A 55,117-nucleotide genomic window follows, 5' to 3' on the forward strand; every position below is an offset into this window, starting at 1 on the left:
GGCCTGGGCAACGCGGTCGGCGGCGTGGTCGGCGGCGCAACGGGTGCCGTGGGCAACGCGACCCACGCGGCCGGYGGTGCCACCGGGGCCGTGAGCGGTGCCACGGGCGCCGCAACCGGCGCGGCGGGCGGCCTCACGAACACCGTGGGCGGCACGCTGAACAGCGCGACCGATACCGCAGGCGCGGTCGGCGGCGCCGTGAAGCCGTCGGGCGCCGGCGTGAAGGCCAGCGGCAAGGCCAAGGGCTCGGGCGCGGTCGACGTCACGAAGTAAGCGCTCCGTCCGCAGAAGCCCGCAGCGCCCACGCGTTGCGGGCTTTTTTGCGAGCGTCCGTCTCAGGGATCCGTGGCGCCAAGCACCACCCGCGGCCCTGAAGCCGGCACGCGGCGCGGCCCGTTCGCAGGACACCGCGGAACCGGCTTCGCCGGGCCGCCGGTGTCGCCCCCGGCGAGGGGGTGGGCGAAGCGACACGAAGTGCGCGAAGCCTGGGGGAGTTCCATTTCATTCAGCCTCGAGCCTGAAAAGGCTCGTGACTTCCGCATCGAGCACCATCAGCTCGCGCTGGTTGAAGAGCCGCCAGCGCCAGCACAGGATGCCGAGCGTGGGCCGTTTTTCGGAGCGGCGCACCTCGATCACATCGGCCACGAGCCGCAGGGCGTCGCCGGGCCGCACGGGATGGGGCCAGCGCAGATGCTCGAGCCCCGGCGAGGCGAACGATTCCGAGCCTTCGAGCGCCGCCTCGACGACGAGGCGCATCGCGATCGCGCAGGTGTGCCAGCCGCTCGCGATCAGTCCGCCGAAGGCGCTGCCAGTCGCGGCTTCCGCGTCGGTGTGGAACCACTGCGGGTCGTAGGCGCGCGCGAACCCCACCAGCTCGGCTTCGGTGAGCACGTAGGGCCCGGCCTCGATGACCTGGCCCGCATGGAAGTCGGCGAACTTCATTCGCCGGAGTCTAGGGCCTGTTCACCCTAGTAGGTTTCGAGGTGCAGGCGGCCTTCGCGCTTCAGTGCGGCGCCGACCGTGTCCCAGTCGAGCCCGGCTTCCGTGGCCACATCGCGCAATGCGAGCACCACGCCCTCTTCCATGCTCTTCAGGCCGCACACATAGAAGTGGCTTGCGCCATCTTTCAGCAGCGCGGCCAGGTCGGCGGCGCGCTCGCGCATCAGGTCCTGCACGTAGCGCTTGGGGCTTCCCGGCGTGCGCGAGAACGCGAGGTTGATGTCGATGAAGTCCTTGGGCAGCGACTGCAGCGGGCCGAAGTACGGCAGCTCCTGCTGCGTGCGCGCGCCGAAGAACAGCATCAGCTTGCCGCCCTCGAACTTGCCGCTCTTGCGCAGGCGCCGGCGCCATTCGGTCATGGCGCGCATGGGTGCGCTGCCGGTGCCGGTGCAGATCATCACGATGTGCGACTTGGGGTGGTTCGGCATCAGGAACGAGGCGCCGAAGGGCCCCACCACCTGCACCGTGTCGCCGACCTTCAGGTCGCAGACGTAGTTCGACGCGATGCCGCGCACCGGTTCGCCCTGGTGGTCTTCGGTCACACGCTTCACGGTGAGCGAGACGTTGTTGTAGCCGGGCCGCTCGCCGTTGCGCGGGCTGGCCACCGAGTACTGGCGCGCATGGTGGCGCTTGGCCGTAGCATCGACACCCGGCGGAACGATGCCGATCGACTGGCCTTCGAGCACCGGGAACGGCACGACGCCGAAGTCGAGCACGATGTGGTGCGTCTCGCTGTCGAAGCCGGCCTCGGTGCAGTTGAAGTTGCCGACCACGGTGGCGGTCGTCGGGGTCTTCGGCGGGAACAGGTTGGTGTAGGCGTGCGCGGCCGACCAGGGTGGCACCGTGGCGCCGTATTGCGCGGAGTCGAAGGCCGGCTCGACGGACGCGACCGCGGCCTGGGCCTGGGCTTGCGCCTGGGTCTGCGCGGGCACGGCGGCTGCCGCACCGCCGGCCGCTTCGGCGGACACGCCGGCGGCCTCGAGCTCCTCGGGCGTGAGTTCCGCAGGCAGCGATTCCCAGGTGAGCTGCTCCTCGATGGTGTACGCGCGCACCACGGGCATGGTGCGCCAGTTGTCGATCGAGCCCGTGGGGCACGGCGAGATGCAGGCCATGCAGCCATTGCAGACGTCGGCCCGGACGACATAGTTGTTGTCGTCGTGCGTGATCGCGTTGACGGGGCAGGTCGCCTCGCAGGTGTTGCAGCGGATGCAGATCTCGGGGTCGATCAGGTGCTGCTTGATGACCCCGGCTTCAACGGCCATGTCCATGTTTTTTCTCCTTTCCCTCGCCCCTTGGGGAGAGGGTCAGGGTGAGGGGGCAGCAGCTTGTCGTGGGGACGCCGCCTACCCTCACCCCTGCCCTCTCCCCGAGGGGAGAGGGAGCCATACCAATCAGCCGAAACGCACGTACTCGAAATCGACCGGTTGGCGGTTGATGCCCATCACCGGCGGCGAAATCCAGCCCGCGAACTTGCCCGGCTCGACCACGCGTCCCATCAACGATGCCACGAAAGCAAAGTCTTCGGCGCTCGGCAGCCATCCGTTTTTCTTCGCGGCCCATTCGACCTCGTTCACCACGCGGCCTTCGGGCGACATCTTGATGCCGGCGAGCGCGCCGATCTGGCGGTTGAAGGCCTTGTGCGGCACCACCAGGCGGGTCGGGATGCCGGCCTTCTCGAGCACCTTGTTCCAGCGGCCGACGCCGGCCACCGAGTCCTTGATGAAGTCGTCGCGCAGCACTTCGTTGAGCGCGTTGAGCATCGGCACGTCCTTCTCGACGAGCTGGCCCTCCTTCACCTCGAGCACCTTGTAGGTCTGGCCCTTGAGCACGTGGTCGTCGCCTCGCTTGCCTTCTTCGTAGCGGCCCTTCAGGCCCGAGCTGTAGAAGATGGCGGCGTTGCTCGACTGGTCGGCGCCGAACAGGTCGATGGTCACGCTGTAGTGGAAGTTCAGGTAGCGCTGGATGGTGCCGAGGTCGATGGCGCCGGCCGCGCGCACCTTCTGCGCGTCGTCGGTCTTCAGCTCGTTCATCACCTGCGCGGTGCGCGCCAGAACGCGCGACACGCCGCTCTCGCCCACGAACATGTGGTGCGCTTCTTCGGTCAGCATGAATTTCGTGGTGCGCGCCAGCGGATCGAACGCGCTCTCGGCCAGCGCGGCCAGCTGGAACTTGCCGTCGCGGTCGGTGAAGTACGTGAACATGAAGAACGCGAGCCAGTCGGGCGTCTTCTCGTTGAAGGCGCCCAGGATGCGCGGGTTGTTGGCATCGCCCGAGGTGCGCTGCAAGAGCGCCTCGGCTTCTTCGCGGCCGTCGCGGCCGAAGTGCTTGTGCAGCAGGTAGACCATCGCCCACAGGTGGCGGCCTTCTTCCACGTTGATCTGGAACAGGTTGCGCAGGTCGTACATCGACGGCGCGGTCAGGCCCAGGTGGCGCTGCTGCTCGACCGAGGCCGGCTCGGTGTCGCCCTGCGTCACGATGATGCGGCGCAGGTTGGCGCGGTGCTCGCCGGGCACGTCCTGCCAGGCTTTCTCGCCCTTGTGGTCGCCGAAGTGGACCTCGCGGTTGGCGTCGCCCGGGTTCAGGAAGATGCCCCAGCGGTAGTCGCGCATCTTCACGTGACCGAACTGGGCCCAGCCCTGCGGGTCGACGCTCACGGCCGTGCGCAGGTACACCTCGTGGTTGGTCGAGCCCTCGGGGCCCACGTCGTCCCACCAGTTGATGAAGTTGGGCTGCCAGCCTTCGAGCGCGCGCTGCAGCGTGCGGTCTTCGCCGAGGTTGACGTTGTTGGGGATCTTCTCGCTGTAGTTGATCGTGCTCATCGCTGTTCCTTGGGTTGTACGGACTGCGGTATCAGACGCGGTTCATGTCGAAGCCGGCCTTTTCGCCGGTGCCGTAGACCTTCAATGCACCCTTTTCGCCGACGGCGTTGGGGCGGTTGAAGATCCAGTTCTGCCAGGCGGTGAGCCGGCCGAAGATGCGGGTGGCCATGTTTTCCTTGCTCGCGAAGCGCAGGTTGGCTTCGAGGCCGGTGAGCGCGTCGGGCGACATGGCGGCGCGCTCCTCGATGGCGATGCGGATCTCGTCGTCCCAGTCGATGTCGTCGGGCGCGGCGGTGACGAGGCCGAGCTTCAGCGCCTCGTCGGCATCCAGCGGCTTGCCGGCTGCCGCGCGGGCGGCTTCCAGCGGCGCGGCTTCCTCGTAGAAGCGGCGTTGCAGGCGGCTCTGGTCGTTCACCATCGGGAAGAAGCCGAAGTTGAATTCGTCGAGCACGAGCTTCGGTGCGCGCTCGGCGTCGTCGGGCAGCGCGAGCATGTAGGTGCGGTCGGCGGCGAAGGCCAGTTCGGCCAGCGTGCCGGCGAAGCAGGAGCCCGCTTCGACCAGCGCGAACAGGCTGCGCGACGACACGTCGAGGCGCGCCAGCGTGCGGCGCAGCGCGCCGATGGTTTCGCGCACCAGCCAGTGGTCCTTGTGGGCGAGCATCACGGCGTCCGATGCGAGCACGGCCTGCGCGTCGCCTTCGGTCTTGAGCAGCCAGGTGCCGATGTCGAGCTCGTTGGTGCGCAGGTTGAGGATCGCGTCGTCGAGCTGGCGGCACATCGCGAGCGGCCACCAGGCGGCGCCCGCGGCTTCGATGGCGGCGATGTCGGCCGGCTGCGCGCCGGTGGGCGCCTTGACGGTGATCGTGGCGGTGCGCTTGCTGCGGTCGATCTGGATGTCGACGTGCGGGTAGCGGATGCCGTCGGCGCTGTCGGTGCGCTCGAGGCGGGTCAGCGCCACGCCCTTGCCGCCTGCGGGGCGGTCGCTGCCTGCGGCGAGTTGCGAGGCACGGTCCTGCACGGCAGCGGCGAATTGCGCGGGTTTGGCCACGGCATCGACCAGGCGCCAGTCGACCGCGCGCTGGCCGCGCACGCCTTCGACGCTGGTGCAGAAGATGTCGGCGAGGTCATGGCGCACATGGCGCTTGTCGGTCACGCGGGTCAGGCCGCCGGTGCCGGGCAGCACGCCGAGCAGCGGCACTTCGGGCAGCGACACGGCGGAAGAGCGGTCGTCCACCAGCAGGATCTCGTCGCAGGCCAGTGCCAGCTCGTAGCCGCCGCCGGCGCAGGCGCCGTTCACGGCCGCGAGGAACTTGAGGCCCGAGTGCTTCGACGAGTCTTCGATGCCGTTGCGGGTTTCGTTGGTGAACTTGCAGAAGTTCACCTTCCAGGCGTGGCCCGAGACGCCGAGCATGAAGATGTTGGCGCCCGAACAGAAGATGCGGTCCTTGCCGCTGGTGACGATCACGCTGCGCACTTCGGGATGCTCGAAGCGCACGCGGTTGAGCGCGTCGTTGAGTTCGATGTCCACGCCCAGGTCGTAGCTGTTGAGCTTGAGCTTGTAGCCGGGGCGGATGCCGCCGTCTTCCGCGATGTCGAGCACCAGACGCGCCACCGGGCCTTCGAAGCTGAGCTTCCAATGCTTGTATTGCGCGGGTTCGATGCGGTAGTCGACGCGCGGGGGCGCCTGAAGGGTCGTGGTGTCGGTCATACGGAAGTCTCCTGTGGGCCAGATGCAAACCGGAAGAATAATGCATCTTCTGGTTCCGATGACATGCATCATGCTGCATACAAACAGGCAAGTCAATGCCTGTTGTGCTTTTTTTCAGATTTCAGCTCAGGCGCCCAGGCCCATTGACTGGCGGGTGCTCGCGCGCAGCGTCTGGAAGCTCTGCGCGAGGCTCTTGCCGCTGGTGTCCACCGACAGATCGGCCTTCGAATAGAAGGCCGCGCGGCCGTTCAGGATGCGGCGCAGGTCTTCCATGGCTTCCTTGCTGGCCGCCATGGGGCGGGTGTCGCCCTGCGCGGCCACCCGGCCCATGTGCTCCTCGGGCGCGGCCTGCAGCCACACGGTGGTGCAGTGCGCGAGCAGCTCGTTGAAGGTGGCGGGGTCGGACACGATGCCGCCCGGCGTGGCGATCACCACCTCGCTGTAGATCTGGATGCTTTCCTCCAGCGCGCGGCGCTCGTAGCGGCGATAGGCATTGGTGCCGTAGAGATCGTGGATCTCGCGCACGCTGCAGCCCGCAAGCTTCTCGATCTCGCGGCTCAGTTCCACGAAGGGCACATCGAGGTCGTCGGCCAGCATCTGCCCGAGCGTCGACTTGCCTGCGCCGCGCAACCCCACGAGGGCGATGCGGCGGTGCCGTGCCGGGTCGACCGACGCCGTGCCCAGCAGTTCGCCCAGTGCCACGCGCGCACGGCGCAGGTCGCTTTCGCTGCGGTTTTCGAGCAGTTCGCGGATCAGCAGCCACTCGGGCGAACTGGTGGTGACGTCGCCGACCAGCTCGGCCAGCGAGCAGTGCAGCGCACCCGCCACCTGCTGCAGCACCAGGATCGACGCATTGCCGATGCCGTATTCGAGGTTGGCCAGATGCCGCTCCGACACGTCGGCCGCGACGGCCACCGCCTTGCGCGTGAGGCCGCGCTGCGCGCGCAGGTTGCGCACGCGGTCGCCCAGTGCGGCCAGCAGCGGATTCCGGGCCTCCCCGGCCGGTGCGGTCTGGCTGGCGCTGCGGCCGCCATCGGGCACGGTGGCCAGCACCGCGTCTACATGCTCGTTCATGCAAGTCCTCGTTCTTGGCCGGGATTGTGCGCGCTCAGGGTAAACACCATATATGCACTATATTGCTTGACACCCGTTGACCCGGTGCTTATCGTTCAGCCGCAAGCAAGATACTGCACGCGCAGCGATCCTGCAAGGTAGTTCATAAGTTCGCTGCAGTTCCGCCCTGCCAGCCAGCCTCCAAAAAGGAAGCCCGCCCATGTCCAGCAAGGAAGCATTTCACCAGTTGATCGCCGGCCTGACCGCCGAAATCGCAGGCAGGCCGCTCGACAACCAGCTCGACCAGTGGCTCAACGCCACCCACGGTGCGGGCAGCGCCCGCTTCGCGCAATTGCGCCAGGCCTGCGTCGGCGGCGTGGCCGAAGGCTGGCTGTGCGAGCGCGAAGGCGGCGGCATCCGGTATGGCCGCGTGTTCAAGGCCGAAGACGCGCTGCATCGCTTCTCGGTCGACGTGGTCGACATGCAGGACATCGCGGGGCCGCACCACAGCCATCCGAACGGCGAGATCGACCTGATCATGCCGCTCGACGACAGCGCCGACGCCACCTTCGACGGCCGGCCGGCGGGCTGGTGCGTCTACGGGCCCGGCACCGCGCATCGCCCGACTGTCGCGCAAGGCCGCGCGCTCGTTCTCTATCTATTGCCCGAAGGGCAAATCAAATTTACCCAATGACCGAGTTCCTCCCCAACCACGTCGCCGGCCGCTGGCAAGGCGGATCGGGCGCCGGCACGCCCCTTTTCGATCCGGTGCTCGGCACCGAGCTCGCGCGCGTCGACGCCACCGGCCTCGACCTGCCCGCCGCCTTTGCCTTTGCGCGCGAACAGGGCGGCAACGCATTGCGCGCCCTCACCTACCGCCAGCGCGCCGGGCTGCTCGGCGCCATCGTGAAGGTGCTGCAGGCGAACCGCGAGGCCTATTACGAGATCGCGACCGCGAACTCGGGCACGGTCAGGAACGACTCGGCCGTCGACATCGACGGCGCGATCTTCACGCTGGGCCAGTACGCGAAGTGGGGCGATGCGCTCGGCGACGCGCGCGCGCTGCGCGACGGCGACGCGGTCAAGCTCGGCAAGGAGCCGGTGTTCCAGTCACAGCATCTGCAGGTGCCGACGCAGGGCGTGGCCCTCTTCATCAACGCCTTCAACTTCCCGTCGTGGGGCCTGTGGGAAAAGGCCGCGCCGGCGCTGCTCTCGGGCGTGCCCGTGATCGTGAAGCCCGCCACGGCCACCGCCTGGCTCACGCAGCGCATGGTCAAGGACGTGGTCGATGCGGGCGTGCTGCCCGCCGGCGCGCTCTCGGTCATCTGCGGCAGTTCGGCCGGCCTGATGGATGCGCTCCAGCCCTTCGACGTGGTCTCGTTCACCGGCTCGGCCGAAACGGCGGCGGTGATCCGCTCGCACGCCGCCGTGGCCGGGCGCTCGGTGCGCGCGAACATCGAGGCCGACAGCCTCAACAGCGCCCTGCTGCTGCCCGGCGCCGCGCCCGGCAGCGAGGCCTTCAACCTGCTCGTGCGCGAAGTGGTGCGCGAGATGACGGTGAAGTCGGGCCAGAAGTGCACCGCCATCCGCCGCATCCTGGTGCCGGCCGAGGTGTACGACGCCGCGGCCGAAGCCATCGGCGCCAAGCTTGCGGGCATCACCGTCGGCAATCCGCGCAACGAGGGCGTGCGCATGGGTTCGCTGGTGAGCCGTGCGCAGCTGAATGCGGTGCGTGACGGTCTCGATGCTCTCGCCGCGCAGGCCACCGTGCTGCACGACGGCCGCAACAGGCCGCTGATCGATGCCGACCCGGCCGTGGCCGCCTGCATCGGCCCGGTGCTGCTGGGCGCGCGCGATGCCGATGCGGCGCAGTGCGTGCACGACGTCGAGGTGTTCGGGCCGGTCGCCACCCTCTTGCCGTACCGCGATCTCGCGCATGGCTTCGCGCTGGCACACCGCGGACACGGTTCGCTCGTGACTTCTCTCTACGGCAGCGACGATGCAGCGCTCGCGCAAGCCGCACTCGCCGTCGCACCGAGCCACGGCCGCGTGCACGTGGTCTCGCCCGAGGTGGCGCAAGCCCACACCGGCCACGGCAACGTGATGCCGATGTCGATGCACGGCGGTCCGGGCCGCGCGGGTGGCGGCGCCGAGCTCGGTGGCCTGCGCGCGCTGGACTTCTATCACCGCCGCAGCGCCGTGCAAGCGAGCCCCGGCGTGCTCGCGCACCTCGGCCTCTAGAGAAAAGAAACGGCCCAAGGAGACACACGATGAGCCTGCCCGCACGATTCAATTTCGCCGAACACCTGTTCGCCCTCAACCGCGGCCGCGCCGATCGCACCGCCTACGTCGACGACCGCGGCACGCTGAGCTACGGCCAGCTCGAAGACCGCGCGCGGCGCCTGGCCGCCGCGCTGAAAGCCGCCGGGGTGCGGCGCGAAGAGCGCGTGCTGCTGCTGATGCTCGACAGCAGCGACTGGCCCGTGAGCTTTCTGGGCTGCCTCTATGCGGGCATCGTTCCCGTGGCCGTGAACACGCTGCTCACGCCCGACGACTACGCCTACATGCTCGACCACAGCCGCGCGCAGGCCGCGCTGGTGTCGGGCGCGCTGCTGCCCGCGCTGCAGGATGCGATGGGGCGCGGCGCGCATGAACTGCGGGCGCTGATCGTTTCGCAGCCGACCGGGGCGCTGCCGGAGAACGCGCAGGAGTTCGATGCCGCGCTCGCCAAGGTCGAGCCGCTGGCCGCACCGGCGAACACCGCCTCCGACGATCCGGGCTTCTGGCTCTATTCCTCCGGCTCCACCGGCAAGCCCAAGGGCACGGTCCACACGCACGCCAACCTCTGGTGGACCGCCGAGCTCTACGGCAAGCCGGTGCTCGCGCTGACCGAGGACGACGTGTGCTTCTCGGCCGCCAAGCTGTACTTCGCCTATGGCCTCGGCAATGCGCTGACCTTTCCGCTGTCGGTCGGCGCCACGGTCGTTCTGATGGCCGAGCGGCCCACGCCCGACGCCACGTTTCGCCGCTGGACAGAGCACCAACCCACGGTCTTCTTCGGCGCACCCACCGGCTTCGCGGGCATGCTCGCCTCGCCCAGGCTGCCGGCGCGCGAAGCGGTCGCGCTGCGCATGTGCTCGTCCGCCGGCGAGGCCTTGCCCGGCGAGATCGCCCAGCGCTTCAAGACGCACTTCGGCTGCGAAATCATCGACGGCATCGGCTCGACCGAGATGCTGCACATCTTCATCTCCAACCGCCCCGGCGACGTGCGCTACGGCACCACCGGCCGGCCGGTGGAGGGCTACGAGGTCGAGCTGCGCGGCGAGGACGGCCGGCCCGTGCCCGACGGCGAAGTGGGCGACCTCTACATCCGCGGCCCCAGTTCCGCGCTCATGTACTGGAACAACCGCGAGAAGTCGCGCGAGACCTTCCAGGGCGGCTGGACCAAGAGCGGCGACAAGTACACGCGCGATGCGGATGGCTACTACACGTACGCGGGCCGCAGCGACGACATGCTGAAGGTCAGCGGCATCTACGTTTCCCCTTTCGAGGTCGAGGCCACGCTGATGCAGCACCCCGCCGTGCTCGAGGCCGCGGTGATCGGCAAGGAAGATGCGGACGGGCTCACCAAGACCAAGGCCTTCGTGGTGCTGAAGGATGGCAGCGCGGCGACGGAGGAAGAACTGAAGGCCTTCGTGAAGGAACGCCTCGCGCCGTACAAGTACCCGCGTTTCCTGGAGTTCGTGCAGGAGCTGCCGAAGACGGCGACGGGGAAGATCCAGCGCTTTCGGCTGCGTGAGCGGGAGAAGCAGGCATGAGAGCCCCTGCTCGTCCCCTCTCCCGCTTGCGGGAGAGGGTTAGGGTGAGGGCATCGGCCTTCGCTCAAGCACGTCTCTCGCTGGCGCCGCTGGCCCTCACCCCAACCCTCTCCCAGAGGGAGAGGGAGCAAAAACCATGAGCGGCAGCCAAGCCGAGTTCGCCACCATCGACTGGCGCGGCCGTCCCGTCCGCATCGAGTGCCAATGGATCGCCCCCGAGCGCACCGACGCCCCGCTCATCGTCTTCCTGCATGAAGGCCTCGGCTCGATTGCCATGTGGAAGGACTTCCCCGCGCAGGTCTGCGAAGCAGCCGGCGCGCGCGGCCTCGTGTTCTCGCGCCCCGCCTACGGCCGCTCCACCCCGCGCGAACACAACGAGATCTGGGACGTCGACTTCATGCACCGCCAGGCGCACGAAGTGCTGCCGGCCCTGTTCGCCGCATTGAAGCTCGGCGACGAAAAGCCCTGGCTCTTCGGCCACAGCGACGGCGGCTCGATCTCGCTGCTCTACGCCTCTCGCTTTCCCGACCGGGTGAGCGGCCTCGTGGTGCTGGCCCCGCACATCTTCGTGGAAGACGTGACCGTCGCGAACATCGAGCAGGCGCGCACCGCCTACCTCTGCACCGACCTGCCGAAGAAGCTCGGCCGCTACCACGACAGCGCCGATTCCGCCTTCTGGGGCTGGAACCGAATCTGGCTGCACCCGCCCTTCCGCGAATGGAACATCGAGGCCGAACTCGACGCCATCCGCTGCCCGGTGCTCGCCATCCAGGGCATCGACGACGAATACGGCACGCTGGCGCAGATCCGCGGCATCGCGGCGCGCGTGCGTGGTTGCGAACTCGTGGAAATCCCTGAATGCGGGCATTCCCCGCATCGCGATCAGCCGGATCGTGTCATCGTCGCGACCACTTCTTTCATTGCCAAAAACAGGAGCCAGACACCATGACGACCATCCGCACCGCGCGCCTCGCGCTCACCGCGATCGCCTTCGCCGCCCTCGCCTCCGCCGCCGGCGCGCAGGGCGCCGGCAAACTCAAGGTCGGCCTGATGCTGCCCTACAGCGGCACCTACACCGCCCTGGGCGTCGCCATCGAGAACGGCTTCAAGCTCTACGTCGACGAACAAGGCGGCAAGCTCGCGGGCCGCGAGATCGAATACTTCAAGGTCGACGACGAGTCCGACCCCGCCAAGGCCACCGACAACGTCAACAAGCTGATCAAGCGCGACAACGTCGACGTGATCGTCGGCACCGTGCACTCCGGCGTCGCGATGGCCATGGCCAAGGCCGCGAAGGAAAGCGGCACCGTGCTGATCGTGCCGAATGCCGGCGCCGACGCCGTGACCGGCCCGATGTGCGCGCCCAACATCTTCCGCAGCTCGTTCTCGAACTGGCAGCCCGCCTTCGCCATGGGCGAAGTGGCCGCCAAGCAGCAGGGCAAGAAGAAGGCGATGACCATCACCTGGAAGTACGCGGCCGGCGACGAATCGGTCAACGGCTTCAAGGAAGGCTTCGAGAAGAACGGCGGCAAGGTCGACAAGCAGCTCACGCTGCCCTTCCCCAACGTCGAGTTCCAGGCGCTGCTGACCGAGATCGCGGCGGCCAAGCCCGATGCGGTGTACGCCTTCTTCGCGGGCGGCGGTGCGGTGAAGTTCGTCAAGGACTACCAGGCGGCCGGCCTCAACAAGACCATTCCGCTCTACGGCCCCGGCTTCCTGACCGACGGCACGCTCGATGCGCAAGGCGAATCCGCCCAAGGCATGCTGACCACGCTGCACTACGCAGACGGGCTCAACACCACGCGCGACAACGCCTTCCGCGTCGGCTACGCCAAGGCCTTCAAGCTGCAGCCCGACGTGTATGCCGTGCAAGGCTACGACGCGGCGCAGATGCTGGGCGTGGGCCTCGCCGCCGCCAAGGGCGACATCGGCAAGAAGGCCGAATTCACGGCCGCCATCGAGAAGGCAAAGATCGACAGCCCGCGCGGCACCTTCACGATGAGCAAGTCGCACAACCCGGTGCAGGACATCTACCTGCGCAAGGTCGACGGCAAGGAAAACAAGCTCGTCAGCACGGCCATCAAGGGCCTGGCCGACCCGGCGCGCGGCTGCCGCATGTAACCCCCCCGTCCCTCGCTCACTTCGTGTAGCTCGACTCCCCCCTCAAGGGGGCGACACCAGCGGCCCGGCAAAGCCGGTTCCGCGGTGTCCCCCGAACATCGCGGGCGCTATCGCGCCACGCTCCCTTCACGGTCTCACAGGGATGAACCCAACGTGGATTTCGGAACCTTCCTCGTCCAGTGCCTGAACTCCGTTCAGTACGGACTCCTGCTCTTTCTCGTGGCCTCGGGGCTGACGCTGATCTTCGGGATCATGGGCGTCATCAACCTCGCCCACGGCAGCTTCTACATGATCGGCGCGTACATGGCGTTCGCGCTCGCACCGGTGTTCGGCGACCAGTTCCTGCTGATGCTGGTGGCCGGCGTGGTGCTCGCGGCCATCTTCGGCTACCTGCTCGAATGGGCCTTCTTCAGCTACCTCTACCAGCGCGACCACCTGCAGCAGGTGCTGATGACCTACGGGCTCATCCTGGTGTTCGAGGAACTGCGCTCCATCCTCGTGGGCAACGACGTGCACGGCGTGAAAGTGCCGGCCTGGCTCGACGGCAGCTTCGCGCTCGGCAGCGTCATGAGCTACCCGTGGTACCGCCTCTTCGCGTCGGCTGCCTGCATCGTGCTGGCCGTGGCCTTGTACTGGGTGGTGAACCGCACGCGCCTGGGCATGATGATCCGCGCCGGCGCGAGCAACCGCGACATGGTGCGCGGCCTGGGCATCGACGTGAAGCGGCTCTACCGCATCGTGTTCGCGGCCGGCGTGGCGCTCGCGGCGCTCGCCGGGATGATCGCGGCGCCGATGTCTTCGGTGTACCCGAACATGGGTGCCAGCGTGCTCATCATCTGCTTCGTGCTGGTGGTGATCGGCGGCATCGGCTCGATCACCGGTGCGCTGCTGGCCTCGCTGCTGGTGGGCTTCGTCGACACCTTCGGCAAGGTGTTCTTCGCGGACCTGAGCGGCATCGGCATCTACCTCCTGATGGCCATCGTGCTGATCTGGAAGCCCGAAGGGCTGATGGGGAGGCGGCCATGACGCAAGCCGTTTCTTCGTCCCGGCGCGGCGCGTTCCTCGTGCCGGTGATCTGCGCGATCGCGATCGGCGTGGCCGGTCCGCTGATGGGCAACTACGCCTCGGACTTCGTCGTGAAGGTGATGATCCTGTCGATCTTCGCGCTGAGCCTCGAATTGCTGGTCGGCATGACCGGGCTCGTGAGCCTGGGCCATGCGGCGTTCTACGGCATCGGCGCGTACGTCACCGTGCTGGCCTCGGGCAGCGAGGGCGGCAACTTCGCGCTGCTGCTGCCCGCCGCCATGGGTGCGGCGGCGCTCTATGCGCTCTTCGTCGGCGCACTGAGCCTGCGCACGCGCGGCGTGTACTTCATCATGGTGACGCTGGCCTTCGCGCAGATGGCCTTCTTCGTGTTCCACGACACCAAGATCGGCGGCGGCAGCGACGGCATCTACATGTACGTGCGGCCGGCCCTCGGCGCGCTCGACATGGAGAACCGCACCGTCCTGTTCTACGTGGTGCTCGCGTCGCTGGTGTTCACCTATGGCCTGCTGGCGCTGGTGCGCCGCTCGCGCTTCGGCGCGGCGCTCGCGGGCATCCGCGTCAACGAGCAGCGCATGCGCGCGGCGGGGTTCTCGGTGTACGGCTACAAGCTCGCGGCCTTCGTGCTGGCAGGGGCGCTCGCGGGTCTTGCAGGCTTCCTGCTGGCCTCGCGCGACGGCGTGGTCAACCCCGAGCTGATGGCCTGGCACAACTCGGGCGAGGTGTTGCTGATGGTGATCCTCGGTGGCCTGGGCCATCTGCGCGGCGCGGTGATCGGTGCGATCGCGTTCACGCTGCTGAAGGAAATCTTCTCGACGCATGCCGTGATGGGGCCGCTCGCAGACCACTGGCAGCTGACGCTGGGGATCGCGATCATCGTGTTCGTGGCGCTCTTGCCGAAGGGCTTGATCGGCCTGGTCAAGCGCCTCTCTCCCAAGGAGGCCGCATGAGCGCCGCGCCGGGCCGCCCCAAGCAAGCTCGCACCGCAGTGCGTAGCACGGAGGTTGCCTTATGAAAACCAACGCACTGCTTTCCGTCGAAGGGCTCACGCGCCGCTTCGGCGGCCTCACCGCCGTCAACGCCGTCACGCTCGACCTGCACGTCGGTGAAGTGCATGCGGTCATCGGCACCAACGGCGCCGGCAAGTCCACGCTCATCAACATGCTCTCGGGCGAGATCGCCGCCTCCGAAGGCCGCATCGCACTCGACGGCATCGACATCACCCGCCGCGCCCAGTCGCGCCGCGCGCGCGACGGCGTGGGACGCAGCTACCAGCGCACGACCATCTTTCCGGAGTTCAGCGTGCACGAGAACTGCCGGCTTGCCGCGCAGGCCGCCACCGCGAAACCGTGGGCGATCTGGCAGTCGTCGCAGCGCTGCGCGGCCAGCAACGCCTCGGCCGATGCCGCCCTCGAAGCCGCGGGCCTCTCGAACGAAGCGCTGCGCGTCGCCGGCACGCTGAGCCACGGCGCGCAGCGCCAGCTCGAGGTGGCGATGTGTCTCGCAACGCATCCGCGCCTGCTGCTGCTCGACGAACCGCTCGCCGGCATGGGCGCCGAGGAAACCGACCGCATGCTCACGCTGCTCGCACGGCTGAAGGCCACGCACGCGATCCTGCTGGTGGAGCACGACATGGACGCGGTGTTCCGCATCGCGGACCGCATCACGGTGATGGTGAACGGCACGGTGATCGCCACCGGCGACCCGAAATCGATTCGCGAGAACCCCGAAGTGCGCACCGCCTACCTCGGAGAAGACCACTGATGCTCACCGTCCGCGACCTCAACACCTACTACGGCAACAGCCACATCCTGCGCGGCGTGCATGCCGGCATTCCGGCGGCCACCTCGGTGGGCCTGCTCGGGCGCAACGGCATGGGCAAGACCACGCTGATCCGCAGCATGATGGGCTATGTGCGCCCCGCCTCGGGCGAAGTGCAGGTCGACGGCCGCACCGTCACCGGCTGGCCGCCCGAGAAGATGGCGCGCCTCGGCATCGGCTATGTGCCCGAAGGCCGCGGCATCTTCCCGAACCTCTCGGTGCGCGAGAACCTCGTGATGAGCGAGCGCGCAGGCATCGACGGCCGGCGCGCCTGGACCTTCGACCGCGTGATGGCCACCTTTCCGCGGCTGGCCGAACGGCTCTCGCACGGCGGGCAGCAGCTCTCGGGCGGCGAGCAGCAGATGCTCTCGATCGGCCGCGCGCTGATGACCAACCCGCGCTTGCTGATCCTCGACGAGGCGACCGAAGGCCTCGCGCCGCTGATCGTGGCCGAGATCTGGCGCGTGATCGGCGAGATCCGCAGCACCGGCATCGCCACGCTGATCGTCGACCGCGACTACCGCAAGGTGCTCGCCCACACTGACCTTGCTGTGGTGATGGAGAAGGGACAGATCGTGCGGCACGGTGCGTCGGCCGACCTGCTGGCGGAGCCGCAGGCGCTGGAGGAGCTGCTGGGCGTGTGAGCATGCGCGGCGGGCGTCATCCGGTCCGCTGCGCCATCAGGAAATCGATGAACACCCGCATGCGCAGCGGCACATGCCGCCCGTCCGGGTACAGCAGCGTGTACGGCCGCGAGCGGCCTGCAAAGGGCTTCAGCACCTCGACGAGCGCGCCGTCGGCGAGCTCTTTTTCCACCACGAAGCGGTAGGTCTGGAACAGCCCGGCGTCGCTCTTCGCGAGCGTGACGCCGCCGAGCACGTCGTCGGAGCAGCTGTAGGCGCTGTCGGCGAAGACCTCGCGGTCCTTGCCGTTCTCCTTGAAAAGCCACGAGATGCGGCGGCCGCTGCTGGGCAGTTCGAACTGGATGCACTCGTGCACTGCAAGGTCGTCCAGCGTCCGGGGCGTGCCAGCCTTCTTCAGGTACTTGCGGGTTGCGACCACCACGAGCGCCGCATCCTCGAGGTGCCGCGCGATCAGCGTGGAGTCGGGCTGGGCCCGCACGCGTACGGCCATGTCGTAGCCCTCTTCGACGAAATCGATGTTGCGGTTGCTCAGGTGCACATGCAGCCGGATGTCGGGAAAGCGTTCGCGGAACGCCGGCAGCATCGGCAGGATGCGGTGATGGCCGTAGGTGGTCGGGACGCTGATGCGCAGCGTGCCCGAAGGCTGCGCCTGCTGGCCCATCACTTCGCGCTCGGCCTCGGCGAGTTGCGCCAGCGCCTGGCGGCATTGCGCGAAGTAGGCGCGGCCCGCGTCGGTGAGCCGCACGCTGCGCGTGGTGCGCACGAACAGGCGCAGCCCCAGGCGTTTTTCGAGCCGCGAGATCGAGCGGCTGACGGCCGCCGGCGTGACGCCCGCGGCCAGCGCGGCCGAGGTGAAGCCGCCGGTCTCCGCCGCAAGGCAGAACAGCTCGATGCTGCCGAGGAGGATGTCGCCGAACTGCCGCTGCACTTTTTGATTACCTCATGTATCAAGTGAAGTACGAGTCTAGTGATTTATCTATGGTCGTGTCATCAATACAGTTCTCCCCACGTCATCAACTTTCTGGAGAACCGACATGCAAGACACCAGCAACCCATCCACCGTCGTCATCACCGGCGCCTCGAGCGGCATCGGCCTGGGCCTCGCGCAGGCCTACCTCGAGCGCGGCTTCAACGTGGTCGCCAATGCCCGCTCCGACGAGCGGCTCGCGGCCGCCGCCAAGCAGCTCGGCAACCCGACGCGTTTCCTCGGCGTCGCGGGCGACATCGGCAAGCGCGCGACCGCGCAGCAACTCATCGACCGCGCCGTGGAACGCTTCGGCCACGTCGACGTGCTCATCAACAACGCAGGCATCTTCAACGCCAAGCCTTTTGTCGAATACACCGAGGAAGAGCTCGACCAGCTGGTCGCCACCAACCTCAAGGGCTTCGTCTACGCCTCGCAGGCGGCCGCGGCGCACATGATCCCGCGCCGCAAGGGCCACATCGTGAACATCACCGCGGGCATCGCGCTGCAGCCGAACCTGCAGGTGCCCGCCCTGTTGCCGGTGCTGGTCAAGGGCGGCATCAACGCCGCGACGCGCGCACTGGCGCTCGAGCTCTCGCCGCACAACATCCAGGTGAATGCGGTGGCGCCCGGCATCGTCGACACGCCGATGCACCCGTCGGAGACACATGGCTTTCTCAACGGCCTGGCACCCGCCGGCCGCATCGCGACCGTGCGCGAGATCGCCGATGCGGTGCTCTACCTCACCAACGCCGGCTTCACGACGGGCGTGGTGCTGCCGGTCGACGGCGGCGCGAGCGCCGGCACCTGGTAATTGCCTCATCTACATAGCCAAGGAGCACACCATGCCTTTCGTCAATCTGAAGATCACCCGCGACGGCGTCACGCGCGAACAGAAAACCCAGGTCATCGCCGAGTTCACGGAAGTCCTCGAACGCGTGCTGAAGAAGCCGCCGGAGTGGACGCACATCGTGATCGAGGAAATCGATACGGACGACTGGGGGTTCGGCGGCGTGACGACGACGGAGTTCCGCAAGCGGCTGGCAAGCGGCGCAAAACCGGCGCAGTGAGGGGACGGGGCGTGCCTATTCGATGAAGCGCCGCAGGCCTTCCAGATCGATCACGGTGATGCCGCCGTACTCGATCCGCAGGAACCCCGCTTCCTTCAGCCGGTTCAGCGCGGCATTGCAGCGCTGGCGCGACACGCCCGACAGATTCGCGATCTCCTCCTGCGAGGTCTGCAGATGCAGCTCGCTGCCCGGATACAGCCACGGATGGAACAGCCCCGCCAGCGCACGGGCCACCTGGCTATCGGCGTCGAGCAACCGGTGCGCCGCGTAGTTGCCCATGAACCAGTGCAGCCGCTCGTTGAGCTGCTGCAGCAGGAAATGATCGAAGCCGCGCTGCGTGCGGTGCAGCCACTCGAAAGTCTCCAGCGGCAATTGGGCCACGCGGCTAGGCCGCAGCGCAATGACGTCGGCCGAGCGCGGAGCGCCGCGCAGCAGCGTGCCTTCGCCGAACCAGCTGCCGACCGAGAGCCCGCCGAAAGTGACCGAGCGCCCGTCACTCGAAGTGATCGACCACTTGAGCAGGCCTTCGAGCGTGCCGTACCAGTGCAGTGGCGTATCGCCGCGCCGGCACAGGGCGGCGCCGGCCGCGACTTCGACCTCGCGGATTTCGTCGAGCACGCGCTCGCGGGCCGCCTCGTCGAGCAGCGGAAACCAGGCCGAGCGCTGAAGCAGCTGCGGAACAGTCAGCGATGCCGCCTTGATGGCCGGCTTCGTCGTGGGCATGAAAAGAAAGCTCCTGATGGCACGGGCGCGGCCCGCGCCGCGTAAACCCTGAGCCCAAATGTCGTCGCAATGACTGAGTGTGACTGCGCCGCCAAAAATAATAGCGCGCCCCTCATGAAAGAAGACACCAGGAGACCCGGAGCATGTCGTCGAAGCGCAAAGTGATCGTGACCATCGCCCCCACGGGCGGGATGGCGCACAAGTCGCAGAACCCCCACCTTCCCACCCAGCCGGACGAGATCGCGGCTGACGTGCTGCGCTGCTGGAACGCCGGCGCCAGCGTGGTGGCGATCCATGCGCGCCGGCCCGACGACGGCGCCACCTGCAACGCCGACGTGTACCGCGACATCAACAGCCGCATCCGCGCGGGCGGCAGCGACATCGTGATCAACAACTCCACCGGCGGCGGCGTGCACGGCGACATGGTGAAGCCGCTGGCCGGCGACCGCTGGGAAATTGCGTGGGAAGAGCGCATCAAGGGCATGGATGCCGGCGCCGAGATGTGCACGCTCGACGCGACCACGCTGAACCTGAGTTTCGAGGGCAGGCAGATCCTGATGGACACGCCGATCACCAAAGGCCGCGAGCTGGCCGCCGGCATGAAGGCACGCGGCATCAAGCCCGAGTGGGAGGTGTTCAGCCCCACGCACATCCTGCAGGACACGACCACGCTGATCGAGGAAGGCCATGACGACGAGCCCTACTTCGTCAACCTCGTGATGAACGTGCACCGCAACTTCCAGAACGCGATGCCGTATTCGCCGCGCTTCCTGCAAATGATGGTCGACACCCTGCCCAAGGGCAGCATCTTCTGCGTGAGCGGCATCGGCCCCTCGCAGCTCGAGGCCAACGTGGCGGCGCTGCTTCTGGGCGGGCATGCGCGCGTGGGGCTGGAAGACAACCTCTACTTCCGCCAGGGCGAGCTGGCCACCAACGTGCAGCTCACCGAACGCATCGTGCGCGTAATCCATGAGCTCGACATGGAAGTGGCCACGCCGGCCGAGGCAAGGCAGATGATGGGGCTGCCGCGCAGAGGCGGCCCGCGCCCCGAATTCGCGCCGCGCTGAGGCGGCCGTTCGACCCGCCAGAAACTGCCGAAAAAGGAGACATTCCATGAACACCCGCCGCCACTTCCTCCATACCCTGGGCGCAGCCACTGCGCTGGGTACCCTCTCGCCGCTGGCCGCGCTGGCCCAGGCGCTCGAACAGGTCAAGATCTACTACGGCTTCCCGGCCGGCAGCGCCGGCGACAGCGTGGCGCGCCGCGTGGGCGAAAAGCTCGCCGGCTCGGCCTACTCCCGCAACGTGGCCGTGGTCGAGAACAAGCCAGGCGCGGGCGGCCGCATTGCGCTGGAAACCCTCAAGAACGCACCGGCCGACGGCAGCGTGCTGGCGCTGTCGCCCTTCTCGTGCACGTCGATCTACCCGCACATCTACAGCAAGCTCAGCTACGACCCGAGCAAGGATTTCGTGCCGGTGTCGATTGCCGCCGTCATGCACCACGGCCTGGCGGTCGGCCCGCTGGTGCCGCCCGAGGTCCGCACGGTCAAGGACTTCCTGGCCTGGGCCAAGGCCAACCCGAACCAGGCCAGCTACGGCTCGCCGGCGGCCGGCTCGACGCCGCACTTCATCGGCGCGCTGCTGGGCCTGAACAACGGGGTCGACCTGAAGCACGTGCCCTACCGCGGCTCCATTCCCGGCGTGACCGACGTGGTGGGCGGGCAGATCGCCGCCATGGTCACGCCCAGCGGCGACTTCATTCCCAACCACAAGGCCGGCAAGCTGCGGCTGCTCGCCACCTCGGGCAAGGCACGCTCGCCGTTCTCGCCGGAAGTGCCGACCTTTGCCGAACAGGGCTTCGCGGAGCTGACCACCGAGGAGTGGTTCGGCTTCTACGCGCCGGCCAAGACACCGGCCAGCGTGGTGGCAACGGCCAATGCGGCGATCAACGCGGCCATCAAGGAAAAGGTGGTGACGGACAGCCTCGCCGTGGTCGGCCTGATCGCCCAGGGCTCCACTTCCGAGGAGATGGCACGCTCGCAGAAGGCCGAGGCCGAACGCTGGGGGCCGCTCGTGAAGAAGATCGGCTTCACGGCGGACTCCTGAGGCGATGCGGATGGAACCGAATCCGAAACGCGTGGCGGTGGTCGCCACCGGCGTCATCGGCGCCAGCTGGGCCGCCTTCTTCCTGGCGCGCGGCCTCGACGTTGAGGCCACCGACCCCTCGCCCGACGCCGAGGCGCGGCTGCGCGCGGCCGTGGCCGCGCACTGGCCTACGCTCGAGCGCTTCGGGCTGGCAGAGGGCGCCTCGGTCGGTCGGCTGCGCTTTCACGCGCGGCTCGAAGACGCGGTGGCCCAGGCCGACTTCGTCCAGGAGAGCGGCCCCGAGCGGCTGGATTTCAAGATCGACCTGTTCCGGCGCATGGACGAGGCGGCGCCGGCCCGCGCGATCCTGGCGTCGAGTTCTTCGGGGCTTGCCATCAGCGCGGTGCAGGCCGAATGCCGGCACCCGGAACGCGTGGTGCTGGGCCATCCCTTCAACCCGCCGCACCTGATCCCGTTGGTGGAAGTGGTCGGCGGCCAGCGCACCTCGGCCGAAGCCATCGAACGCACGATGGCCTTCTATGCCGCCATCGGCAAGCGGCCGATCCATGTGAAGCGCGAGGTCAAGGGACACATCGCGAACCGCCTCCAGGCCGCGCTGTGGCGCGAGGCCTTTCACCTGGTCAACGAAGGCGTGGCGAGCGTAGCGGACATCGACACGGCGATTGCGCACGGCCCCGGCCTGCGCTGGGCGGTGATGGGGCCGTTCATGAATCTGCATCTCTCGGGCGGTGCGGGTGGCATCGCGCATGTGCTCGCGCACCTGGGCGGGCCGATCGAGGACTGGTGGAAGGACCTTGGGGCGCCGTCGATGACGGCCGAACTCAAGCAGAAGGTGACCGAAGGCGTTGCAGAGGAGCTGGGCACTCGACGCACTGCCGACCTCGAGGCCGCCCGCGACACCCTGCTGTTGAACCTGATTCGCGACAAAGCCGACACCGGCAAACTCGACTGAAATGAAACCTTGCTTTTCTGTTCGTCGCGTTGTGTTTGATGTGCGTTGTTCGGGGCGCGATCACGCCGACGGTGTGCTCTGCTCCGCGAATGTCCCCCGGCGCGGCCTAAGGCCGCATGCCTCCTCCTTTATTTCGCTGCGCAGAGCACACCGCCAGCGTGATCGCTCAGAGCACTGGTTGATCGGCGGCAAACCAGCAGCGTGCCCTCGTGCACAGGGCACCGGGTGCTCCCCGCAGCGAAATAAAGGAGGAGCGAAGCGGGGGACATTCGCGGAGGGGAGTACCCGGTGTCCTGTGCACGCGCCCCGAACAAGACGGCTCCATGCATCGCATGGCCGCAAAGCATGGTGGAGCAACTGACATGACCGACTTCCTCCTGGACGAGAGCCTGATCGCCCCACCCCGCACGGTGCGCATCGACTTCGACGACGGCTCCTTCGCACTGCGCTCGCCGATGGCGCTCAAGCCGTATGCACGTTGCATCGGCGAATGGCTGGAGCGCTGGGCACGTGAAACGCCCGATGCGCTGGCCTTCGCGGAACGCGACGACAGCGGCGAAGGCTGGCGCAAGCTCGACTACCGCGCGCTGCGCCACGCCGTGGGCGCAGTGGCCCAGGGCCTGCTCGACCTGAACCTGCCGATGGACCAGCCCGTCGTGATCCTCTCGGACAACGCGATCGACCACGTGGTGCTGATGCTCGCGGCAATGCACATCGGCCGCACGGCCTGCTCGCTGTCGAGCGCCTATTCGCGCATGGCGAAAGACCCGTCGCGGCTGCACGGCATGCTGAAGACGCTCGGGCCGGCACTGATCTACGCATCCGACGCCAAGGTCTACGGCGGCGCGCTCGCGGGCTGCGGCGTCGAGGCCGTCGCGGTGTTCAGCCGCAATGCCGACACGCACCCGGGCGCAATGGCCTTCGACCGATTGCTCGCGGCCAAGGAAACACCCGCCGTGATGGAGGCCTTCGCAGCCATCCTGCCCGACACCCACGCCAAGTACCTGCTGACCTCGGGCTCCACCGGCAAGCCCAAGGTGGTGATCAACACCCACCGCATGCTCTGCGCCAACCAGCAGATGATGGCGCAGACCTGGCGTTTCCTCGAACACGAGAAGCCGGTGCTGGTCGACTGGCTGCCCTGGAGCCACACCTTCGGCGCGAACCACAACCTGCACATGGTGCTGTGCCACGGCGGCGCGCTCTACATCGACGAGGGCCGGCCCGCGCCGGGCCTGATCGAGAAGACGGTGCGCAACCTGCGCGAGGTGAAGCCCACGCTGCTGTTCAACGTGCCGCGCGGCTTCGACATGCTGCTGCCTTTTCTCGAAGCCGACGAGACGCTCGCCGCCGAGGCGTTCTCGCGGCTGCGGCTGGCCTTCTACGCGGCGGCGGCGCTCRCGCCCTCGACCTGGCAGCGGCTCGAAGCGGTGGCGAAGCGCGTGCGGCCCACGCGGCCGCTGTGGCTCACCACCTCATGGGGCGCCACGGAGACCTCGCCGGCCATCACCTCCGCGCACTGGAAGCTCGACGGCGCCGGCTGCATCGGCGCGCCGCTGCCGGGGCTCGAACTCAAGTTCGTTCCCAACGGCCAGAAGCTGGAGATGCGGGTCAAGGGCGTCTCGGTGTTCCCGGGCTACCGCGACGCGCCACGCGAAACGGCACAGGCCTTCGACGAAGAGGGCTACTACCGCATCGGCGACGCCGGCTTTCTCGCCGACGCGGCGCAGCCCGCGCGCGGCGTGATCTTCGACGGCCGCGTGGCCGAGGATTTCAAGCTCTCGACCGGCACCTGGGTGTCGGTGGGCACGCTGCGCGTCAAGCTGGTGTCGCTGCTGGCACCGCATGTGCAGGACGTGGTGCTCACGGGTCATGACCGCGACGAGATCGGCATGCTGGTGTTTGCCGGCCCGCAGGCCGCCGCCCTCGCACCGGAAGCGATGCGCGAGCGGATCGCCGGCGTGCTGCGTTCGTTGCGCGACGAAGGCGCGGGCTCGTCGCAATGCCCCGCCTGCGCACTGGTGCTGGCCGAGCCGCCGAGCCTCGACGCGGGCGAGATCACCGACAAGGGCTACATCAACCAGCGCGCGGTGCTGACCCGTCGTGCGGCCGACGTGGCCCGCCTGCACGCCGGCACGGATGACGATCCGCAGGTGGTGCGCCTGCGCGGCTGATCAGGAAGGCTGCTCGAACAGGGCCAGCAGCGTGTTCTTGAGCCACAGGTGCAGCGCAGAGGTCTCGTGCCGCTGGTGCCAGAACAGCTCGATGATGCGCGCCGGCGCCTCGAGCGGCACGGGCATCCGGCGCAGGCCGGCCAGGCGCGAGGGCTCGAACTTCTCGGACCACGGCAGCACCGCGATCAGGTCGGAGCGGCGCACCACTTCATACGCCGCGCCGTAGTGGTTCACGGTCGCGACCACGTTGCGCTGCAGGCCGCGGCTGCGCAGGAAGAGGTCGTAGGTCGGCGTGGTCTTGCCGACCAGGCTCACGTCCACATGGCGCGCGGCCAGGAATTTCTTCAGCGGAATCTTCTCCGCGCGTGCCAGCGGATGCCCGGTGCGCATCACGCACACGAAGTCGGGTGACCACAGCGCCCGCGACTTGAGAAAGGCCGGCCGCTGCACTTCCTCGTTGTAGACGCTGATCGCGAAATCGGCCTTGTTGTCCGCCAGCACCTTGCCGAAATCGACCAGCGTGTTGGGAATGGCGTGGATCTGCATCGACGGCGCCGCCTTGCTCAGCTTGCTGGCCAGCCGGGGCACCACGATGCCCGACACGTAGTCGGACATCGCGATGCTGAGGCTGGCGGTGCTGCGCAGGGCGTCGAAGCTTTCGACGTCCAGCGTGCCGCGGATCGCCTGCAGTGATTGCGACAGCGGCTCCCACAGGTCGATGGCCCGCCGCGTCGGGTTGACGCCCGATCCGCTGCGCACGAACAGCGGATCGTCGAAGGTTTCGCGCAGGCGGCGCAGCGCGTTGCTGACCGTCGGCTGGGTCAGCGAGAGCTTCCGGGCCGCCCGCGTGACGTTGCCTTCGGTCATGAGGGCTTCGAACACCTTCAGCAGATTGAGGTCAGCGGTGCGATAGGTCATTCACGGCCTCTATAAACACAATCACCAGTATAAATTTGTCGCTATATCCCATCGACCCTACGATTTGGCGCGTCTTCACCGTTTCGTCTTACAACCGGAGTTGAGGGATTCCCATGACCATGCTGTCGGCCCGCATCGAGCGCCTGCCCTTCTCCGGCTTTCATCGCCGGCTGCTGCTGATGGGAGGACTTGGCTACACCTTCGATGCGATGGATGCGGCCGTGATCGCCTTCGTGCTGCCGGTGCTGCGCACGGCCTGGGGCCTGAGCAGCGTGCAGATCGGCGTGCTGGCCAGCGCGAACTTCATCGGCTTCTTCTTCGGCGCGCTGGCGGCCGGCGCTTGCGGCGACCTGATCGGGCGGCGCAAGGTGATGATGTCGGCGCTGGCGATCTACTGCGTGGCGTCGCTGTTCAGCGGCATGGTCAACGACTGGACCCTCTTCCTCGCGCTGCGCATCGTGGCCGGCTTCGGCGCCGGCGCCGAGAGCGCGATCATCGCGCCTTACCTGTCGGAGTTCGTGGCGCGGCGCTACCGGGGCACCTTCACGGGGGCGCTGGCCGGCTTCTTCTCCTTCGGCTTCGTCGCCGCAGCCTTGCTGGGCTACTTCATCGTGCCGGCGCACGCCGAAGGCTGGCGCATCGTCATCTTCATCACCGCGATGCCCGTGGTGCTGCTGCTGTGGTGGCGGCGGGCACTGCCCGAGTCGCCGCGCTGGCTCGAAAGCCAGGGGCGGCTGGGCGAGGCGGAAAAGATCATGGACGCGATGGAGTCCGAGCACATGCGCCAGGGCCACGCCCTGCCCGTGCTCAACGCCGAGGACATGGCCGCGCCCCCGCCCAGCAACAGCCGGGGCGGCCTGCTGAAGAACTACGCCACGCTGGTCTCCAGCAAGCTCATCCGCATCAGCACCATGACCTGGCTGATGTGGCTGTCGATCACCTTCAGCTACTACTCGTTCTTCACGTGGATTCCGAGCCTGCTGATCCAGAACGGTATGACGATCACCAAGAGCTTCGGCTATTCGCTGGTGATCTACATCGCGCAGATCCCGGGCTATTTCTCGGCCGCATGGCTCAACGAACGCATCGGCCGCCAGGCCACCATCGTGAGCTACATGCTGCTGGGCGGCCTCTCGGCGCTGGGGCTGGCCTTCACCCACAGCGACAACCAGATCATGCTGGCCGGCGTGCTGCTGTCGTTCTTCATGAACGGCACGTACGCAGGCGTCTACGCCTACACCCCCGAGGTGTTCCCCACCCAGGTGCGGGCGACGGGCTCCGGCCTCGCGTCGGCCATCGGGCGCATCGGCGGGATCACCGCGCCGATCCTGGTCGGCTTCGTCTACCCCTCGCTGGGCTTCGCGGGCGTGTTCGGCATGACGACGGCGGTGCTGCTGCTGGGCGCGGCGGCCGTCACGTTCATGGGCATCCAGACGCGGGGACGTTCGCTCGAAGACATCGCCGCCACCGAACTTTCCTGAAGAAACCAACCTGCCATTCATGCTGCAAACCTCCATCGACGAATCGCTCTCGGCCGTGGCGCAGGCCCATGCCGACACCCAGCAACCGCAAGCCACCTTCGACGCGATCAATGCGGCGGTGGCCGCGACGATCGGGCACCGGCTCTTCACCATCCTGGTCCATCACCGTGCGGAGCGCGAGTCCGAACGCGTCTACACCAACATGCGCGAGGCCTACCCGGTGGGCGGCCGCAAGCCCATTACCGATTCGCCGTGGATGCAGCAGGTGATGAAGCGCGGCCAGCCCTATATCGGCCGCAACGCCGACGACCTGCGCGACGTGTTCTACGACCACGAACTCATCGTGTCGCTGGGCTGCCGCAGCGTGCTGAACATTCCGCTGCGCTGGCAGGGCGAGACGCTGGGCACGCTCAACATGCTGCACGAGGAGAACTGGTACGGCACCGAGCACATCGCGCTGGCGCGCGTGTTCGCGCAGCTCGCGGTGCCGGCCGTGATGGCCCCCAACCCGCAGGAGCCCAAGGAGTCCATGGCATGACGAACACGGTACTTTTCAGGAACGCCAACCTGCTCGACCCGCTGCGCAACGAACTGCTGGAAGGCCACGACATCCTGGTCGAGCAGGGCGTGGTCCGCGAAGTCTCCGACAAGCCGCTGCACAGCCAGGCGGCACGGGTCATCGACGTGAAGGGCAAGACGGTGATGCCCGGCCTGATCGACCTGCACGTGCATGTGATCGCGGTGGAGCTCAACCTCGCACGGCAGGTGCACATGCCGAACGTGCTCATCACGCTGCGCAGCGTGCCCATGCTGCGCGGCATGCTGCGCCGCGGGTTCACCACGGTGCGCGATGCGGGCGGTGCGGGGTTCGCGTTCAAGCAGGCCGTCGAGTCCGGCCTGGCGCAAGGGCCGCGCCTGTTCGTTTCCGGGCGTGCGCTGAGCCAGACCGGCGGGCACGGCGACATGCGTGCGCGCACCGACTTCCTCGACCCGAACGCGCCCTGCCCCACCTGCGTGCGCGCGGGTGCGCTGGCGCGCGTGGTCGATGGTGTGGACGCGGTGCGCCGTGCCGTGCGCGAAGAGCTGCAGATGGGCGCGGACCAGATCAAGATCATGGCCTCCGGCGGCGTGGCGTCGCCGACCGACCCGGTGGGCGCCTTCGGCTACAGCGAAGACGAGATCCGCGCCATCGTGGAAGAAGCCCGGGCGCGCGGCACCTACGTGATGGCGCACGCCTACACCGCCGAGGCCATCGCGCGCGCCGTGCGCTGCGGCGTGCGCACCATCGAGCACGGCAACATCGTGGACGCCCCCACGGCCGCGCTGATGGCGCAGCTGGGCGCCTACGCGGTGCCGACGCTGGTCACCTACGACGCGCTGGCCAACGAGGGCGAGAGCTTCGGCCTGCCGAAGGAAAGCGTGGCCAAGGTGGCCGATGTGCGCGAGGCGGGCCTGCGCTCGCTGGAAATCTACAAGGCGGCCGGCGTGAAGATGGGCTTCGGCTCCGACCTGCTGGGCGAATCGCAGCGGCTGCAGAGCGACGAGTTCCGCCTGCGCGCCGAGGTGCTGTCGCCCGCCGAGGCCATTGCCAGCGCCACCGCGATCGGCGCCGAAGTGCTGGGCATGCCCGACCGCCTCGGCCGCCTGGTGCCCGGCGCGCTCGCCGACATCCTGGTCGTCGACGGCAATCCGCTGCGCGATGTGTCCTGCCTGCTGGGACAGGGCGAGCGCATCCCGCTGGTCATGAAGGAAGGGGCGATCCAGTTCGATGAACTGGAATGAGGCCCGTCAGCGCGGCCGGGGCAGCGCGAGCCACTCGTGCCACAGCTGCCGCGCCCTGTCCTGGTAGCGGCGCGTGACGGCCAGCAGCGCTGCGCGCGGCGCCGGCGACATGAGCTCGGCCGGCAGCAGCGGATCGCGGATGAGATGCGCGATGACCGCGCGCCCCAGCAGCAGCGACTCGCGCACGGCCACCTCGAGCGGCGCGGTGCGCAGCCGCTTCTCGCTGCGCTCGAGGCCGGCCTGCAGGCGCTGGTAGCCGGCGCCGAGGGCCCGCACGTCCCACAGCTTGCGCGCGGCGGCCTGCGCCGCTTCGTCCAGATCGGCCAGGCGGAACACCAGCGCCTTCGGCGACAACCCCAGGCCGTGCAGCCGGTCCCGCTCGGCCGCCAGTCCGCCCTTCAGGTTGTCGGGCCGGATGTGCAGGCCGGGCTGCAGCGGCGCAAAGCCGCGCAGCGACAGCGCAAGGCCATGGCGGCGCCAGGCCGTCTTGTCGGCGCGCGGCACGCCCGCGTCGTGCACGGCGAGCCAGTCCTGCCGCCATGCGACGGTCTGCGCGGCGCGCTGCCGCCAGCCGTCCACCGCGCACGACAGCGGCGCGCCCGCGCGGTCGAGCACGTAGCTGCCGCGCTCGCTGCGGCTGATCTTGCCCTCGCTCGCAAGCCGCGTGAGGCCCACGCGGATGGTCGATTCGCCGATGCCCATCAACTCGCCCGCACGGCACAGCGCCTGTGCGGTCAGCATGCCGCGATCGGCCACGAGCAGGTCGAGGATCAGGTCGGGCGCGCTGGGGATGGCGACCGGCACATTGCTTATTTTTTTCATGTTTGCGCAATGAAGAAATATTTCCTAGGATGACCGGGAGCGATCAAGCATGTAATTTTGCCTCGAAGGGAACGCGCACATGACCATGCAATACGTGATCTGCGAGACGGATCGGGCGGTCTGCACCATCACGCTGAACCGCACCGACAAGCGCAACGCCGTCAACGGCGTCGTGGCCGCCGAGTTGCGCGAGGCGTTCGAGCGCTTCGAGGCCGACGACGCGCTGCGCGTGGCGGTGCTGACCGGCGCGGGCGGCCATTTCTGCGCCGGCGCCGACCTGGGTGCGGTGGGCGACCCGGACAGCCGCAACGAGCTGGACCCCGAAGGCGGTGGCAGCGGGCCGATGGGGCCGACGCGCATGGCACTGTCCAAACCGCTGATCGCGGCGGTGAGCGGCTATGCGGTGGCGGGCGGTCTCGAACTGGCACTGCTCGCCGACCTGCGCGTGGCCGACGACGATGCGGTGTTCGGCGTGTTCTGCCGCCGCTGGGGCGTGCCGCTGATCGACGGCGGCACGGTGCGGCTGCCGCGCATCGTGGGCATGGGGCGCGCGCTCGACATGATCCTCACGGGCCGACCGGTCGGTGCCCCCGAGGCGCTGGCGATGGGCCTGGTCAACCGCACCACGCCGCCGGGCGGCGCGCTGGCCGCGGCGCAGGAGCTGGCACTGCAGATCGCCGCGTTCCCGCAGCAATGCATGCTGGCCGACCGCCGTTCTGCCTACGCGCAGTGGGACCTGCCGCTGGCCGAGGCACTGCGCCGCGAGGGCGCACAGGGCGTGCCGATCGTCTTTGCCGAAGGCGAAGCCGGCGCGGCGCGCTTTGCCGGTGGCGCGGGACGGCACGGCACCTTCAAGAGCTGATTCAGGAGCGCCGCCGCAGCGCGGTGCGCAGCGCCTTCGCAAAGCGCGGGTCGGCCATGGCGCCGACATTGAAGCGCGACCAGCGCGACACCTGCGTCGAATCGACACTGAAGATGCGGCCCGGCGCCATGACGATCTTGCGCGGCAGCAGCTCCTTGGCGAAGGCCAGCGAGTCGGCCACGCCGGGCAGCGCGGCCCAGACATAGAGCGACTGCGGGGTCCGCGCGAAGACCTCCGCGTCCACCGAATCGAACAGCTGCAGCGCGCTGCGCGTGGCCTCGCCGAGCCGGTTCTGCAGGCGGTTCAGGTGCCGCTGGTAATGCCCCTCGCTCAGGATCACGTCGACCGTGCGCTCGCTGTACTCCGAGCTGCTCACGTGGATCAGCGCCTTCAGGTCCGCGAGGTCGCTCGCGAGGTCGGCCCCGCAGGCGATGAAGCCCACGCGCAGTGCTGCCGAGAACGACTTCGAGAAGCTGCCGATGTAGATGGTGCGCTCCAGCTGGTCGAGCGCCGAGAGCCGCGGCAGAGCCGTAGGCTTGAAGTCGGCCAGCGGGTCGTTCTCGACGATCAGCAGGTCGTACTTCTGCGCGAGCTGCAGCACGCGGAAAGCCTTGGCGGGCGAGATGTCGGAGCCCGTGGGGTTGTGCGCGAGCGATTGCGTGAAGAAGAGGCGCGGCCGCTCGGCGATGAGCAACTGCTCCAGCATGTCGAGGTCGGGCCCGTCGGCCAGGCGCGGCACGGCCAGCATCTGCGCGCCCGCGAGCTTGAGCTTGCCGAACAGCGGGTAGTAGCCCGGATCGTCCACCAGCACCTTGCCGCCGGGCGGCACGAAGTAGCGGATGACGATGTCCATCGCCTCGTTGGCGCCGTGCGTGAGCACGATCTGCCGCGGCTCGGCACCGATGCCGAAGTCGGCCAGCTTGCGCACCAGGTGATCGCGCAGCGGCGCATAGCCGAAGCGGCTGCCGTAGCGGAACAGCGCGCCGAGCCCCGTTCGGACGACCTTGGGGTGGTACTTGTCGAGCCGCACGTCGGCCAGCCATTCGACCGGCGGAAAACCGTCGCCCACGGCCACCGCGTCGGGCTGCGTCTTGAGCTGCTCGCGCATGAGCCACACGATGTCCATCGCGCGGCCGAGGCTGCCCGCGTCTTCCTCGGGTGGCTTGGGGCCAGACTGCGCGAGCACGAAGTAGCCCGAGCCGCGCCGAGGCTCGACCAGGCCGCGCGACACCAGCAGCTCGAACGCGGCCACCACGGTGTTCTTGGCGTAGCCATGCAGTTGCGCCAGTTCGCGCAGCGAGGGCAGCTTGTCGCCGGCCTTGTAGGCGCCGCTCGCGATCTGGCGCGCGAGGGTGTCGGCGAGCGAATCGGCGATCGTGGTCATGGGCCGAGACTGTGACACAGCGGCCCGCTCTACCGGAGCACTGTCCGCACTGTCCCGCCAAACTGTGCCTTCCGCTGTAGGTACAGCCGACCTAAATTGCCTGCTCCCGAATTCATCCTCCGAAGAGACAAGCAACGATGGTCGCCGATTCCCGCATTCCCAACTTCCGTGCCCTCACGCCCGCGCAGCGCTTCGCCCACATCGCGCAGGCCGCATCGCTCACCGACGACGAGGTGGCGCTGCTCGCCCAACCCGGCGCGCTGGGCGTGGACCGCGCCAACGGCATGGTCGAGAACGTGATCGGCACCTTCGAGCTGCCGCTGGGCGTGGCCGGCAATTTCACGGTGAACGGGCGCGACTACCTCGTGCCGATGGCGGTGGAAGAACCCTCGGTGGTGGCCGCAGCCTCCTTCATGGCCAAGCTGGCGCGCGAAGGCGGCGGCTTCGAGGCCTCGAGCACCGGGCCGCTGATGCGTGCGCAGGTGCAGGTGATCAACATCACCGACCCCTACGGCGCGCGGCTCGCGCTGCTGCGCGCGCGCGACGAGATCCTCGCCGTGGCGAACAGCCGCGACAAGGTGCTGATCGGGCTGGGCGGCGGCTGCCGCGACATCGAGGTGCATGTGTTCGGCGATACGCCGCGCGGCGCGATGGTGGTGATGCACCTGATCGTCGACGTGCGCGACGCGATGGGTGCGAACACCGTCAACACCATGGCCGAGGCGGTGTCGCCGCTGGTCGAGAAGCTCACGGGCGGCACGGTGCGCCTGCGCATCCTGTCGAACCTGGCGGACCTGCGGCTGGCGCGTGCGCGCGTGCGCCTCGCGCCCGCGGTGCTGGCCACGCGCGAGCGCAGCGGCGCAGAAGTGGTCGAGGGCGTGATCGACGCGTACACCTTCGCGGCCATCGATCCCTATCGCGCGGCGACGCACAACAAGGGCATCATGAACGGTGTCGATCCGGTGATCGTCGCGACCGGCAACGACTGGCGCGCTGTGGAAGCCGGCGCGCATGCGTACGCCTGCCGCAGCGGGCGCTACAGCTCGCTGACCACGTGGGAGAAAGACACGTCGGGCGCGCTGGTCGGCACCATCGAGATGCCGATGCCGGTGGGCCTGGTCGGCGGCGCCACCAAGACGCACCCGCTCGCAAGGCTCGCCTTGAAGATCCTCGACGTGAAGTCCGCGCAGGAGCTCGGCGAAGTCGCGGTGGCCGTGGGCCTCGCGCAGAACCTCGGTGCCTTGCGCGCGCTGGCCACCGAAGGCATCCAGCGCGGCCACATGGCGCTGCACGCCCGCAACATCGCGCTCGTCGYGGGCGCCACCGGCGACGAGATCGACAGCATCGCGAAGCAGATGGCCGCAGAACACGACGTGCGCACCGACCGCGCCGTGGCACTGCTCGAAGCACTGCGCAAGAAGTAAGCAGGCAAAGGCGGGAGCACCCCGCACAACGGACCGCGGCCGAAACCGCGGCGGCCGCGCAGGCGGCCGTCACATAACCACAGACGGAGACATCGACAAATGAACGCAGACAGTGCAACGCCCGCCCGTTGGCGGCTGGTGGAGATATGGGGCGACACGGCCGATCTGGGCCATCTCGCGTGGGCCATCGTCATCGGCGTCGCGGTGAGCCTCACAGGCTACCTCGTGGCGAGCCGCGTGCTCGCAAGCGCCGTGAGCGCGCCCGAGCTGGCACGCGCCTACGCCATGCTCGCCGGGCTCGGTGGCTGCGTCGTCTCGGGCCTGATCTGCGCGAAGCTCTTCACGCCGAAGCGCGAGGTGGTCGAAGGCGCCGAAGCCGATCCGCGTTGGCGCGAAGAAGTGCTGGCCGAACTGGCCGGCGAGCATGGCGACCTGGGCTCGGTGGACGACCTGCCGCCGTCGGTGGTGCGCGAGATGAAGGAGCTGGAAATCTACGACCTGTTCGCGTCGTACAAGCCCCGCGCACGCAGTGCCGAAGGAGCGGCACCGTGATCGATGCCGCACTCCTCAACCAGATCCTCGTCGCCACCGGCATGGGCCTCGTGGGCGCCATCGTGTTCGCGGCCATCGGCCTCGTCTCGGGCACCGACGAAACCACCACGCTCGCACCGCTCACCCTGCTGGTGGTGCTGCTCGGCGTGCCGCCCGAAGGCGTGTTCACATTCTTCCTGGCGGCGGCCGTGGCCAAGCACATGACGCATGCGGTGCCCACCGCGCTGCTGGGCATTCCGGGCGACACGATGGCCACGCCGCTGCTGCAGGACGCGAACGTGCTGCGCAACCTCGGCGTGCCGCATATCGCACTGCGCAAGATGGTGTCGGGCGCGATCATCGCGGCCTTCCTCGCGGTGCCGCTGGCCGTGCTTTTCGCTGTACTGCTGGCGCCCTATGGCGCGGCCATCACGAAGGCGGCGCCGTGGATCTTCGTGGTGGCGGCCGTGGCCATTGCCTACTTCTCGAGCGGGCGGTGGGCCTCGGTGGCCACGCTGGTGCCGTTCGTGATGGTGATCGTGGCGCTGCAGGCGCTCACCGGCAAGTACGGCGTGAAGCTCAGCATCAGCTACTTCCTCGGCATCGCGATCGGGCCGCTGGTGGCCGATTTGTTCTCGGTGATCTCGCCGGCGGCGCGCGCCCGCATGAAGCGCGACAAGGTCCGCACCTTCTCGCTCGCCCCGGACGTGAAGGGCTGGTCGGGCTACTTCCCGAATCCGTTCAAGGTGCTGGACCGCACGCAGGTGAAGTGGACCTTTGCGACGGCCGCGATCTCCAGCGCCACCTTCGTGTTCAGCCCGGTCGCGATGACCGTGGTGCTGGGCGAACTGGTGGGCTCGCGCATCAAGCATGCCTACCACCGGCTCACCACCACGCTGGCCGCGCGCAACGGTGTGACCGAGGCGACCTACATCGCCGAGGCGCTGATTCCGCTGATCGCCATCGGCCTGCCGCTGAGCCCCGTGGCAGCCGGCCCGGCCGCGCCGCTCTTCAATGCGCCACCGGTGTTCACCATCGATTCGGCCACCGGCCAGACGCACAACCTGCACAACCTGCTGAACCACTGGGAGTTCCTGGGCTACGGCATGCTGGCGGTGGTGCTCGCGGCGCTGGTGGCCTATCCGTTCACGATGAACTTCGCGCGCCGCGCCGCGCTGTTCGTCTCGCGCAAGGTGAGCCACGAGGCGATCATCGCGACCTTCGTCGGGCTGATCGTGGTGATCAGCGTGTGGGAAGGCCAGCTGCTCGGCCTGCTGGTGATCCTCACGATGGGCCTGCTCGGCGGCCTGCTGTCGCGCGCCATCGGCTTCAACACCGGCGTGCAGTTCATGGGCTACTACACGGCGGTGCTGACGGTGCCGGCGGCGATCAAGGCATTCGGCTAGGCAGCGCTTCAGCGGGAGGGCGCGGGTGGTTTCCGGGGCTTCTCTGGCGGCTTCTGCGCCTTCCCGGGCTCGCCGCCGAAGAACTTTTCCACCTGCTGCCCCACGCGCGCACCGATGGCCGTGCCCACGCCCGGCAGCACCGCGCTGCCGACCGCCGCACCGGCCAGCGCGCCGCCGGTCAGCGACACCTCGGGATCGCTCATGGTGCCGCCGATCTTGAGCGGCACGCCGATCACGCCGTCCACGAGGTCGACCGCCACCTCGCCGTCCATCTTACGGTTGAAGAGCCGCAGGCTGCCGCTGGCGGTCAGCATGCCCGAGCGGGCCGTGAGATCGGTGAAGCGCATCACGACGCCGTCGTCGGTGCCCTGGGTGTCGAGGGTGCCGGTGAGTTCGTCGAGCGGCGTGGTGCCTTCGCGGCTGATGCCGGCGGTGCTCACGGCCTTGGCCAGGTCGAGCCGGGTGAGCGTGGCGGGTCGGACCGAGAACACRGTGCGGGTGTGCAGGTGGCGCATCAGCGCGCCGACCTCGTCGGCCTCGGCCACCAGCGTGGAATGACCCGAGACCTTGCCGGCCACCGACGTGCGGCGGCCGAAGGCCTGCACCAGCTGCTCGATGTCGATCTGGCGCGGATCGAGCTCGGCCGACACGCGCAGCTTGCCGTCGGCCAGCGTCTCGAAGAGCGCGACACCGTTCCACGTGCCGCCGCCCACGTCGATGCGGGTGCGCCAGCGGTCCTGCCCGGCCTCGCGGTCGAGGCGCAGGCGGGCGGGCGGCGTGACGCCGGCGCGTTCCATGCGCGCCTGCCGCGGGCGCCAGTGGGCATCGAAGCCGAGCTCGCCGTCATAGGCCAGCGCAATGTCGCGCCGGTCGATCCAGACCAGGTCGCGCCAGCGCACCCGTTCCACGGGAACAGGCGCCAGCGTCCAGGGTGCAGGCAATGCCACGATGTTGCCGCCCTCCTGCGGCTTGGGCCCCTTGCCCCGGAAGGCCCGCACCGAGGCGCGCGGCAGCACCAGGCTTTCGATCTCGACCTCGTCGACGGCGATGACGCGATGCAGCAGCGCCGAGAGCTTGAGCTGGAGCGTGATGCGGCGCAGGGTGATGGGGCGCGGCTGGTCGGTGGCGATGTCGGAAAGCACGAGCACCGGCGTCGGCAGCAGCGCCCAATGGGTGCCGCCGATCCTGAGGCCGACGCCGAAACGCTTCTCGAAACCTTCGGAGATCCGGGCGGCCACCTCGTCGTCGCTGGGCAGGCGCGAATTCACCAGCAGCACCAGCGCGCCGGTGCCGAGCAGCAAGGCCGCGGCAATGCCGATGAGCCAACGTCGGATCGGGTGCTTCATCCGGACCAACTTAGCACGCAAAGGCGACTGCGTTTGTCAGCCGCCATCGCTATAGTTTCCGGAACCCTGTAGCGGAGACAACCGAATGCGCATCTGGAAAAAAGAGATCTCGATCGAGGAACTGACCCGCAACCACGTGGGCACCGCCGTGTCCACGCTGGGCATGGAGTTCCTCGAGGTGGGCGACGACTTCATCCGCGCCCGCGTGCCGGTGGACGAGCGCACCCGCCAGCCCTACGGCATCCTGCACGGCGGCGTGTCGGTGGTGCTGGCCGAAACGCTGGGCTCCTGCGGCGCGCACTACTCGGCCCCCGAAGGCGACCGCGCCGTGGGCCTGGACATCAACGCCAACCACATCCGCGCGGTCACCAGCGGCTGGGTCATCGGCACGGCGCGGCCGGTGCACCGCGGCCGCAGCACGCAGGTCTGGCAGATCGACCTGACGAACGAGGCGGGCGAGCTGACCTGCGTGTCGCGCATCACGATGGCGGTGTTGCAGCCGCGTTGAGCTGGCTTTGACTTGATAAAACTTGATTTCGCTGGCCCGTGGCTCCATAATCCACCGGCTATGCACAAAGTTATCCACAGCGAGTCCATCAAATCGGCACTCGCAAACCGTGGCTGGACTCAGGCACAACTGGCAAAACAATTGGGCGAGTCGCCCCAACTCGTGTCGCTCTGGCTCAAAGGGGAGACCTTTCCAAGCCCAGCCAAACTTCTGAAATTGGCGTCTACGTTAAAGCTGGGCTTCGACAAGCTCATCACACCATCCGCAGACCAACCCGTTATTGCTTTCCGGAAAAAAGCCGGCGCAAAAACGACCGACGAACACATCGTCAAAGCGCGCGGCATGGGCGAGTTGTTAAAGCCTTTGATCCGCTATCTACCGGAACAGCGCGCGCTGCACACGCTGCTTCCCTCGCCCTCCACCGACTATGCACCCCTGCAGGTTGCGGCGTCGCAGGTTCGCGCCAAGATTGGGATCGGCGCCTTGGCAGTTCTCGAGTATTCGCACTTGATCGGCGAATTCAAGCAGAACGACGCAATCTTGGTCCCGGTGCTGTGGGGTGAGAAGCAGAACCATAAGAACGCACTTCACATTCTTCTTCGTGCCGAGAGCGTGACGTTCGTCTACCTGAATCTCGATACGCGCTTGGAAGACTTCAAGTTCTGGATGGCACACGAGTTGGCGCATGTCTACACACCAGCGCTTGCGGGCACAGAGGAAGGCGAAGATTTTGCGGATGCATTTGCCGGTGCTTTGCTCTTTCCGCAGGCTTGCGCAGAGCAGGTTTATGCGGATGCATTGCGCGCTCGTTCGGCGAAAGGACAGATAGCCGTTTTGCAGCGCAGTGCTAGCGAGCATTCGATCTCGGTTTACACGGTCTTCCGCGAGACACAGGGTTTCGCGCAATCCAGGGGACTGACACCGTTGTCCGTCGACGAAAAGTCGCTTCATGCGCTGCGCAATAGCCAGCGAGGAGAGTTGGTCAGCGCCACCCTTTTCAAACCTGGGCCACCGAAGCCAGAAGAGTTGATCGCGCTCACCGCCAAGCTTTTCCAATCGAACTTCTTCGTCGCGCTCCAACGTCTGCTGAATGAGCGCGGCGGCAGCGAACGTTACGTCCAGCAGCTGCTCGACGTTCCCTTGCGAGACGGGATCGCGCTGTTCGAGGCCCTTGGTGGAGCTTGAGCGAGTTGACGACTCTTGTCTTGCTCGACACCAACGCCTATTTGCGCTTGGCAAAGCGCATCAAGCCGCTATTGGGAAAGAAGTTTGGGCAGAAGGAATATGTCCTGACGGTTCTGCGCGACGTGGAGGACGAGGTTCATCGCAACCCACGCCTTCAATCCAAATTTCCCTGGTTCGATGCGCCCGACCTTGCAACCGAGCGCCTCGCCAAGACGATACGCCTCACCCAAGACGAGAAAGATGCATTGGCAGCCGCAGCAAGCGTGCTGCACGGCTTCGTTCTATCGGACCCCGCTCGTTTTCTGGGGCGACATCGAAGTCCTCCATCGAGTACCGACTGCAAGCTTCTTGCGTTCGGCCAGTTGAGAGAAGTGATCGTCGTTACCGATGATCTTCCGATGCATGAATTGGCAGCGACCTTCGAGATCGAGGTGTGGCACGGGCACGAATTGCTGAAGAAGATGCTCAGTGCGAAATTCATTGGCAATGAACTGGTCCGCGAGATCTACGAAGCCGTCGAAAACAACGGGGATGCGCCAGCAACGTGGCAGGCGGTGAAGCACACAGTATTCGGGAGAATCTTCGGCCCACCGACAGATCGTTGACCGCAAGCCCAGCGGGCAGGACTCAAGCGCCACCCTTTAGCAACGTAAAACAAGAGGAGACAAGAAATGTTCAACTGGACTGAAAAGCCGGTGTCCACACTGGCCAAAGGCGCCGTCATCGCGCCCGACGAACGGCTGCCCTGGCTGCAGACGGGCGCGATGGGCATCCAGCACGTCATCGCGATGTTCGGCGCCACGGTGCTGGCGCCGATCCTGATGGGCTTCAACCCCAACATCGCGATCCTGATGAGCGGCATCGGCACGCTGATCTTCTACTTCGTGACCGGCGGCAAGGTGCCCAGCTACCTGGGCTCGAGCTTCGCGTTCATCGGCGTGGTGATCGCGGCCAGCGGCTATGCGGGCAAGGGGCCCAACGCCAACATCGCGGTGGCGCTGGGGGGCATCGTGGCCTGCGGGGTGGTCTATATCCTGATCGGGGCCCTGGTGCAGGCCATCGGCACGGGCTGGATCGAGCGCTTCATGCCGCCGGTGGTCACCGGTGCCGTGGTGGCGGTGATCGGGCTCAACCTGGCCAGCGTGCCGATCAAGAACATGGCGGCCAGCAATTTCGACGCCTGGATGCAGGCCGTGACCTTCCTCTGCGTGGGGCTGGTCGCTGTGTTCGCGCGCGGCATGCTGCAGCGCCTCCTGATCCTGGTCGGGCTGATCCTGGCCACCGCGGTCTATGCGGTGCTGACGAACATCCTGGGCATGGGCAAGCCGCTGGACCTGAGCGGCATCGCCAATGCGGCCTGGTTCGGCATGCCGACCTTCACCGCGCCGGTGTTCACGGCCAACGCGATGCTGCTGATCGCGCCCGTGGCGATCATCCTGGTGGCGGAAAACCTTGGCCACCTGAAGGCGGTGACCGCGATGACCGGCCGCAACCTCGACCCCTACATGGGCCGCGCCTTCATCGGCGACGGCATCGCCACGGTGGTGAGCGGCGCCGCGGGCGGCACGGGCGTGACCACCTATGCCGAGAACATCGGCGTGATGGCGGCCACGCGCATCTACTCGACGGCGGTGTTCGTGGTGGCGGCGCTGATCGCGCTGGTGCTGGGCTTCAGCCCCAAGTTCGGCGCGCTGATCCAGGCGATTCCGCTGCCGGTGATGGGCGGCGTGAGCATCGTGGTGTTCGGCCTGATCGCCATCGCGGGCGCCAAGATCTGGGTCGACAACAAGGTCGACTTCTCGCAGAACAAGAACCTGATCGTGGCCGCGATCACGCTGATCATCGGCACGGGCGACTTCACGCTGAAGTTCGGCGACTTCGCGCTGGGTGGCATCGGAACCGCGACTTTCGGGGCGATCATTCTTTACGCACTGCTGGGCAGATCGCGCAACGCCTGAGCGTTTGAAAAGTGCAACGTCGTGCAAGAAGTGTTGTCTGGAGCGGTTGAAGCGGGGGCCGGTCACCGGCCGGAAGCCCGCGCCCGTTAGACTCCAACGCTTTTCGCACCGACGTTTTCCAATGGCCGATGTCTCCGCCGCGCGCACCAAGGCGGTTTTCGAATTCAAGAGCGCCACGCTGCCGCTGATCGCAGTGATCCTCAAGACGTCCGATCTGGAGGTCCTCGCCGAAGCGCTCGACGCCCAGCTGGCCGACTCCCCCGACTTCTTCGAGCAGGAGCCGGTGGTGATCGACCTCTCGCAGCTGCAAGCGCAGGGCGAGGACGGCGAAGCCACCGCCGACCTCGACTTCGCCGCGCTGCGCAGCCTGCTGGCGCGCCACCAGACCCAGCCGATCGCGGTGCGCGGCGGCAATGCCGCCCAGAACGCCGCGGCGCGCGCCGCCGGCCTCTCGCTGGCCGCCATGCCCTCGGCCCCCGCGCCCCGGCCTCCGGCCCCGCCGGCCGAAGCCCCGGCCGCATCGGAGGCCCCCCAGATCGTGCGCGAGGTGCCGGTGCCGGCCAATGGCACCCTGCTGATCGACAAGCCGCTGCGCTCGGGCCAACAGATCTACGCCCGCGGCGGCGACGTGGTGGTGACAGCCGTGGTGAGCTTCGGCGCCGAAGTCATCGCCGACGGCAACGTGCATGTGTACGCGCCGCTGCGCGGCAAGGCGATCGCGGGCGCACGCGGCAACACCGAGGCGCGCATCTTCTCGACCTGCATGGAAGCGCAGCTGGTGGCCATCGCCGGCATCTACCGCACCAACGAGGTGCCGCTGCCCGATGCGGTGCTGGGCAAGTCGGCCCAGGTGCGCCTGGACGGCAAGAAAATTGCGATCGACGCCATTCCCTGACTGACCTCACGGAACGCGGCGCATCTGACAACCAACAACAGAATCGAAACAAGAAGGAATGGCCATGGCCAAAATTGTGGTGGTGACCTCGGGCAAGGGTGGCGTCGGCAAGACGACCACGAGCGCCAGCTTCGCATCCGGCCTCGCGCTCGCGGGCAAGAAAACGGCCGTGATCGACTTCGACGTGGGCCTGCGCAACCTCGACCTGATCATGGGCTGCGAACGCCGCGTGGTGTACGACCTGATCAACGTGATCCAGGGCGAGGCCAACCTGAGCCAGGCACTCATCAAGGACAAGCAGTGCGACAACCTGTTCGTGCTGGCCGCCTCGCAGACGCGCGACAAGGAAGCGCTGACGCAAGAGGGCGTCGAGAAGATCCTGAACGACCTCGCCGCGATGGACTTCGACTACATCGTCTGCGACTCGCCCGCGGGCATCGAGACCGGCGCGATGATGGCCATGCACTTCGCCGACGAGGCGCTGGTGGTGACCAACCCCGAAGTCTCCTCGGTGCGCGACTCGGACCGCATCCTGGGCATGCTCAGCAGCAAGACCAAGCGCGCCAAGGAAGGCGGCGACCCGATCAAGGAGCACCTGCTGATCACCCGCTACAACCCCAACCGGGTGGCGGGCGGCCAGATGCTCTCGCTGGAAGACATCCAGGACATCCTGCGCATCAAGCTGATCGGCGTGATCCCCGAGTCGGAAAGCGTGCTGCACGCCTCCAACCAGGGCGTGCCCGCGATCCACGACAAGGACACCGATGTGGCGCAGGCCTACAGCGACGTGGTGGCCCGCTTTCTCGGCGAAGAGAAGCCGATGCGCTTCGTCGACGCCGAGAAGCCGGGCTTCTTCAAGCGGATTTTCGGAGGCAAGTAGGCATGTCGTTTCTCTCGTTCCTGCTCGGCGAGAAGAAGAAGACTGCAAGCGTCGCGAAAGAGCGCCTGCAGATCATCCTCGCGCATGAGCGCTCCAGCCTCAGCGGCAAGAAGCGCCCCGACTATCTGCCCGAACTCCAGCGCGAGCTGGTGGCGGTGATTTCCAAGTACGTGTCGATCAACGCGAACGACATCAAGGTTCACCTGGAAACCCAGGACAACCTCGAAGTGCTCGACATCAAGATCGAGCTGCCCGACCCGACGCCTGCGCCGGCGCGATAGGGAAGAAGCGGAAGCGCACCGACGGGTCCTGCAGGACCCGTTCGGCCAGCGCACGCTCCCAGGCAAGATAGTCGGCCCAGACCGCGTCGCGGCGCGGGCCGAACACGCGCATGACCGAGCCCCAGTCGTCGTCGAAAGGGGTGAGAAGCTGCGCCGGTACGAAGGCGGTCGACAGAGGCCGTCCCGAGGCCTTCCAGGCGGCCGTGCCGCCCTCCAGCCAGGTGAACACCGCTCCCGAGCCCGGCCAGCACTGCCGGGCGTCGCGCGCGACGCGTCGTGCGGCCGCGCCATCGGGTGAAGTGAAGACCAGCGTGCGCCCGGCCACGGCATGCGAGGCCAGCGGGTCCAGCGAGGCCGGCAGCATGTAGAGAGCGCCCGGCAAATGGCCGCGCTCGTACTCGAGGCTGGCACCGACGTCGATCACCGTCACCGCGCCGTTCCTGCGCAGTTGCGCGAGCGCCGCGGCGTCGAGTGGCGCAGGGGCGTCCGCCGCCGTGGCCGGCGGCGCGGGAGGCGCCTGCTCCGGCGAGAGCGCGCCGTCGTAGACGTAGACCTCGGCCTGGTCGAGCTGCGTCAGCCAGAAGCTCGTGACCGCGGCGCGCAGGCGATGCGCCGGATCGTCGATCAGCACGATGCGGGCGCCGCGCGTGCCGACGAGGTTCTCGAAATGCATGAACAGCTGGCCGCCGGGCACCTGCTGCACCGCTGTGCCCGCGAAGGCCGGGTCGGCGGCGGGCCGCACGTCGAAGACATAAAGGGTGCGCGTGTCGTCGCCGCGCCAGCACGCGAGCTGTGCGGCATCGGCCACGGGAAGGGCGAAGCGTTCGAGCAGCGCGTCGGCGATGCGACGCAGTACCTCGGGGGCCTCGGGCGGCAGCGCGTCGCCGGGGATGGCGTTCTGCACCGTCGGCGCGCCTTGCAGGCCCCATGCCATCACGCCGTCTTCCACGAACACCGCGTCGGGCGCGCGGCCGAGCAGCCGCAGCGTGGTGGCGCCGATGATGCCGCGCGTGCGGCTGAAGCAGTTGACGGCCCACACATGCTCGGGATCGCCCGGCTCGAAGCGGTGCAGCGCAAGCTCGGTGCCGGCGTGGTTGCGTGCGCCTGGCAGCGAGAGGAACTCGAACTCCGCACGCGGCCGAGCGTCGACCAGCGTGGTCGGCAGGCCTTCGCGCTGGCGTGCGCGCAAGACGTCGACGCGCAGGCCCGGCGTGCCGTAGTGCAGGCGTGCGCGATCACCGAAGGCCTTGACCAGCGTGCCGTAGCCGTCGATGGCAGGCAGGCCCTCGGTCACCCAGCGCTGCAGGCCGCCGTCGAGCGTGCGCACGTCCGTGTAGCCGAGGCGCGCGAGCAGGGCCGCCGCGGCCTGCGCGGCGCCGTCGGGCACGCTGTAGTCGTCGCAGAGCACCACGGGCGTGGAACGTCGCGGCACGAGCGCACCGATCTGCAGTTCGAGCCCGCTGAGCGGCGCATTGCGCGCGAGGTTGGGGTGGCGCTGCACGAACCAGCGGGTTTCGCGCACGTCGAGCAGCGCCAGCTCGGTCGCGGGCTCGGCCAGCAGCAGGGCCTGCAACTCGGCGGGGACGATGGTCTTCTTCGGGGTCCGGCTCATTTCGGTTGTCCACTGCGTTGTGTTTCGAGACGCTGTTGTTCGGGGCGCGCCCGAATCACACACAACGAGCTCCATGCGGTGCCAGCGCAGCAAAGCCATCAAGCGTAGGCCCCGACGGACGGAAGCAGGAAGGAAGTTTCACGACCATGCTTATGCGAAAAGCGCGCATGCAGCCCGGTTCTTCATGCCTAGGATCGCAGTCCTTTGCGTCCGCCCCATGCCATCGACTGCCGAACCGTCCATCGAACCGACGCGCGCCACTGCCGGCACGCGCCGGCATTGGTGGTGGCACTGCGAAGTGCCCACGCTGCTGCTGGCCGTCGCGCTGTATGGCGCCTGGGCCGCGCTGCTGTGGTGGCATGCGGCGGTGCCGGGCTGGGCGCTGTTCCTGCTGGGCGGCTTTCTCGCGCAGCTGCATTTCTCGCTGCAGCACGAGAGCATCCACGCGATGCGCCACCTGCCGACGTGGCTGCGCCACGCGGTGGTGTGGCCTCCGCTCAACCTCTGGCTGCCGTATCCGTTCTACAACCGCGGCCACAGCGCGCACCACGTCAACTTCCACCTCACGCACCCGGAGCGCGACACCGAGAGCGCCTACCACTCGGCGCCCGCGTGGGCGGGCTACGGCCCGTTCCGGCGCTGGGTCTACATGGCGAACCAGACGATCGCGTTCCGCGTCGTGCTCGGCCCCTTCCTGTGGCTGTGGAAGCTGGTGCGCTTCGAGTTCGGGCAGGTGCTGTCAGGCGATTTCTCGCGCCTGCCGACCTGGGGCTGGCATGCGTTGAGCGTCGCGCCGGTGCTGTACTGGGTGACGGCGGTCTGCGGCATGCGCCTGAGCGACTACCTGCTGTACTTCGTCTACCCGGGAATGATGCTGGGGTCGCTGCGCACCTTCACCGAGCACCGCTGGGCCGACACGCCGCACGAACGCGTGGCCATCGTCGAATCGAACCTCGTCTTCGGGCTGCTCTACCTGTTCAACAACCTGCACCATGTGCACCATCGTGCGCCGACCATGCCGTGGTACGAGATCCCGGTGTACTTCCGGCGCCACCGCGCGGCGGTGCTGGAAGCGAACGGCAATTTCTACTACCGCGGCTACGGCGAGATCGTGCGGCGGCACCTGTTCAGGCCGGTGTTCACGCCTGTTCATCCGACGTGGTAGCGGGCAGCGCCTCCAGGCGCTGCGTCCACCCGCGGGCCTTGCCCTCGTCGAAGAGCGGACTGTCGGGGTCGCCATAGAGCAGCTCCGCGAGGGCCTCGATGCAGGGACGCTGGCTTTCGAGGTTTTCTTCGCAGTCGTCGAGCGCGGCGCCGACGAGCAGCCAGCGCTCGGCCCCGGCGGCGTCGCTCGGCGCGCCCTGGCCATGGAAACGCATCAGGCCCAGCTCGTAGCAGGCCCAGCCCTGCAGGCGCTTCTCGTCGTCCTCCGCCAGCTTCTGCAGGGCGTAGACGGCTTCGGCATGGAGGGCATTCACCTCCGCATCCCCGCGGCCCTGTCCGGCCAACGCCTGCGCGTGCGCGCGCAGCGTGGTGCCGAGCTGCAGCGTGGCTTCGGCATCGCCGGCTTCGTCGGCGCGGCGGAAGTAGCCGATCGCGCGTTCGAGGTCGGGCTTGCCGTGTTCGCCGAACTTGTACGCCACACCGAGGTTGTGGAGCGCCATCGCGCTGCCCTGCCCGGCGGCCGCCTCGTAGTGCCGTACGCCCCGCTCCGGATCGCGCTCGCCGCCCACGCCCTCGCACAGCACGTAGCCGAGCTGGGCCTGCGTGTCCGCGTCGTCCGCCCCACCGTGCGCGATGGCGTGCAGGAGCCAGGCGCGCGCGGCGGCGGCATTGGCGCCGATGCCCGCCGTATCCCTGCGCAGCATCGTCGAGAGTTCGCGCATGGCCTTGGGCAGGCCATCGGGCGACGCCGTCGCGGGTGCATCGCCGGGCTCACGCACGCCGGCGGCGCGCGCCATCCAGCGGAGGGCTTCCAGCGGATCGGCCTCGACGCCCTCGCCGTCGCGCAGGTGGCAGGCCAGTTCATAGGCCGCCTGCATGTCGCCGGCGGCGTGGCGCGCGGCCATCTGCTCGGTGTGCGATTGCTCGCGGCCATCGGCATGCAGCCAGACGTACACGTCGCGGTCGTTGCGCGCGGCCTTCACCGGCTCGCCGGCGCTCCATCGCTTGCGCAGCTCCGAACGGACCAGCACGGCGTACCAGCCATCGGTGACCGACACCGCCGTGGCGATCCATGGATAGGCCTGCGGATGCAGCGTGGTTCCGTCCGCGCGCAGGATGCCCACGGCCAGTTGCCCCTTGGCGGCCTTCGCGGCGCGCGGCAGCGGCTCGGCGACCAGCCAGCCGATGTCCTGCGTGCCCCAGGCCAGCGACTGGATCGTCCGGTGCCGGCAAGGCACCAGCTCGCGGCCGGCGCCGATGTCGTAGATGCCTCGCAGCCAGGGCGCGTTCTTTGCCTTGCGGCCGCCCTTGGAGGCCACGCGCACCAGGTCGCGCCTGGCCAGGGTGTGTGCACGCTCCTCGCCGGTCAGGGGTTCCAGTGTCTCGAACAGGCCGTAGTCGAAGGGCACGAGCAGACGGCCCCGCGCATCGATCAGGCCGCATTGGCCCTCGGCGCGTTGCACGGCGAAGCGCTTCGGCCGGGGCTCGGGTTTGCCTTCCGCCGCAGCACCGGCGGGCTCCAGCAGCTCGACGGGATATTCCTCGAGCAGTTCGATCTGCTCGTACAGCGGTTCGATCGCGAGGCGGCCTTGCGCGTCGACCAGCCCGGCCTTTGCGTCGCGCGTGACTTCGAAGGCCTCCCAGTCGTGATGCCACGCGATGGCATCGAACCCCGGCGGCACGGCCCATTCGCCGGAGGCGCGCACCAGCCCCCAGCCGGCCTCGGCATGCGCGGGCGCGAGACCGCAGGACGCGAAGTCTTCGGCTTCGTCGAACTGCGGCGCGATGGCCCATTGGCCCTGCAGGTCGATGTAGCCAATGCGCTCGCCCACGCGGGCACGCACCAGGCCCGCGGCAAAGCTCCAGATTTCGTCGACCGAAGGCTTCAGCAGCCAGGTGCCGTCGGTGCGCAGCAGGCCGATGTCGTCGCCGACCATGGCCGTGGCAATGTCGTCCTCGAAGTCCCAGACCTCGTCGAGCTGGGGTTCGAGCAGCACGCGCGGCGCGTCGGCATCGGCGAGCAGCAGGCCGGTATGTTCGCCGAGCGAGATCCAGAGCAGGCGCGGATCGGCCGCGCCGGCGTGGCGGATCTCGTCCCACGCGGGCTCGACCACGGTGCGCTTGCCGGTGTCGTCCGAGAGGCGCACGCCCCAGCGGCCATCGACCTCGAAACGCCAGAGTTCCCCGGCGAGGTGGTTGTCCCAGTCGCTGTCTTCGTCGCCTGCATCGGTTTCTTCCGGCTGGAAGTCGGCAAAGCGCTCGTCGCGCGGCGCTTCGTAGCCATTGAAGTACGGATGCGAGATGCCGCCGAAGCCGAACTGCCAGGCCCAGGCCTCCCAGTCCGCGAAGCGCTTGATGCCGAGCGCCGCATCGGCGCCGGGGTGGTTGCCGCCGTCGATGCAGCGCCGAACCTCGGCCCACCGCTCGTTGCATTCGCGGCGGCAGCGTTCGATGAAGCCCTCGCCTTCGGATTCGCCGTCCAGCCAGGACAGCTCGTCGAGGTTGGCCGAAAGGCGCGGCGATGTGCCGGCCGGAGCCTCGTCGATCAGCGCGGCCAGGTGCAATGCCAGCGCCTCGAACTGCAGCGCGATCTGCGGCAGCGTGTGCAGCATCGGATGCCGTTCGACAAAAGAGCGCAGTTGCCGGATGCGCGCGAGCGCGGCATGCGCATCGCTGGTCAGGTTGTCGGTGCCGGCGTCGCCGAAGACGCGCTGGTGGTCGATGGCCTCGCCGGCCGCACCATCGGCCAGCAGGATCTGCCAGAGGATGGGAAAGTTGTTGTTGGCCTCGGCGATTTCGGTGGCCGAGGCCTCGTCATCGGCGTCGGGAGAACTGTGTTCGAGATGGAGCCAGGAGCGATTACCCATGTGCGGTGGTGCATGTGTCGTCCATGGCGAAAGGCCATGGGTGGCCTCTAGTTTAGAGACGCGCCTTCACGCTCACACGGCCACCGGGGACTGCGCCACGAATTGCGTGACCTGTGCCAGCACCGCCTGCTCCTTGAGGATGCGGCGATGGCCCCAGCCCTGCGTGGCGACGAGTTGCGCATCGGCGATCGCATCGCGATAGGCCTCGGCGTCGGCAAAGCGGTTCACGCGGTCGTCGCGGTCATGCACGATCAGCGTCGGCTGCGTGATGCGCGGGCCGGCGAGAGCCGGCTCGAACTGCGGCATCAGCACGCCTTCGCGTGCCTCGAACATCCGCTGCATCGCGGCGCGCGTCTGCTCGCTGAGGCCGAAGGCGTGCGCGAAGTAGCGTGTGTACTCGCGCGGCGAGGCCGGCGGTGCGAGCAGCACGATGCGCTCGGCCGGCAGCCCGCGCCCCGCAGCGTAGGCCAGCGCATTGGCACCCAGCGAATGCGCGGCCACCGCGCGCAAGGCATGGCCGTCGGCCGCAAGCCTGGCTGTCACGTAGTCGATGGCCCGCGCGAACTGCGCCCCGTTGGTGGCCGTGCCCTCGCTGCGGCCGTGGGCCGGGAGCTCGAGCAGCACCGGCCTGAGTCCGGCAGCGGCCACGGCCTGTGCCAACGGCAGCATCTGGCCCGCGTGCCCGCCCCAGCCATGCACCAGCAGCACCACCGGCGCCGATTCCGCACCCGAGTCCTGCGCCGCCAGGTGGTAGATGCCGAGGCTCGCGTGCTCGAAGGACCAGGCCTCGTGCCGCCAGTCGGCGCCGGGGTGCTGTCCGCGGTACAGCCATTTGGGCGGCAGCGGCGTGCCGAACACCCGGTAGGCCGCGCGCACGCCGAGCGCGGGCCAGAGGCGTTGCGATGCGCCGAGGCCGAAGCGCATCGCGCGCATCAGCCGGCTGGCGCCGTAGTAGTTCGTGGGGGCAGCGTGCGTGGCCGCCGGGGCGGAAGTGCTTGTCATGTCGGTGGACTCCTTCCGGTTCAATACCAGACCCAGTCCTGGTTGCTGCGGGGCAGGCCGCGCAGCGTGTCGCGGGTAGCCTCGATGCCGAGGGCGATGGCGTAGACGACGAAGCAAAGGGCAATGATCAGCATGGCGCTTCTCCTGTTTATCGCACGGCTGTGCGAAATTATTGCAAAGAAAGACGAGAGGAACTTGCCTGCCTCATGATTCAGGCGAGGTAGCTGGAAAGGAGCCGCTGCCACGTCTGCGCGGCGCGGTCGGCGGCATGGGGGTCGCGCAGGAAGCGCGCGTCGTGCAGCTGGTTCATCATGATCCCGCTGATCTCGCTGACCAGCTGCGCGGGTTCGGTGTCGGCCTTGAGTTCGCCGGTTTCGACGGCGAGCAGCACGGTGCGGCGCAAGGCGGCGCGCCAGCGCGTGATCTCCTCGAGGAGCATGTCGCGCAGCTCGCCTTCGCGGTCGTCGAACTCGAAGGCGCCGGCCACGTAGAGGCAGCCGTTCTGGACCTCGATGTCGCGGGTGCGGGCGATCCAGCGCGCCACGATGTCGTTGAGCCGTGCCAGGCCCTTGGGCTTCTGCATGGCGGGCACGAACACATCGGCCAGGAAGCCGCGGCCGTACTCCTCGATCACCGCCTTCTGCAGCGCCTCGCGCGAGCCCACGCGGGAGAACACGCCGCTCTTGGACAACCCCAGGCGGCTCGCGATGGCCTGCAGCGTGATCGCCTCCAGGCCCTCGGCCAGGGCGAGGTCCATTGCCGCGCCCACGATGGCGGCACGGGTGAGTTCGCTTTTCTGGGTCTTGGCGTCCATGCGGCGAACTTTAGCACGGCCGTGCGAAATTGCAAGCATCTCGGCCCCGAAGGGTCGTAAAGATGTTTTGCTCATGTGGAACCAACAAACGCATCGTTCCCCGCATAAGCGCTTCTGCCGAGAATCGCCAGTCGGCCCCGACCGGGGCCCCGATCCTTCCGCGCCAGATGAACTTCCAACAACTGCGCTCGGTACGCGAGGCCGTCCGTTGCGGCTTCAACCTGACCGAAGTCGCCCACACCCTTCACACCTCCCAGCCCGGCGTGAGCCGGCAGATCCGCGAGCTCGAGGAGGAACTCGGCATCGAGCTCTTCGTGCGCGCCGGCAAGCGGCTGACCGGGCTCACCGAGCCGGGCGGCCACGTGCTGCCGATCATCGAGCGCATGCTGATGGAGAGCAGCAACCTGCGGCATGCGGGGCAGGAGTTCGTCGCCCAGCAGAGCGGCCTGCTGTCGATCGCCGCCACGCACTCGCAGGCGCGCTATGCGATGCCGGTGGCCGTGCAGGAATTCCGCGCGCAGTTTCCGAACGTGAAACTGCACCTGCACCAGGGCTCGCCCAAGCAGATCGCGCAGATGCTGATCGACGGCGAAGCCGACGTGGGCATCGCCACCGAGGCGCTCGGCGACTACCCGCAGCTCGTCGCCCTGCCCTGCTACCGCTGGACCCATTCGGTGATCGTGCCGCCGGACCATCCGCTGCTCGACGCGCCGCTCACGCTCGATGCGCTCACGCGCTATCCGCTGATCACCTACGACACCGGCTTCACCGGCCGCTCGCGCATCGACGAGGCCTTCGAGCAGCGCGGGCTGCAGCCCAACATCGTGCTTGCCGCGATGGATGCCGACGTGATCAAGACCTACGTGCACCTGGGCCTCGGCGTGGGTATCGTGGCCGGCGTGGCCTATGAGGCGGAGCGCGACACGCAACTGCGCGCAATCGATGCGGGGCGCCTCTTCGGCATCAACCTCACCAAGCTGGCGGTGCGGCGCGGCAACTACCTGCGCAAGTACGTCCATGCCTTCATCGAGTCGTTCGCGCCGACCCTGACGCGCGCCATCGTCGAGAAGGCATTGGGCGATGAAGCCAAGGCCTCCCACTATGAAATCTAGCGCTTGTGCGAGAGATTCAACGCTTGCGGCAACCCGGGTTTAAAAGAAAGCGTGCGGCTTCACACAAGGGGCGTACATTCGGGTTAATTCCTTGGCTTCCGGAACGGATCAGCAATGGCATCGACCCCGCAGCAGCAGCAACAGCAAACAAGGGCCGCCCAGAAGGCGGCAGATGCAGCGGAGCGTCGAGAACGGTTGAAACGGGCTCTGCCCGCCACGGTGGAACTCCTGCAGAGCCGCCAGGCCGACCGCATCGACGACAGCGACATCGACGCGTATGTGAGCCTTAACTGGCTCGAGTGGCATGGTGGCGGCCTGCGGCTGACCATCACCGGGCGCAATGTGTGCGCCCAGTCGGCGCCCACCGCGCTGGTCTGAGAACCGGCGCCCCCAAAAAGAAAGCCGCCACAGTTGCCCGTGGCGGCTTTTGGTTGTCGCCGATGCGCCGGCTGCCTATTGGCCCACGACGATCTGCATGATCAAGCCGGTGGCAACGGCTGCAAGCACATAGTCGCCGCCGACGCCGACCCATTGGTAGCCGCGGGGCGGCGGCTGCAGGCGATAGGCGCGCCAGTCGTTCACCACGTAGTTGCGGCCACGGTACTCGGCCGGCACGCGGCCACCGCGGCGCCATTCGGCATGCGGCTGCGGGAAGCCTCCGCGATCGAACTGGCGGCCATCGCGGAAGTCCTGGTTGCCGCGGTGGTCCCGGTACTCGCGGTGCGGACCGCGGCGCTCGAAATTGTTGCGATCCCCCCGGTCGTCGTCACGGCGTTGCTCGTAGCGGCCATCGCCAGGACGGCCGTCACCGGAGCGTCCATCGAAGTGGCGGTCTTGTGCGAAGGCGCTTCCCGCGGCCATGCACATCGCGAGCGCCGCAGCAGCGACGGCCATGCTCTTTGAATTGATGATCATCTGGAACTCCTTCATGCGTTGATGACGAGTCCATTGTGGGTTGCCGTTGTGTCTGGCCGGGGCACTTCAGGTCGCCGTCAGGTGAAATCAGGTAAGCGCTGGTATCGGCGCGGCGCCTTGTCCTTCAATTCGGGGCATAGCGGTTGACCACGACGCCGCATTCGTAGCTGGTGGACTCGAGCAGGCGCAGCTTGTGGCCCTTGCGCTGGTCGTGGAACACGGAGCGCCCGCCGCCGACGGCCGTGGGATTCACGAAGAACTGGAACTCGTCGACCAGCCCTTCCGTGACAAGCGAAGACGCAAAGCCGACGCCGCCGATGGCGATGATGTCCTTGCCGCCCTGCCGCTTGAGCGCGTTCACCTCGTCGGCCATGCGGCCGCGCGCGATGACGGTGCGCTCCCAGCGCGAGGTCTTCAGCTTGCCGGTGAGCACGACCTTCTGCGCATCGACCACCTTTTGCGCGAAGGCGTACTGCGGGTTCGCCGGATGGTTCTTCGCAGCGCGGCCCCAGTGGTCGAGGTAGCCCTCTTCCACGATCTTGCGGCTCAGCAGGATGGTGTCGATGCCTTCGAAGACGGCGTTGAAGCGGGCCTTCAGTTTGTCGTCCCAGGCCCATCGGTCGCCCCAGCCCCACACCTGCCAGTCGAGATCGCCATTGGCGGGAGAGACGCAGCCGTCGACGGACATCTGCATCTGCAATATGAGCTTCCGCATGGATGATTCTCCTTGGGACCGGGTTGTACGACTGATCTTTAAATGCAAGCAGTCGCAGTATTCGGCAACTGATGCGAAAATGCAAGCAGTTTTGCAAGCGCACCGGAAATCCCCATGGCCACCCAACAGAAATCGCTCTGCCCCATCAACCTCGCGCTCGAGGTCTTCGGCGACCGCTGGAGCCTGCTGATCGTTCGCGACATGATGTTTGCGGGCAAGCGGCACTTCAGGGAGTTCCTGCAGTCCGAGGAAGGCATCTCGTCGAACATCCTGACCGAGCGCCTGGGCAAGCTCGTCGAGTACGGCGTGCTCAGCAAGACCGACGACCCGACGCACAAGCAGAAAGCCATCTACAGCCTCACGCCGATGGGCATCGACCTGCTGCCGGTGGTGACGCAGATCGGCATCTGGGGGCGCAAGTACCGGCCGGCCACCAAGGAAAGCGGTGCGCCCGCGGCGGCGCTCGAAAAAGGCGGGGCCGCGCTGCAGAAGAAGATGCAGGCCGAACTGCGCAAAGCGCACCTGGGCCCGCGCGGAACAGCATGAAATGAAACCTTGCCTTTCTGTTCGCCTCGATGCGCGTTTGGGGCGCTGCTGTTCGGGGCGCGATCACGCCGACGGTGTGATCGCTCAGAGCACTGGTTGATCGGCTGCAAACCGACAGCGTGCCCTCGTGCACAGGGCACCGGGTGCTCCCCGCAGCGAAACAAAGGAGGAGGGGCGGAAGCCGAAGCGGGGGACATTCGCGGAGGGGAGTACCCGGTGTCCTGTGCACGCACCCCGCTCTTCACGCATTTCGTGCCAATTTCGCCAGCCGGTTTCCAGCGTTGGCAGCGCCTGGCTACGGATAGACCGGCGCGGCCAGCGCGTCGATGGTGTCGAGGGGAATGGGGACCGCGGCGCTCATGGGTGTCAGCCTCCCACCAGGCTGCTGGCCTGGTCGCTGCGCGGGCCGTGCTTCATGTGGAGGTCCAGCGGCGGCAGGTCGAGCTCGATCAGCGCGCCGTGGGTGCCCGCCAGGTCGAGCACGCCGGTGGACTTCGGTTCGTCGGTGTGCAGCACCACCGCGTAGGGCCCTTCGCCGCGCGCCGCCAGCCGCTGCGACAGCGCATCGCCGCCCTCCTTCTCCACCGCCGCGTTCTCGCGCGGCGAAGAGAGCACCAGCACGCTGCTGCCGAGTGCAATGACCGCCACGCGCACATGGCTGCCGGGCACGGCCACCGGCTCGCCGATGTGGGTGGCGGCATCGTCGGACACGGTGCCGAGCAATGCGCGATAGCGCGCCAGCGTGGCATCGAGGTCTCGCACCGCGACCGCGAGGCTGGCAACCCCGAGCGTGCCGTTGGCATGCACGCGCACCTCGCCTTCAGGCACGCGCAAGGCACGCGGCGTGAGGTCGCCGCAGAGGAAGGGCAAGTCTGCCGAGGACGGACGTGCCGTCTGCCAGCGCAGGCGTTCGCCATCGGGGCGCACGCGGCCGCCATCGAGCGGGCCTTCGAGCGCGAGGCCGCGCGCCTTCGCGTCGGCCACGGTGACAGCGGTGTCGCGCGGCAGCAGCGCGAAGTCGACGATGCCTTCGCCATGCCGTTGCAGCAACTGCCACCATCGCTCGGCGGGCGATGGCTCGCGCCATGCGATCAGTTCGAGATAGCTGCCGTCGCCGAACACCACGAGCGCGTTGTGCGTGGCGCGGCCCGGATGGTCGCCGCCGCGTACCACGTGGAAGCCGAGTGCGCCGTAGTCGGCGATGGTGCGTTCGAGGTCGTGCACCGCGATCACGATGTGGTCGAGTTTCAAGGGCATGGTGTCTGTTCTCCCTGTGTCGGTTCGTTCACTCAAGAGGCGGTGCGGGCAGCGCCCTCGCCGCCGAGGTAGGCATCGCGGATCCGCGCATCGGCCAGCAGCTCGCGCGCCGGCCCCGAGAGGACGATGCGCCCGGTCTGCAGCACATAGCCGTGGTGCGCGATCTGCAGCGCGAGGCTGGCGTTCTGCTCGACCATGAAGACCGAGACGCCCTGGCTGTTGATGCGCGCGATGAGTTCGAGCACCTTGTCGACATAGAGCGGCGACAGGCCCATGGTGGGCTCGTCCATGCAGATGAGCTGCGGGCGGCCCATGAGCGCGCGCGCCATCGCCACCATCTGCTGCTCGCCGCCCGAGAGCGTGCCGGCCTGGAACGCGATGCGCTCGGCCACGCGCGGGAAGAGTTCGAGCATGCGTTCGAGGTCTTCGGCCACGGCCTTGCGGTCGCTGCGCGCATAGGCGCCCATCAGCAGGTTCTCGCGCACGGTCATCGCGGGGAAGAGGCGGCGGGCCTCGGGGACCGAGCCGATGCCTTTGCGGATGATCTGCGGCGTGCCGAGGCCGAGCGTCGACTCGCCGTTGAAAAACACTTCGCCGGAACGCGGCTTGAGCAGGCCGAGCACGATCTTCATCGTGGTCGACTTGCCGCTGGCGTTGCCGCCGAGCAGGCTCACGATCTGGCCGCGGCGGACTTCGAGGTCGAGGTCGAAGTGGGCTTGCACGGGGCCGTAGAAGCTGTTGATCTTGCGCAGCTGGAGAAGCGGTTGCTTCGTCTCATCGAAAGCGGGCGCCGTGGTGCGTTCGGGCAGCCCCTCACCCCAACCCTCTCCCCGGAGGGGCGAGGGAGTCAGAAGGCCGGTGCGGGCGACGGTGGCGATCATGCGGGCACCGCTTCTGCTTGCGTCTCGCCGACATGGCGGTGGCCGAGGTAGGCCTCGATCACGGCGGGATCGTTGCGCACTTCGCCGGGCAGGCCCTCGGCGATCTTGCGGCCGTCGTCGAGCACGGCCACGCGGTCGGAAAGCTGCATCACGAGGTCGAGCTTGTGTTCGATCAACAGGATGGCCTGGCCGCGCGATTTGAGGCCGCGAATGATCTCCAGCATTTCTGCGGTTTCGCTTTCGTTCATGCCGGCCGTGGGCTCGTCGAGCAGCAGCAGGCGTGGCTTGAGCGCGAGTGCACGCGCGATCTCGACGCGGCGGCGGTTCGCGTACGAGAGGCTGTAGGCGGGATGGTCGATGCGCGGCGCGAGTCGTTCGCCGAAGAGCGCGATGATCTCGTGCGCCTCGTCGCGCAGCGCCTGCTCCTCGCGCCGGACGGCAGAAGGCTGCACGAGCGCGAGCGCCAGTTCAGCCAACGCACCCAGGCCGGGCACGCCACCGAGGCGCGGTTTCACGGCACGCAGCCGCGTGTGCGCGCCGACCAGCACGTTGT

Annotated in this window: 53 protein-coding genes and 1 pseudogene (1 of these 54 cut by a window edge); 34 read left to right on the forward strand and 20 right to left on the reverse strand. The window is 67.9% G+C overall.

Annotated elements, in window-relative coordinates; all coding sequences use genetic code 11:
• Window positions 1–273 (forward strand): annotated as a pseudogene (locus tag AC1DXX_RS17110) (adhesin); the annotation flags it as partial.
• Between the two features lie 228 nt (window positions 274–501).
• Here the strand turns inward: AC1DXX_RS17110 and AC1DXX_RS17115 are convergent.
• The 5 genes from AC1DXX_RS17115 to AC1DXX_RS17135 form a co-directional block, all read right to left on the reverse strand.
• On the reverse strand, window positions 502–942 hold the full coding sequence (locus AC1DXX_RS17115) for a MaoC family dehydratase (RefSeq protein ID WP_478135399.1): 441 nt from the start codon (window positions 940–942) through the stop codon (window positions 502–504).
• A gap of 26 nt (window positions 943–968) precedes the next feature.
• Window positions 969–2,267, reverse strand: coding sequence for a benzoyl-CoA 2,3-epoxidase subunit BoxA (gene boxA, locus AC1DXX_RS17120; protein ID WP_478135400.1), 1,299 nt, complete (start codon window positions 2,265–2,267; stop codon window positions 969–971).
• Between the two features lie 123 nt (window positions 2,268–2,390).
• A complete protein-coding gene (gene boxB, locus AC1DXX_RS17125) occupies window positions 2,391–3,818 on the reverse strand; it encodes a benzoyl-CoA 2,3-epoxidase subunit BoxB (RefSeq protein WP_478135401.1) in 1,428 nt (475 codons plus the stop codon).
• 31 nt (window positions 3,819–3,849) lie between these two features.
• The gene (gene boxC / locus AC1DXX_RS17130; protein ID WP_478135402.1) at window positions 3,850–5,526 is read right to left on the reverse strand and encodes a 2,3-epoxybenzoyl-CoA dihydrolase; all 1,677 of its coding nucleotides are present in this window, start codon (window positions 5,524–5,526) and stop codon (window positions 3,850–3,852) included.
• A 126-nt stretch (window positions 5,527–5,652) separates the two neighbouring features.
• On the reverse strand, window positions 5,653–6,600 hold the full coding sequence (locus tag AC1DXX_RS17135) for a helix-turn-helix transcriptional regulator (protein ID WP_478135403.1): 948 nt from the start codon (window positions 6,598–6,600) through the stop codon (window positions 5,653–5,655).
• A 199-nt stretch (window positions 6,601–6,799) separates the two neighbouring features.
• Here AC1DXX_RS17135 and AC1DXX_RS17140 point away from each other — a divergent pair, with 199 nt between their 5' ends.
• The 9 genes from AC1DXX_RS17140 to AC1DXX_RS17180 all read left to right on the forward strand — a co-directional run bounded on the left by AC1DXX_RS17140 (window position 6,800) and on the right by AC1DXX_RS17180 (window position 16,027).
• The gene (locus tag AC1DXX_RS17140; RefSeq protein ID WP_478135404.1) at window positions 6,800–7,273 is read left to right on the forward strand and encodes a 4-hydroxylaminobenzoate lyase; all 474 of its coding nucleotides are present in this window, start codon (window positions 6,800–6,802) and stop codon (window positions 7,271–7,273) included.
• Window positions 7,270–8,820: a 3,4-dehydroadipyl-CoA semialdehyde dehydrogenase gene (locus AC1DXX_RS17145; RefSeq protein WP_478135405.1), complete on the forward strand. Its 1,551-nt coding sequence runs from the start codon at window positions 7,270–7,272 to the stop codon at window positions 8,818–8,820. The genes AC1DXX_RS17140 and AC1DXX_RS17145 overlap by 4 nt, the downstream gene beginning before the upstream one ends.
• A 29-nt stretch (window positions 8,821–8,849) precedes the next feature.
• Window positions 8,850–10,397 (forward strand): benzoate-CoA ligase family protein, encoded by a 1,548-nt coding sequence (locus AC1DXX_RS17150; RefSeq protein WP_478135406.1) that lies wholly within the window; start codon window positions 8,850–8,852, stop codon window positions 10,395–10,397.
• Between the two features lie 136 nt (window positions 10,398–10,533).
• On the forward strand, window positions 10,534–11,346 hold the full coding sequence (locus tag AC1DXX_RS17155) for an alpha/beta fold hydrolase (protein WP_478135407.1): 813 nt from the start codon (window positions 10,534–10,536) through the stop codon (window positions 11,344–11,346).
• Window positions 11,343–12,518 carry an ABC transporter substrate-binding protein gene (locus AC1DXX_RS17160; protein WP_478135408.1) on the forward strand — a complete coding sequence of 392 codons (1,176 nt, stop codon included), beginning with the start codon at window positions 11,343–11,345 and terminating at the stop codon, window positions 12,516–12,518. The genes AC1DXX_RS17155 and AC1DXX_RS17160 overlap by 4 nt, the downstream gene beginning before the upstream one ends.
• Before the next feature lie 153 nt (window positions 12,519–12,671).
• A complete protein-coding gene (locus AC1DXX_RS17165; RefSeq protein ID WP_478135409.1) occupies window positions 12,672–13,544 on the forward strand; it encodes a branched-chain amino acid ABC transporter permease in 873 nt (290 codons plus the stop codon).
• Window positions 13,541–14,512 carry a branched-chain amino acid ABC transporter permease gene (locus tag AC1DXX_RS17170; RefSeq protein WP_478135410.1) on the forward strand — a complete coding sequence of 324 codons (972 nt, stop codon included), beginning with the start codon at window positions 13,541–13,543 and terminating at the stop codon, window positions 14,510–14,512. The genes AC1DXX_RS17165 and AC1DXX_RS17170 overlap by 4 nt, the downstream gene beginning before the upstream one ends.
• Window positions 14,513–14,573: 61 nt before the next feature.
• On the forward strand, window positions 14,574–15,326 hold the full coding sequence (locus AC1DXX_RS17175; RefSeq protein ID WP_478135411.1) for an ABC transporter ATP-binding protein: 753 nt from the start codon (window positions 14,574–14,576) through the stop codon (window positions 15,324–15,326).
• A complete protein-coding gene (locus AC1DXX_RS17180) occupies window positions 15,326–16,027 on the forward strand; it encodes an ABC transporter ATP-binding protein (protein WP_478135412.1) in 702 nt (233 codons plus the stop codon). The genes AC1DXX_RS17175 and AC1DXX_RS17180 overlap by 1 nt, the downstream gene beginning before the upstream one ends.
• A gap of 16 nt (window positions 16,028–16,043) precedes the next feature.
• Here the strand turns inward: AC1DXX_RS17180 and AC1DXX_RS17185 are convergent, their stop codons facing one another.
• Entirely contained in the window at window positions 16,044–16,955 is a 912-nt protein-coding gene (locus tag AC1DXX_RS17185; protein ID WP_478135413.1) for a LysR family transcriptional regulator, read from the reverse strand.
• Between the two features lie 106 nt (window positions 16,956–17,061).
• Here AC1DXX_RS17185 and AC1DXX_RS17190 point away from each other — a divergent pair, with 106 nt between their 5' ends.
• Window positions 17,062–17,805: an SDR family NAD(P)-dependent oxidoreductase gene (locus AC1DXX_RS17190; protein ID WP_478135414.1), complete on the forward strand. Its 744-nt coding sequence runs from the start codon at window positions 17,062–17,064 to the stop codon at window positions 17,803–17,805.
• Between the two features lie 31 nt (window positions 17,806–17,836).
• Window positions 17,837–18,061 (forward strand): tautomerase family protein, encoded by a 225-nt coding sequence (locus tag AC1DXX_RS17195; RefSeq protein ID WP_478135415.1) that lies wholly within the window; start codon window positions 17,837–17,839, stop codon window positions 18,059–18,061.
• Window positions 18,062–18,076: 15 nt separating this feature from the next.
• Here AC1DXX_RS17195 and AC1DXX_RS17200 read toward each other — a convergent pair whose 3' ends face one another.
• Window positions 18,077–18,784, reverse strand: coding sequence for a Crp/Fnr family transcriptional regulator (locus tag AC1DXX_RS17200; protein ID WP_478135416.1), 708 nt, complete (start codon window positions 18,782–18,784; stop codon window positions 18,077–18,079).
• A 143-nt stretch (window positions 18,785–18,927) separates the two neighbouring features.
• Here AC1DXX_RS17200 and AC1DXX_RS17205 point away from each other — a divergent pair, with 143 nt between their 5' ends.
• From AC1DXX_RS17205 to AC1DXX_RS17220, 4 genes are all read left to right on the forward strand, one after another.
• Window positions 18,928–19,851, forward strand: a complete 924-nt coding sequence (locus AC1DXX_RS17205; protein ID WP_478135417.1) for a beta-keto acid cleavage family enzyme — start codon at window positions 18,928–18,930, stop codon at window positions 19,849–19,851.
• A gap of 46 nt (window positions 19,852–19,897) precedes the next feature.
• The gene (locus AC1DXX_RS17210; RefSeq protein WP_478135418.1) at window positions 19,898–20,890 is read left to right on the forward strand and encodes a Bug family tripartite tricarboxylate transporter substrate binding protein; all 993 of its coding nucleotides are present in this window, start codon (window positions 19,898–19,900) and stop codon (window positions 20,888–20,890) included.
• A gap of 10 nt (window positions 20,891–20,900) precedes the next feature.
• Complete coding sequence (locus AC1DXX_RS17215) at window positions 20,901–21,842, forward strand: 3-hydroxyacyl-CoA dehydrogenase NAD-binding domain-containing protein (RefSeq protein ID WP_478135419.1); 942 nt, start codon at window positions 20,901–20,903, stop codon at window positions 21,840–21,842.
• Between the two features lie 362 nt (window positions 21,843–22,204).
• Window positions 22,205–24,016, forward strand: a complete 1,812-nt coding sequence (locus tag AC1DXX_RS17220) for a feruloyl-CoA synthase (protein WP_478135420.1) — start codon at window positions 22,205–22,207, stop codon at window positions 24,014–24,016.
• Here the strand turns inward: AC1DXX_RS17220 and AC1DXX_RS17225 are convergent, their stop codons facing one another.
• Complete coding sequence (locus tag AC1DXX_RS17225) at window positions 24,017–24,934, reverse strand: LysR family transcriptional regulator (protein WP_478135421.1); 918 nt, start codon at window positions 24,932–24,934, stop codon at window positions 24,017–24,019.
• A 113-nt stretch (window positions 24,935–25,047) separates the two neighbouring features.
• Between AC1DXX_RS17225 and AC1DXX_RS17230 the strand changes: the two genes are divergently transcribed.
• Genes AC1DXX_RS17230 through AC1DXX_RS17240 form a run of 3 tightly spaced genes read left to right on the forward strand, consistent with a single transcriptional unit; the run spans window position 25,048 to window position 28,197 of the window.
• Window positions 25,048–26,415: an MFS transporter gene (locus AC1DXX_RS17230; RefSeq protein ID WP_478135422.1), complete on the forward strand. Its 1,368-nt coding sequence runs from the start codon at window positions 25,048–25,050 to the stop codon at window positions 26,413–26,415.
• Window positions 26,416–26,434: 19 nt separating this feature from the next.
• Complete coding sequence (locus tag AC1DXX_RS17235; protein ID WP_478135423.1) at window positions 26,435–26,953, forward strand: GAF domain-containing protein; 519 nt, start codon at window positions 26,435–26,437, stop codon at window positions 26,951–26,953.
• Window positions 26,950–28,197 carry a metal-dependent hydrolase family protein gene (locus AC1DXX_RS17240; protein WP_478135424.1) on the forward strand — a complete coding sequence of 416 codons (1,248 nt, stop codon included), beginning with the start codon at window positions 26,950–26,952 and terminating at the stop codon, window positions 28,195–28,197. Before AC1DXX_RS17235 ends, AC1DXX_RS17240 begins: the two co-directional genes overlap by 4 nt.
• Before the next feature lie 6 nt (window positions 28,198–28,203).
• On the opposite strand, the gene AC1DXX_RS17245 is transcribed toward AC1DXX_RS17240, so the two are convergent.
• On the reverse strand, window positions 28,204–29,019 hold the full coding sequence (locus AC1DXX_RS17245; protein ID WP_478135425.1) for a PaaX family transcriptional regulator: 816 nt from the start codon (window positions 29,017–29,019) through the stop codon (window positions 28,204–28,206).
• A gap of 79 nt (window positions 29,020–29,098) precedes the next feature.
• Between AC1DXX_RS17245 and AC1DXX_RS17250 the strand changes: the two genes are divergently transcribed.
• Window positions 29,099–29,881 (forward strand): crotonase/enoyl-CoA hydratase family protein, encoded by a 783-nt coding sequence (locus tag AC1DXX_RS17250; RefSeq protein WP_478135426.1) that lies wholly within the window; start codon window positions 29,099–29,101, stop codon window positions 29,879–29,881.
• A 1-nt stretch (window position 29,882) separates the two neighbouring features.
• On the opposite strand, the gene AC1DXX_RS17255 is transcribed toward AC1DXX_RS17250, so the two are convergent.
• Entirely contained in the window at window positions 29,883–31,265 is a 1,383-nt protein-coding gene (locus AC1DXX_RS17255; protein ID WP_478135427.1) for an aminotransferase-like domain-containing protein, read from the reverse strand.
• A 137-nt stretch (window positions 31,266–31,402) separates the two neighbouring features.
• Here AC1DXX_RS17255 and AC1DXX_RS17260 point away from each other — a divergent pair, with 137 nt between their 5' ends.
• From AC1DXX_RS17260 to AC1DXX_RS17270, 3 genes are all read left to right on the forward strand, one after another.
• Entirely contained in the window at window positions 31,403–32,689 is a 1,287-nt protein-coding gene (locus AC1DXX_RS17260; RefSeq protein ID WP_478135428.1) for a hydroxymethylglutaryl-CoA reductase, degradative, read from the forward strand.
• A 99-nt stretch (window positions 32,690–32,788) separates the two neighbouring features.
• Window positions 32,789–33,241 (forward strand): hypothetical protein, encoded by a 453-nt coding sequence (locus tag AC1DXX_RS17265; protein ID WP_478135429.1) that lies wholly within the window; start codon window positions 32,789–32,791, stop codon window positions 33,239–33,241.
• On the forward strand, window positions 33,238–34,626 hold the full coding sequence (locus AC1DXX_RS17270; protein ID WP_478135430.1) for a tripartite tricarboxylate transporter permease: 1,389 nt from the start codon (window positions 33,238–33,240) through the stop codon (window positions 34,624–34,626). Before AC1DXX_RS17265 ends, AC1DXX_RS17270 begins: the two co-directional genes overlap by 4 nt.
• Before the next feature lie 8 nt (window positions 34,627–34,634).
• Here AC1DXX_RS17270 and AC1DXX_RS17275 read toward each other — a convergent pair whose 3' ends face one another.
• Complete coding sequence (locus AC1DXX_RS17275; protein ID WP_478135431.1) at window positions 34,635–35,972, reverse strand: AsmA family protein; 1,338 nt, start codon at window positions 35,970–35,972, stop codon at window positions 34,635–34,637.
• Window positions 35,973–36,057: 85 nt separating this feature from the next.
• On the opposite strand from AC1DXX_RS17275, the gene AC1DXX_RS17280 reads away from it, so the two are divergent.
• From AC1DXX_RS17280 to minE, 7 genes are all read left to right on the forward strand, one after another.
• Window positions 36,058–36,480 carry a hotdog fold thioesterase gene (locus AC1DXX_RS17280; protein ID WP_478135432.1) on the forward strand — a complete coding sequence of 141 codons (423 nt, stop codon included), beginning with the start codon at window positions 36,058–36,060 and terminating at the stop codon, window positions 36,478–36,480.
• Window positions 36,481–36,540: 60 nt separating this feature from the next.
• Window positions 36,541–37,665, forward strand: coding sequence for a helix-turn-helix domain-containing protein (locus tag AC1DXX_RS17285; RefSeq protein WP_478135433.1), 1,125 nt, complete (start codon window positions 36,541–36,543; stop codon window positions 37,663–37,665).
• A 20-nt stretch (window positions 37,666–37,685) separates the two neighbouring features.
• Window positions 37,686–38,270, forward strand: coding sequence for a hypothetical protein (locus AC1DXX_RS17290; protein ID WP_478135434.1), 585 nt, complete (start codon window positions 37,686–37,688; stop codon window positions 38,268–38,270).
• A gap of 66 nt (window positions 38,271–38,336) precedes the next feature.
• Window positions 38,337–39,623, forward strand: a complete 1,287-nt coding sequence (locus AC1DXX_RS17295; protein ID WP_478135435.1) for a solute carrier family 23 protein — start codon at window positions 38,337–38,339, stop codon at window positions 39,621–39,623.
• Window positions 39,624–39,744: 121 nt separating this feature from the next.
• The gene (minC, locus tag AC1DXX_RS17300; RefSeq protein WP_478135436.1) at window positions 39,745–40,518 is read left to right on the forward strand and encodes a septum site-determining protein MinC; all 774 of its coding nucleotides are present in this window, start codon (window positions 39,745–39,747) and stop codon (window positions 40,516–40,518) included.
• Between the two features lie 64 nt (window positions 40,519–40,582).
• The gene (gene minD, locus AC1DXX_RS17305) at window positions 40,583–41,398 is read left to right on the forward strand and encodes a septum site-determining protein MinD (protein ID WP_478135437.1); all 816 of its coding nucleotides are present in this window, start codon (window positions 40,583–40,585) and stop codon (window positions 41,396–41,398) included.
• A gap of 2 nt (window positions 41,399–41,400) precedes the next feature.
• Entirely contained in the window at window positions 41,401–41,679 is a 279-nt protein-coding gene (gene minE, locus AC1DXX_RS17310; protein ID WP_478135438.1) for a cell division topological specificity factor MinE, read from the forward strand.
• On the opposite strand, the gene AC1DXX_RS17315 is transcribed toward minE, so the two are convergent.
• Window positions 41,636–43,291: a rhodanese-like domain-containing protein gene (locus AC1DXX_RS17315; RefSeq protein ID WP_478135439.1), complete on the reverse strand. Its 1,656-nt coding sequence runs from the start codon at window positions 43,289–43,291 to the stop codon at window positions 41,636–41,638. The two genes, minE and AC1DXX_RS17315, sit on opposite strands and share 44 nt — an antisense overlap.
• A gap of 217 nt (window positions 43,292–43,508) precedes the next feature.
• On the opposite strand from AC1DXX_RS17315, the gene AC1DXX_RS17320 reads away from it, so the two are divergent.
• Window positions 43,509–44,456 (forward strand): fatty acid desaturase, encoded by a 948-nt coding sequence (locus AC1DXX_RS17320; protein ID WP_478135440.1) that lies wholly within the window; start codon window positions 43,509–43,511, stop codon window positions 44,454–44,456.
• Here AC1DXX_RS17320 and AC1DXX_RS17325 read toward each other — a convergent pair.
• The 3 genes from AC1DXX_RS17325 to AC1DXX_RS17335 all read right to left on the reverse strand — a co-directional run bounded on the left by AC1DXX_RS17325 (window position 44,431) and on the right by AC1DXX_RS17335 (window position 49,138).
• Window positions 44,431–47,322 (reverse strand): SEL1-like repeat protein, encoded by a 2,892-nt coding sequence (locus AC1DXX_RS17325; RefSeq protein WP_478135441.1) that lies wholly within the window; start codon window positions 47,320–47,322, stop codon window positions 44,431–44,433. The two genes, AC1DXX_RS17320 and AC1DXX_RS17325, sit on opposite strands and share 26 nt — an antisense overlap.
• Window positions 47,323–47,394: 72 nt before the next feature.
• Window positions 47,395–48,324, reverse strand: a complete 930-nt coding sequence (locus tag AC1DXX_RS17330) for an alpha/beta hydrolase (RefSeq protein WP_478135442.1) — start codon at window positions 48,322–48,324, stop codon at window positions 47,395–47,397.
• 211 nt (window positions 48,325–48,535) lie between these two features.
• Complete coding sequence (locus tag AC1DXX_RS17335) at window positions 48,536–49,138, reverse strand: TetR/AcrR family transcriptional regulator (RefSeq protein WP_478135443.1); 603 nt, start codon at window positions 49,136–49,138, stop codon at window positions 48,536–48,538.
• Window positions 49,139–49,305: 167 nt separating this feature from the next.
• Here AC1DXX_RS17335 and AC1DXX_RS17340 point away from each other — a divergent pair, with 167 nt between their 5' ends.
• Together AC1DXX_RS17340 and AC1DXX_RS17345 are read left to right on the forward strand one after the other, a co-directional pair.
• Window positions 49,306–50,250 (forward strand): CysB family HTH-type transcriptional regulator, encoded by a 945-nt coding sequence (locus AC1DXX_RS17340; RefSeq protein ID WP_478135444.1) that lies wholly within the window; start codon window positions 49,306–49,308, stop codon window positions 50,248–50,250.
• A 219-nt stretch (window positions 50,251–50,469) separates the two neighbouring features.
• Entirely contained in the window at window positions 50,470–50,628 is a 159-nt protein-coding gene (locus AC1DXX_RS17345) for a hypothetical protein (protein ID WP_478135445.1), read from the forward strand.
• Window positions 50,629–50,703: 75 nt separating this feature from the next.
• Here AC1DXX_RS17345 and AC1DXX_RS17350 read toward each other — a convergent pair whose 3' ends face one another.
• Together AC1DXX_RS17350 and AC1DXX_RS17355 are read right to left on the reverse strand one after the other, a co-directional pair.
• Window positions 50,704–51,165, reverse strand: coding sequence for an RcnB family protein (locus tag AC1DXX_RS17350; RefSeq protein ID WP_478135446.1), 462 nt, complete (start codon window positions 51,163–51,165; stop codon window positions 50,704–50,706).
• Window positions 51,166–51,289: 124 nt separating this feature from the next.
• A complete protein-coding gene (locus AC1DXX_RS17355) occupies window positions 51,290–51,880 on the reverse strand; it encodes a dihydrofolate reductase family protein (RefSeq protein WP_478135447.1) in 591 nt (196 codons plus the stop codon).
• A gap of 114 nt (window positions 51,881–51,994) precedes the next feature.
• On the opposite strand from AC1DXX_RS17355, the gene AC1DXX_RS17360 reads away from it, so the two are divergent.
• On the forward strand, window positions 51,995–52,426 hold the full coding sequence (locus tag AC1DXX_RS17360) for a winged helix-turn-helix transcriptional regulator (protein ID WP_478135448.1): 432 nt from the start codon (window positions 51,995–51,997) through the stop codon (window positions 52,424–52,426).
• Window positions 52,427–52,792: 366 nt separating this feature from the next.
• Here AC1DXX_RS17360 and AC1DXX_RS17365 read toward each other — a convergent pair whose 3' ends face one another.
• The 3 genes in view from AC1DXX_RS17365 to AC1DXX_RS17375 are tightly spaced (at most 32 nt apart) and all read right to left on the reverse strand, a layout consistent with a single transcriptional unit that may run on beyond the window.
• On the reverse strand, window positions 52,793–53,683 hold the full coding sequence (locus AC1DXX_RS17365; RefSeq protein ID WP_478135449.1) for a VOC family protein: 891 nt from the start codon (window positions 53,681–53,683) through the stop codon (window positions 52,793–52,795).
• A gap of 32 nt (window positions 53,684–53,715) precedes the next feature.
• The gene (locus AC1DXX_RS17370; protein ID WP_478135450.1) at window positions 53,716–54,564 is read right to left on the reverse strand and encodes an ABC transporter ATP-binding protein; all 849 of its coding nucleotides are present in this window, start codon (window positions 54,562–54,564) and stop codon (window positions 53,716–53,718) included.
• Window positions 54,561–55,117 carry the 3' portion of an ABC transporter ATP-binding protein gene (locus tag AC1DXX_RS17375; RefSeq protein WP_478135451.1) on the reverse strand. It continues 292 nt past the right edge of the window, so 557 of the gene's 849 nt are visible here — the last part of the coding sequence; its start codon lies off the right edge, out of view — the gene reads right to left on this strand; the stop codon is at window positions 54,561–54,563. The genes AC1DXX_RS17370 and AC1DXX_RS17375 overlap by 4 nt, the downstream gene beginning before the upstream one ends.

This window comes from Variovorax sp. P4_B10, assembly GCF_056402375.1.

Bases quoted from the DNA above. Each gene is read 5' to 3' on its own strand.
- AC1DXX_RS17115 (WP_478135399.1), bottom strand. From the start codon at position 942: ATGAAGTTCGCCGACTTCCATGCGGGCCAGGTCATCGAGGCCGGGCCC.
- boxA (WP_478135400.1), bottom strand. From the start codon at position 2,267: ATGGACATGGCCGTTGAAGCCGGGGTCATCAAGCAGCACCTGATCGAC.
- boxB (WP_478135401.1), bottom strand. From the start codon at position 3,818: ATGAGCACGATCAACTACAGCGAGAAGATCCCCAACAACGTCAACCTC.
- boxC (WP_478135402.1), bottom strand. From the start codon at position 5,526: ATGACCGACACCACGACCCTTCAGGCGCCCCCGCGCGTCGACTACCGC.
- AC1DXX_RS17135 (WP_478135403.1), bottom strand. From the start codon at position 6,600: ATGAACGAGCATGTAGACGCGGTGCTGGCCACCGTGCCCGATGGCGGC.
- AC1DXX_RS17140 (WP_478135404.1), top strand. From the start codon at position 6,800: ATGTCCAGCAAGGAAGCATTTCACCAGTTGATCGCCGGCCTGACCGCC.
- AC1DXX_RS17145 (WP_478135405.1), top strand. From the start codon at position 7,270: ATGACCGAGTTCCTCCCCAACCACGTCGCCGGCCGCTGGCAAGGCGGA.
- AC1DXX_RS17150 (WP_478135406.1), top strand. From the start codon at position 8,850: ATGAGCCTGCCCGCACGATTCAATTTCGCCGAACACCTGTTCGCCCTC.
- AC1DXX_RS17155 (WP_478135407.1), top strand. From the start codon at position 10,534: ATGAGCGGCAGCCAAGCCGAGTTCGCCACCATCGACTGGCGCGGCCGT.
- AC1DXX_RS17160 (WP_478135408.1), top strand. From the start codon at position 11,343: ATGACGACCATCCGCACCGCGCGCCTCGCGCTCACCGCGATCGCCTTC.
- AC1DXX_RS17170 (WP_478135410.1), top strand. From the start codon at position 13,541: ATGACGCAAGCCGTTTCTTCGTCCCGGCGCGGCGCGTTCCTCGTGCCG.
- AC1DXX_RS17175 (WP_478135411.1), top strand. From the start codon at position 14,574: ATGAAAACCAACGCACTGCTTTCCGTCGAAGGGCTCACGCGCCGCTTC.
- AC1DXX_RS17180 (WP_478135412.1), top strand. From the start codon at position 15,326: ATGCTCACCGTCCGCGACCTCAACACCTACTACGGCAACAGCCACATC.
- AC1DXX_RS17190 (WP_478135414.1), top strand. From the start codon at position 17,062: ATGCAAGACACCAGCAACCCATCCACCGTCGTCATCACCGGCGCCTCG.
- AC1DXX_RS17195 (WP_478135415.1), top strand. From the start codon at position 17,837: ATGCCTTTCGTCAATCTGAAGATCACCCGCGACGGCGTCACGCGCGAA.
- AC1DXX_RS17200 (WP_478135416.1), bottom strand. From the start codon at position 18,784: ATGCCCACGACGAAGCCGGCCATCAAGGCGGCATCGCTGACTGTTCCG.
- AC1DXX_RS17205 (WP_478135417.1), top strand. From the start codon at position 18,928: ATGTCGTCGAAGCGCAAAGTGATCGTGACCATCGCCCCCACGGGCGGG.
- AC1DXX_RS17210 (WP_478135418.1), top strand. From the start codon at position 19,898: ATGAACACCCGCCGCCACTTCCTCCATACCCTGGGCGCAGCCACTGCG.
- AC1DXX_RS17215 (WP_478135419.1), top strand. From the start codon at position 20,901: ATGGAACCGAATCCGAAACGCGTGGCGGTGGTCGCCACCGGCGTCATC.
- AC1DXX_RS17225 (WP_478135421.1), bottom strand. From the start codon at position 24,934: ATGACCTATCGCACCGCTGACCTCAATCTGCTGAAGGTGTTCGAAGCC.
- AC1DXX_RS17230 (WP_478135422.1), top strand. From the start codon at position 25,048: ATGACCATGCTGTCGGCCCGCATCGAGCGCCTGCCCTTCTCCGGCTTT.
- AC1DXX_RS17235 (WP_478135423.1), top strand. From the start codon at position 26,435: ATGCTGCAAACCTCCATCGACGAATCGCTCTCGGCCGTGGCGCAGGCC.
- AC1DXX_RS17240 (WP_478135424.1), top strand. From the start codon at position 26,950: ATGACGAACACGGTACTTTTCAGGAACGCCAACCTGCTCGACCCGCTG.
- AC1DXX_RS17245 (WP_478135425.1), bottom strand. From the start codon at position 29,019: ATGAAAAAAATAAGCAATGTGCCGGTCGCCATCCCCAGCGCGCCCGAC.
- AC1DXX_RS17250 (WP_478135426.1), top strand. From the start codon at position 29,099: ATGACCATGCAATACGTGATCTGCGAGACGGATCGGGCGGTCTGCACC.
- AC1DXX_RS17255 (WP_478135427.1), bottom strand. From the start codon at position 31,265: ATGACCACGATCGCCGATTCGCTCGCCGACACCCTCGCGCGCCAGATC.
- AC1DXX_RS17265 (WP_478135429.1), top strand. From the start codon at position 32,789: ATGAACGCAGACAGTGCAACGCCCGCCCGTTGGCGGCTGGTGGAGATA.
- AC1DXX_RS17280 (WP_478135432.1), top strand. From the start codon at position 36,058: ATGCGCATCTGGAAAAAAGAGATCTCGATCGAGGAACTGACCCGCAAC.
- AC1DXX_RS17285 (WP_478135433.1), top strand. From the start codon at position 36,541: ATGCACAAAGTTATCCACAGCGAGTCCATCAAATCGGCACTCGCAAAC.
- AC1DXX_RS17295 (WP_478135435.1), top strand. From the start codon at position 38,337: ATGTTCAACTGGACTGAAAAGCCGGTGTCCACACTGGCCAAAGGCGCC.
- minC (WP_478135436.1), top strand. From the start codon at position 39,745: ATGGCCGATGTCTCCGCCGCGCGCACCAAGGCGGTTTTCGAATTCAAG.
- minD (WP_478135437.1), top strand. From the start codon at position 40,583: ATGGCCAAAATTGTGGTGGTGACCTCGGGCAAGGGTGGCGTCGGCAAG.
- minE (WP_478135438.1), top strand. From the start codon at position 41,401: ATGTCGTTTCTCTCGTTCCTGCTCGGCGAGAAGAAGAAGACTGCAAGC.
- AC1DXX_RS17315 (WP_478135439.1), bottom strand. From the start codon at position 43,291: ATGAGCCGGACCCCGAAGAAGACCATCGTCCCCGCCGAGTTGCAGGCC.
- AC1DXX_RS17320 (WP_478135440.1), top strand. From the start codon at position 43,509: ATGCCATCGACTGCCGAACCGTCCATCGAACCGACGCGCGCCACTGCC.
- AC1DXX_RS17325 (WP_478135441.1), bottom strand. From the start codon at position 47,322: ATGGGTAATCGCTCCTGGCTCCATCTCGAACACAGTTCTCCCGACGCC.
- AC1DXX_RS17330 (WP_478135442.1), bottom strand. From the start codon at position 48,324: ATGACAAGCACTTCCGCCCCGGCGGCCACGCACGCTGCCCCCACGAAC.
- AC1DXX_RS17335 (WP_478135443.1), bottom strand. From the start codon at position 49,138: ATGGACGCCAAGACCCAGAAAAGCGAACTCACCCGTGCCGCCATCGTG.
- AC1DXX_RS17340 (WP_478135444.1), top strand. From the start codon at position 49,306: ATGAACTTCCAACAACTGCGCTCGGTACGCGAGGCCGTCCGTTGCGGC.
- AC1DXX_RS17350 (WP_478135446.1), bottom strand. From the start codon at position 51,165: ATGATCATCAATTCAAAGAGCATGGCCGTCGCTGCTGCGGCGCTCGCG.
- AC1DXX_RS17355 (WP_478135447.1), bottom strand. From the start codon at position 51,880: ATGCGGAAGCTCATATTGCAGATGCAGATGTCCGTCGACGGCTGCGTC.
- AC1DXX_RS17360 (WP_478135448.1), top strand. From the start codon at position 51,995: ATGGCCACCCAACAGAAATCGCTCTGCCCCATCAACCTCGCGCTCGAG.
- AC1DXX_RS17365 (WP_478135449.1), bottom strand. From the start codon at position 53,683: ATGCCCTTGAAACTCGACCACATCGTGATCGCGGTGCACGACCTCGAA.
- AC1DXX_RS17370 (WP_478135450.1), bottom strand. From the start codon at position 54,564: ATGATCGCCACCGTCGCCCGCACCGGCCTTCTGACTCCCTCGCCCCTC.